Source organism: Lactonifactor sp. BIOML-A5 (assembly GCF_009677585.1).
Taxonomy (GTDB): Bacteria; Bacillota; Clostridia; order Lachnospirales; family Lachnospiraceae; genus Lactonifactor.
In genome coordinates, this window is the sequence record NZ_WKYV01000036.1 from 1 (window position 1) to 44,374 (window position 44,374).

Annotated in this window: 44 protein-coding genes; 6 read left to right on the plus strand and 38 right to left on the minus strand. The window is 45.9% G+C overall.

Features of this window, described 5'->3' with window-relative positions; translation table 11 throughout:
• Positions 1-326: 326 nt before the first annotated feature.
• From GKG41_RS20320 to GKG41_RS20380, 13 genes are read right to left on the minus strand one after another with little or no spacing between them, the layout of a single operon-like run.
• Positions 327-794, minus strand: a complete 468-nt coding sequence (locus GKG41_RS20320) for a PTS sugar transporter subunit IIA (RefSeq protein WP_154261663.1) — start codon at positions 792-794, stop codon at positions 327-329.
• Between the two features lie 41 nt (positions 795-835).
• Complete coding sequence (locus tag GKG41_RS20325; protein WP_154261664.1) at positions 836-1,501, minus strand: ribulose-phosphate 3-epimerase; 666 nt, start codon at positions 1,499-1,501, stop codon at positions 836-838.
• 20 nt (positions 1,502-1,521) lie between these two features.
• Positions 1,522-2,340 (minus strand): BtpA/SgcQ family protein, encoded by an 819-nt coding sequence (locus GKG41_RS20330; RefSeq protein ID WP_154261665.1) that lies wholly within the window; start codon positions 2,338-2,340, stop codon positions 1,522-1,524.
• Between the two features lie 23 nt (positions 2,341-2,363).
• On the minus strand, positions 2,364-3,464 hold the full coding sequence (locus GKG41_RS20335; RefSeq protein WP_154261666.1) for a M42 family peptidase: 1,101 nt from the start codon (positions 3,462-3,464) through the stop codon (positions 2,364-2,366).
• Between the two features lie 16 nt (positions 3,465-3,480).
• Positions 3,481-4,218, minus strand: coding sequence for an SDR family oxidoreductase (locus GKG41_RS20340; protein ID WP_154261667.1), 738 nt, complete (start codon positions 4,216-4,218; stop codon positions 3,481-3,483).
• Positions 4,215-5,267 carry an alcohol dehydrogenase catalytic domain-containing protein gene (locus GKG41_RS20345; protein ID WP_154261668.1) on the minus strand — a complete coding sequence of 351 codons (1,053 nt, stop codon included), beginning with the start codon at positions 5,265-5,267 and terminating at the stop codon, positions 4,215-4,217. The genes GKG41_RS20340 and GKG41_RS20345 overlap by 4 nt, the downstream gene beginning before the upstream one ends.
• 38 nt (positions 5,268-5,305) lie before the next feature.
• Positions 5,306-6,571, minus strand: coding sequence for a PTS transporter subunit IIC (locus tag GKG41_RS20350; protein WP_154261669.1), 1,266 nt, complete (start codon positions 6,569-6,571; stop codon positions 5,306-5,308).
• Positions 6,572-6,591: 20 nt separating this feature from the next.
• The gene (locus tag GKG41_RS20355) at positions 6,592-6,897 is read right to left on the minus strand and encodes a PTS sugar transporter subunit IIB (RefSeq protein WP_154261670.1); all 306 of its coding nucleotides are present in this window, start codon (positions 6,895-6,897) and stop codon (positions 6,592-6,594) included.
• A complete protein-coding gene (locus GKG41_RS20360; protein WP_154261671.1) occupies positions 6,882-7,712 on the minus strand; it encodes an HAD family hydrolase in 831 nt (276 codons plus the stop codon). The genes GKG41_RS20355 and GKG41_RS20360 overlap by 16 nt, the downstream gene beginning before the upstream one ends.
• Positions 7,696-9,450, minus strand: coding sequence for a phosphoenolpyruvate--protein phosphotransferase (gene ptsP, locus GKG41_RS20365; RefSeq protein ID WP_154261672.1), 1,755 nt, complete (start codon positions 9,448-9,450; stop codon positions 7,696-7,698). Before ptsP ends, GKG41_RS20360 begins: the two co-directional genes overlap by 17 nt.
• The gene (locus tag GKG41_RS20370; protein ID WP_154261673.1) at positions 9,443-9,709 is read right to left on the minus strand and encodes an HPr family phosphocarrier protein; all 267 of its coding nucleotides are present in this window, start codon (positions 9,707-9,709) and stop codon (positions 9,443-9,445) included. Before GKG41_RS20370 ends, ptsP begins: the two co-directional genes overlap by 8 nt.
• 12 nt (positions 9,710-9,721) lie before the next feature.
• A complete protein-coding gene (locus tag GKG41_RS20375) occupies positions 9,722-10,177 on the minus strand; it encodes a PTS sugar transporter subunit IIA (RefSeq protein ID WP_154261674.1) in 456 nt (151 codons plus the stop codon).
• Positions 10,174-11,982: a transcription antiterminator gene (locus tag GKG41_RS20380; protein WP_154261675.1), complete on the minus strand. Its 1,809-nt coding sequence runs from the start codon at positions 11,980-11,982 to the stop codon at positions 10,174-10,176. Before GKG41_RS20380 ends, GKG41_RS20375 begins: the two co-directional genes overlap by 4 nt.
• A 290-nt stretch (positions 11,983-12,272) precedes the next feature.
• Here GKG41_RS20380 and GKG41_RS20385 point away from each other — a divergent pair, with 290 nt between their 5' ends.
• The 4 genes from GKG41_RS20385 to GKG41_RS20400 all read left to right on the plus strand — a co-directional run bounded on the left by GKG41_RS20385 (position 12,273) and on the right by GKG41_RS20400 (position 15,299).
• Positions 12,273-12,548 carry a hypothetical protein gene (locus GKG41_RS20385; protein WP_154261676.1) on the plus strand — a complete coding sequence of 92 codons (276 nt, stop codon included), beginning with the start codon at positions 12,273-12,275 and terminating at the stop codon, positions 12,546-12,548.
• Between the two features lie 15 nt (positions 12,549-12,563).
• Positions 12,564-13,823 carry a PTS transporter subunit IIC gene (locus tag GKG41_RS20390; RefSeq protein WP_154261677.1) on the plus strand — a complete coding sequence of 420 codons (1,260 nt, stop codon included), beginning with the start codon at positions 12,564-12,566 and terminating at the stop codon, positions 13,821-13,823.
• Between the two features lie 20 nt (positions 13,824-13,843).
• Positions 13,844-14,347: a GNAT family N-acetyltransferase gene (locus tag GKG41_RS20395; RefSeq protein ID WP_154261678.1), complete on the plus strand. Its 504-nt coding sequence runs from the start codon at positions 13,844-13,846 to the stop codon at positions 14,345-14,347.
• A gap of 166 nt (positions 14,348-14,513) precedes the next feature.
• Positions 14,514-15,299 carry a DeoR/GlpR family DNA-binding transcription regulator gene (locus tag GKG41_RS20400; protein ID WP_154261679.1) on the plus strand — a complete coding sequence of 262 codons (786 nt, stop codon included), beginning with the start codon at positions 14,514-14,516 and terminating at the stop codon, positions 15,297-15,299.
• Here GKG41_RS20400 and GKG41_RS20405 read toward each other — a convergent pair.
• From GKG41_RS20405 to GKG41_RS20465, 13 genes are all read right to left on the minus strand, one after another.
• Positions 15,296-16,261 (minus strand): LysR family transcriptional regulator, encoded by a 966-nt coding sequence (locus GKG41_RS20405; RefSeq protein ID WP_154261680.1) that lies wholly within the window; start codon positions 16,259-16,261, stop codon positions 15,296-15,298. The genes GKG41_RS20400 and GKG41_RS20405 overlap by 4 nt on opposite strands.
• Before the next feature lie 100 nt (positions 16,262-16,361).
• Positions 16,362-17,672 carry an O-acetylhomoserine aminocarboxypropyltransferase/cysteine synthase family protein gene (locus tag GKG41_RS20410; RefSeq protein WP_154261681.1) on the minus strand — a complete coding sequence of 437 codons (1,311 nt, stop codon included), beginning with the start codon at positions 17,670-17,672 and terminating at the stop codon, positions 16,362-16,364.
• 131 nt (positions 17,673-17,803) lie between these two features.
• Positions 17,804-18,247, minus strand: a complete 444-nt coding sequence (locus GKG41_RS20415; RefSeq protein ID WP_154261682.1) for a DUF3021 family protein — start codon at positions 18,245-18,247, stop codon at positions 17,804-17,806.
• 13 nt (positions 18,248-18,260) lie between these two features.
• The gene (locus GKG41_RS20420) at positions 18,261-18,698 is read right to left on the minus strand and encodes a LytTR family DNA-binding domain-containing protein (protein WP_154261683.1); all 438 of its coding nucleotides are present in this window, start codon (positions 18,696-18,698) and stop codon (positions 18,261-18,263) included.
• 35 nt (positions 18,699-18,733) lie between these two features.
• A complete protein-coding gene (locus GKG41_RS20425) occupies positions 18,734-19,648 on the minus strand; it encodes an ABC transporter permease (RefSeq protein WP_173015673.1) in 915 nt (304 codons plus the stop codon).
• Positions 19,641-20,564 (minus strand): ABC transporter ATP-binding protein, encoded by a 924-nt coding sequence (locus GKG41_RS20430; RefSeq protein ID WP_154261685.1) that lies wholly within the window; start codon positions 20,562-20,564, stop codon positions 19,641-19,643. The genes GKG41_RS20425 and GKG41_RS20430 overlap by 8 nt, the downstream gene beginning before the upstream one ends.
• Before the next feature lie 194 nt (positions 20,565-20,758).
• The gene (locus GKG41_RS20435; protein ID WP_154261686.1) at positions 20,759-22,000 is read right to left on the minus strand and encodes an LPXTG cell wall anchor domain-containing protein; all 1,242 of its coding nucleotides are present in this window, start codon (positions 21,998-22,000) and stop codon (positions 20,759-20,761) included.
• A 523-nt stretch (positions 22,001-22,523) separates the two neighbouring features.
• Positions 22,524-24,056, minus strand: a complete 1,533-nt coding sequence (locus GKG41_RS20440) for an acetyl-CoA hydrolase/transferase C-terminal domain-containing protein (RefSeq protein ID WP_154261687.1) — start codon at positions 24,054-24,056, stop codon at positions 22,524-22,526.
• A 34-nt stretch (positions 24,057-24,090) separates the two neighbouring features.
• Positions 24,091-24,645, minus strand: a complete 555-nt coding sequence (locus tag GKG41_RS20445; RefSeq protein ID WP_154261688.1) for a 2-oxoacid:acceptor oxidoreductase family protein — start codon at positions 24,643-24,645, stop codon at positions 24,091-24,093.
• 12 nt (positions 24,646-24,657) lie between these two features.
• Entirely contained in the window at positions 24,658-25,389 is a 732-nt protein-coding gene (locus GKG41_RS20450; protein WP_154261689.1) for a thiamine pyrophosphate-dependent enzyme, read from the minus strand.
• Positions 25,390-25,391: 2 nt separating this feature from the next.
• Positions 25,392-26,468 (minus strand): 3-methyl-2-oxobutanoate dehydrogenase subunit beta, encoded by a 1,077-nt coding sequence (locus GKG41_RS20455; protein WP_154261690.1) that lies wholly within the window; start codon positions 26,466-26,468, stop codon positions 25,392-25,394.
• Positions 26,469-26,479: 11 nt separating this feature from the next.
• Positions 26,480-26,683: a 4Fe-4S binding protein gene (locus GKG41_RS20460; protein WP_154261691.1), complete on the minus strand. Its 204-nt coding sequence runs from the start codon at positions 26,681-26,683 to the stop codon at positions 26,480-26,482.
• A gap of 22 nt (positions 26,684-26,705) precedes the next feature.
• Positions 26,706-27,692: a C-terminal binding protein gene (locus tag GKG41_RS20465; RefSeq protein WP_154261692.1), complete on the minus strand. Its 987-nt coding sequence runs from the start codon at positions 27,690-27,692 to the stop codon at positions 26,706-26,708.
• Between the two features lie 171 nt (positions 27,693-27,863).
• Here GKG41_RS20465 and GKG41_RS20470 point away from each other — a divergent pair, with 171 nt between their 5' ends.
• Complete coding sequence (locus tag GKG41_RS20470) at positions 27,864-28,523, plus strand: FCD domain-containing protein (protein WP_154261693.1); 660 nt, start codon at positions 27,864-27,866, stop codon at positions 28,521-28,523.
• Between the two features lie 503 nt (positions 28,524-29,026).
• On the opposite strand, the gene GKG41_RS20475 is transcribed toward GKG41_RS20470, so the two are convergent.
• The 4 genes from GKG41_RS20475 to GKG41_RS20490 form a co-directional block, all read right to left on the minus strand.
• The gene (locus GKG41_RS20475; RefSeq protein ID WP_154261694.1) at positions 29,027-29,869 is read right to left on the minus strand and encodes a carbohydrate ABC transporter permease; all 843 of its coding nucleotides are present in this window, start codon (positions 29,867-29,869) and stop codon (positions 29,027-29,029) included.
• Complete coding sequence (locus GKG41_RS20480) at positions 29,866-30,747, minus strand: sugar ABC transporter permease (protein WP_154261695.1); 882 nt, start codon at positions 30,745-30,747, stop codon at positions 29,866-29,868. Before GKG41_RS20480 ends, GKG41_RS20475 begins: the two co-directional genes overlap by 4 nt.
• Positions 30,748-30,812: 65 nt before the next feature.
• Positions 30,813-32,132 (minus strand): extracellular solute-binding protein, encoded by a 1,320-nt coding sequence (locus GKG41_RS20485; protein ID WP_154261696.1) that lies wholly within the window; start codon positions 32,130-32,132, stop codon positions 30,813-30,815.
• Between the two features lie 13 nt (positions 32,133-32,145).
• Entirely contained in the window at positions 32,146-34,611 is a 2,466-nt protein-coding gene (locus GKG41_RS20490) for a GH116 family glycosyl-hydrolase (protein WP_173015674.1), read from the minus strand.
• Positions 34,612-34,790: 179 nt separating this feature from the next.
• Between GKG41_RS20490 and GKG41_RS20495 the strand changes: the two genes are divergently transcribed.
• Positions 34,791-36,233, plus strand: a complete 1,443-nt coding sequence (locus GKG41_RS20495) for an extracellular solute-binding protein (protein WP_173015675.1) — start codon at positions 34,791-34,793, stop codon at positions 36,231-36,233.
• 84 nt (positions 36,234-36,317) lie between these two features.
• Here the strand turns inward: GKG41_RS20495 and GKG41_RS20500 are convergent, their stop codons facing one another.
• From GKG41_RS20500 to GKG41_RS20535, 8 genes are all read right to left on the minus strand, one after another.
• Positions 36,318-37,001: a D-lyxose/D-mannose family sugar isomerase gene (locus GKG41_RS20500; RefSeq protein WP_154261699.1), complete on the minus strand. Its 684-nt coding sequence runs from the start codon at positions 36,999-37,001 to the stop codon at positions 36,318-36,320.
• A 77-nt stretch (positions 37,002-37,078) separates the two neighbouring features.
• Positions 37,079-37,927, minus strand: a complete 849-nt coding sequence (locus GKG41_RS20505) for a MurR/RpiR family transcriptional regulator (protein WP_154261700.1) — start codon at positions 37,925-37,927, stop codon at positions 37,079-37,081.
• A gap of 133 nt (positions 37,928-38,060) precedes the next feature.
• The gene (locus tag GKG41_RS20510; protein WP_154261701.1) at positions 38,061-38,915 is read right to left on the minus strand and encodes a class II fructose-bisphosphate aldolase; all 855 of its coding nucleotides are present in this window, start codon (positions 38,913-38,915) and stop codon (positions 38,061-38,063) included.
• 24 nt (positions 38,916-38,939) lie between these two features.
• Positions 38,940-40,151 carry an ADP-dependent glucokinase/phosphofructokinase gene (locus GKG41_RS20515; RefSeq protein ID WP_154261702.1) on the minus strand — a complete coding sequence of 404 codons (1,212 nt, stop codon included), beginning with the start codon at positions 40,149-40,151 and terminating at the stop codon, positions 38,940-38,942.
• Positions 40,152-40,187: 36 nt separating this feature from the next.
• A complete protein-coding gene (locus tag GKG41_RS20520) occupies positions 40,188-41,048 on the minus strand; it encodes a ketose-bisphosphate aldolase (RefSeq protein ID WP_154261703.1) in 861 nt (286 codons plus the stop codon).
• A gap of 47 nt (positions 41,049-41,095) precedes the next feature.
• Positions 41,096-41,932: a carbohydrate ABC transporter permease gene (locus GKG41_RS20525; RefSeq protein WP_154261704.1), complete on the minus strand. Its 837-nt coding sequence runs from the start codon at positions 41,930-41,932 to the stop codon at positions 41,096-41,098.
• A gap of 3 nt (positions 41,933-41,935) precedes the next feature.
• Positions 41,936-42,817 (minus strand): sugar ABC transporter permease, encoded by an 882-nt coding sequence (locus GKG41_RS20530; RefSeq protein WP_154261705.1) that lies wholly within the window; start codon positions 42,815-42,817, stop codon positions 41,936-41,938.
• A gap of 131 nt (positions 42,818-42,948) precedes the next feature.
• A complete protein-coding gene (locus GKG41_RS20535; RefSeq protein WP_154261706.1) occupies positions 42,949-44,280 on the minus strand; it encodes an extracellular solute-binding protein in 1,332 nt (443 codons plus the stop codon).
• Between the last annotated feature and the right edge of the window lie 94 nt (positions 44,281-44,374).

The following is a 44,374-nucleotide window of genomic DNA, read 5'->3' on the forward strand; positions in this document are numbered from 1 at the left end:
CCGGGGACGATTCCGCAGGAGTGAGTAGAGAGTCTTAGGCAAAACCGGGATTCCCGCAGGAGATTTTTTCGGCAGTCCAAGCCGAAAAAAAGTGAGCATGGGCAGAGAATGCACATCAAGCATTCTTTGACCATACGAACGGTGCTCCTGCGGGGATTCCGGTTTTGTCTTAGACTCTCTTCACGACGGAGGTGTCCCCGGAACTTAAGCCTTCCTCCTGTCCGAATCAGCCGGCCCGCTGCCGCGGGATTTGTCTCACCGTCCCCCTGCCACCCCATGCCTTCCGACTAGGCAGTCTCAAGCTTAAGAAGTTAAATCTCAAATATCTATAGATAAGATGTCAAAATATCATACACCTCATCTCCATCCCCAGCCCCAATCAACTGTTCAATCATCGTTCCATTCTGGACCACTAAATTAATTAGATCTTTCAATACCCCAAGCTGGGCTTTCTGCTCTTTGATGGCCAGCATAATCACAATCTCTACTGCTACCGTATCTCCTGAGCCGCTGCCCATAACCTGGAATTCTACCGGGTGTTTTAGTACAGCCACACAGATTCTGGTTTCCTTTACATATACAGCATCCGTATGGGGGATAGCCACCTTACGGCCTTCTAAGGGAAGTCCTGTAGGATATTTCTGTTCCCTCATTATTACATTTGTTCCGTATTCCTCTGTTACCAGCCCAAGCTGAAACAGACGCTCAGATAAAGTACGCAGCACTTCCTCGCTGCTCTCCCCGCTCACACCTACGTAGCAGGTTTCTCTGCTTAAAGCCTCTTTTAACGGCATAATCTTCCCCCTTATACTTTATCATACGGCAAATCCGTATGTCAGTGCCCAGGGCAAGTACTGTGGTGTGTCCCCGGGTATAAATTACTGAATGTTTCTATGGTATCACAAGGATGTTCTGATGCAAAAATAGTCCGCCCCATCACAACCCCTGTGGCCCCTGCTTTTTTCAGACAGAGGAATTCTTTTTCAGCAATTCCCCCGTCTGCTATAATCTCTGTCTGAGGGCCGCATAACCTAGCCAGGCATTCTACTTTTTTAATCATCTCATTCTGAAACAGATCGCCCTCGCCGTCTGGTTCAGAGGTCATAATTAAAATATAGTCCAGCCGGTCGAGATACGGCTTAAGGACATTTGCAGGCGTATTTGGATTCAGCGCAATTCCTGCCTTCATCCCCATTCTCTTTATCTTATGGATCACCCGCAGGGGGTAACCCGTGGATTCCCAGTGAAATGCGGCTGCACTGCATCCCGCTTCCCCCAGCTCCTCTATATACATCAAAGGGTTTGTGACCATAAGATGGGCATCCCATATCTTATCATATTTTGACACAACCGCCCGAATGGTTTTCATACCGAACGTTATATTCGGGACAAAATTGCCGTCCTCAATATCAAAATGCAGATACTTATGGCCTCCCAGCGCTTCTATCTCTTTGCCCAGGCACAGCTGATTGGCAGATGCCACTGACGGCAGAATCTTCATTATTATCTGCCTCCCCGCCTTTACAATGTGGCTCTGAATTCTTTTACAACATCCATAAATTCTTTTACACGTGCCTCGTCTGCCGGATTCTCGAATTTTCCGTCCTTCTTGAAGGTGGTGCCTACCACTGCACCGTCTGCTATTTTTAATTGCTCCCTTACATTATTGATCCGCACCCCTGTATTTGCAAATACAATCGTATCCGGCACCTCATTTTTTACAGTTTCAAGCACCTGGGAATCGGTTGCCGCCCCTGCAGTCAGTCCTGACACACACAGTGCGTCCGGCTTGCAGTTAAACACCGTGCTCTTAGCGATCTGGCTGATGTCTTCTCTCTGAATATACTTGGCAGCCTCCGGTACAATATTGAATAACAGCTTTACATCCTCCGCACCAATCTCGTGCTGGTGTCTTACAACTGCACCACAGTTTGTATTCCACAGGCCAAAGTCACTTGCATATACACCTGTAAAAATTTCGCGGACAAACTTTGCGCCTGTCGCCACTGCCAGGTCCAGAGACTTTGCAGGATCCCACAGCACATTAACCCCAAATGGAATATCCAGATCTGATTTCAGCTCCCCGATCACCCGGGCCATGGCCGCTACCGTCTCTGTTCTCACATCCGTGAGATAAGGCAGGCTGAACTCATTGGAAAACATAATTGCATCCACTCCGCCCTTCTGCAGTGCCAGCATCTCCTCTCTGGCCCGTTTAATCACGGCCTCCATGCCGCCGGCTTTGTCAAATCCCGGATCTCCCGGAAGTGCCATAAAATGACACATAGCGATAATTGGTTTGTCTGTTCCCAGCACTTCTTCTGTCCATTTTTTTCCCATAATAAATTCTCCTTTATTATATATTATTTTTTGATGCCTCTGGTAAGATCCACCTGTCTGCTGAATCTGCAGGCAGCCGCCATCATAAGAGCAATACAATCTTCAATATCCTGCCGGCTGGCCACTTCAACAAGGGAATGGGTGTAGCGTAAAGGAATCGATAAGTGGGCCATGGGGATTCCCTCAGTTCCCGCCAGCTGAGTAAATGCATCATCAGTGATCACCCCGATGACCACTTCTTTCTGGCATTTCAGTCCCTCTTCTTTCGCTGTCTCTTCCAGGAACGAGTTCAGTTTAGGGTTGGGCAGCAGCCCTCCCAGCGTGCCTCTTCCGTGGAAGTTCATATACATAATGGCAACCCCTTTGTCAAGCTCCATCTCATACCTTCCTTTTAATTCCGGCGTATCGCAGGCAGGAGAAATATCTACACAGATAGCTGCGTCCGGCTGTAATCGGTGAAAGGTCGGAGTTGAAGAACGGATATTGAATTCTTCCTGAACGGTAAATATAAGATGCACATCGGCCTTATGTTCTCTCTGATCTAATTTCTCTGCCATACTAAGCAGTGCATAAATTCCCATTCTGTCATCCAGTGATTTAGATGCCACATAATTACCCAGGCTCGTATAATTAGGCAGGTAGGTCACAACGCTGCCAATGGCAACCCCCTTTTCCAAAACCTCTTCTTTTGATTTGCAGCCCAGATCCACATAGAGTTCAGAAATAGTTGTGACAGCAAACTTTTTGTCGGCCGGTGTCAGATGATGGGAAGTATTCCCCACCACCCCCCTGTATGACTTTGTTTCATCCAGTGTATGTACCTCCAAAAATGCTGCGGGCAGTACCTTTTCAGGAACCCCTCCCACCCGCTCAAGCCTCAGAAATCCGTTGTCTTCTATTTTCCTGACAATCAATCCCACTTCGTCCATGTGAGCAAAAAATGCAATAGACGTCCCGTCCTTCTCTGTCCCCGGATAGGTTGCAGTAATATTTCCCAGCTTGTCTACGTGAATCCTTTGACAGGTCTTCCTGAGCTTCTCCAGGACATAGTCAATCATTTTGTCCTCATGCCCGCTCAGTGCAGGGATATCCGTCAAGTCCTTCAAGTCTTTATCAAAATTCATAGCAATCTCCTCTCTGCTAACCAATATGCATTCTGCCTCCGTCTGCGATTATCACTTCTCCGCACAGGTATTCGGAGAGCTCACAGGACAAAAACAGGGCAATGTTGGCAATATCCTCAGGCTCCCCCATTCTCCCCAGAGGCATTACTGTCTTGTAATGTTCCCGGGCTGCCTCCTCAGACCCAAACCGCTCTACAAGCATCTTGCTCATAATAACAGCCGGGGCTATGCCGTTGACCCGGATGCCGGCTTTGGCATATTCTCTTGCCAGAAACAGGGTCAATGCATAGCTGCCTGCTTTTGTGGTTACATACTGGGGAATCCCTGTACCTCCGCTGAACACAGAAGCTGATGTCAGGATAATAATAGTTCCTTTTGTTTTTTCCAGGTATGGCTTAGCCGCCTCAGAGCAATAATAGGTCCCCTTTGCGTTAATGGCGTAGCTTTTGTCCCAATCAGCCACCACACCTGCATTGTTTACCAGAATATCGATACGCCCAAATCTGTGAACCACATCTGCAAATACAGCTGCAACTGCCGGGCTGTCTGAGACATCACAGAGATAGTAAGCCGCCTTTTTTCCATACTTAGAGAGTCCCTGCAGAAGCTCTGCCGCACAGGATTCCGGGCAAACATCCAGAATTACAACCTGCGCTCCCGCTTCAGCATACTTTGCAGCTATTGCGGCTCCAATTCCCTGAGCTGCTCCGGTTACTACAGCAACCTTATTTTCCATAGTTATCTGATAACTCATACTTCGCCTTCTTCCGATTCTTCAACTTTAACAATACATTTCAGGCATTCTCCCCGTCCTATGGTCTGGGCAATCGCCTTATCCAATTCATTCAGAGCATACCTATGGGTAATATAGGATTTTGCATCCACTTTTTTACTGTCTATGAGCCGCAATGCCTCACGGGTGTTGTTGTGATTTGCGGAATAAGTAAGCAGCACCTCCAGCTCTTTAAAAAACGCCTGGCTTACGTAAAACTTTACATATTCTTCCGGGGCCGGGGTAGCGAACAATAATAATTTTCCTCCCTTTCCTGTGAGCTTCAGACCCATCTCCATGGCCTTAATATCTTTTGCCATGACACACACTTTGTCAAACTGATTCCATCCAAATGTTTCTTTCAGGCACTCCAGCTCTTTGTCCAGATCCGCATCCGCTCCACGGACCGCCCTTGCTCCCTTTTTCTCCGCCATTTTCTGCCTCCACGGAATCATCTCATAGGCCACAATGTCGGTTACCCCGTAAGCTTTCAGGGACTCAATCAGCATCAACCCTATAGTTCCCGCACCAATAACTGCAATCCGGTCAGAGGGCTGTACATTAAGTCGCTCAATCCCGTGAAGCGCACATGCCAGGGGTTCGATCAGAGCTGCCTCCTCAAAGCTCATACTGTCAGGCAGCTTTAACGTGTCTGTCTTAACATGGCTCCGTCCGGCTTTGAAATACTCGGCAAATCCGCCCGGTTTATAGTTCGTTGCTTTAAACTGACGGCAGAGAGTATACTTTCCTTTCCGGCACTCCTCACAATTCATGCAGGCAACATGATGATGCACAAACACCCGGTCCCCCACCTGAAATTCCTCCACATTTTCTCCAGTTTCTTCAATCACTCCCACTGCTTCATGTCCCAGGACAACAGGGGCTTTTGGTTTGTTATACCATTCCATGGTATCTGCAACGCAAACTCCGCAGGTATTGGTCTTTACAACAATTTCTCCCTCCCCTGCTGTCGGTTTAGGCATTTCCTCTACCCGGACATCTGCATTGGTGTAATATACTGCTGCTTTCATGGTTTCCTCCTTTTTATATCAAAGCCTTGCCCGCCATTTTAAAAAATAGCTGCGATTTTTGACAGGATCCAAGTCAGCCAGTTACCTGCCGAAAGTGCGGTGATGTTAACTGCCCCGTCAGGAATGGTATATCCCGCCTGTACTGCCATGGTGGTCATTGAGGAACCAAAGCTTGTACAGATAAGCATTACCACGCTCATGATTACAATCCCGCAGATCAGAGAGCGGAAAAGATTTCCCTTGCTGAGACAGGGAACCAAAGCTACAAAGTAAGCCAGGGATGCCAGATCGCCGAAGGGAAGCACCCGGTTGCCCGGAAGGATCACTGCCAGTACCAGAACAACCGGAATCAGGATTATTCCCGCGGCTACTGTAGTTGGGTGCCCGATAAGGATGGCAGAATCCAAGCCTACATAAAACTCCCGATCTCCGAAATGCTTTTTCATAAACTTCTTAGCCGCATCTGAAACTACGGTCAGAGACTCCATAAACAAGGCTATAAATTTAGGTATAATCATCATAACCGCGCCAATGGATATGGCAGAGCTTAGCAGCAGAGGGATATCACTCCAATATCCGGCCAGGCACCCCAGAATCAGCCCCAGAACCGTTCCCAGTACAAGAGGACTTCCAAAAATTCCCCATTTTTCCTGAATATGTTTTTCGTCCCAGTTGATATTCTTAACTCCGGGTATACGGTCCAGCAGCCAGTTCACTCCGGCAATAATTGGTACACTGGTTACTGCCCACCCGTGAGGGATAGACACGCCCGGCACATTGTAAAATGCCTGGACTCTTTTTGCCGTCCGGTCTGCCATCACCAGACAGAACGCCGCATGAATTCCGCCCGCAATCAATCCGACAATTAAATTTCCAGAAATGATATACACTACGGATGCGGTAAACGCGTGATTCCAGAAATTCCAGATATCCACATTTAACGTCTTCGTGAGTCTAGTTGACAGCATTAAAATATTAACTCCAAGGGAAACCAGGATAATCAAAGCTCCGCAGGTGGTGCTGTATGCAATGGCAGATCCAACCGCCCAGCCCACATCTAAAATATCATTTTTAATTCCCCAGTTCTCCACCATAATATCTACCATAGGACTCACAGTAGAGATGAGCAGGCCTATGATCAGATTCAGCCCTATATAAGCGGCACCAAAGGTAAGCCCTGCCATCAAAGATTTTTTGAACTTTGCGCCGAACACCATACACATAATAAAGATGAAAATGGGTATTAACACCGATGCCCCCAGACTTGTCAGCGCACTTGTTACTTTAGTAATCACATCAACCATAAACGCTTTCTCCTTTCCTTTTAAACAGCTGTATTCGAGATTTCCAGAATCTTGGCTGCCAGCTCTTCCAGCAGCTCATCATCCCCCACTCCTGTCAGCAGGGGCACACCATTAAACACAGGCAGCCCGGATTCAAAGGAAACCTGAGCTGTACTCAGAATCACATCACATCCGCTTAACCGGTTTGCAAGATCCTGTACGCTGCATGTCATAATGGATACGGGAATGTGCCGTTCCTCCATATATTCCTGTACCATCGACGCTGCATGCGTTGATGTTGCTATACCTGATCCACAGGCCACCATTAATTTTACTGTTCTTCCCATAATATCTCTCCTTTTTCGTTATATTCCTGCGCCAGCTGAAACGCTGCTGCCATGCCTCCCTGCTCGGGTACCTCAATGATCCTGCTTCCGGTTTTTTTCAGTTTTTCCGGGGCATTGGCCGGTACAAAGGAATACCTGCTGCAGGCCAGCATAGTATAATCGGTCATTGCATCCCCCGCTGCAAATGTCTGCCCCGGATTCATGTCATACAACCGCAAAAGCTCTGCCATAGCTACGCTTTTGTCCGTATGATCCGAGACAATTTCCACAAAATGCCGGCTGGCAAATCTATAAGTTGTCCCCTTCCAGACGGGCCATGTTCCGCATGTCTCTAAAGCCACCGCATCGGCTCCTGTCAGCAGTATCTTTAATATCCTGCCTTTTACAAGGGATACCTCCGGGATACGGATCCCCCGCTCTGCCCTCACTGCCTTCTGGTCCAGGATGTCATTGCTTTGCAGCAGATAGATCCCATCATCTGTAAAGACCTGGACACTTACATCCGTATACTGCTCCAGCACATACTGCACTGCCGCCAGAACTTCTTCCCCCATAGGGCTGCTCCACAACAGTTTGCCCTGGATAAAATCATAGATTCCGGCTCCGCTGTATACGATGCAGGGATGTGTAATATTCATGAGCCTTGCCACCTGCTCTGTGGCAACAGGCGCCCGTCCCGTGCTTAATACCAGGATACCCCCGGAATCCATATAATCTGCAGCCGCGGCTATCACCTTCGGATGGATGTAAAAATTGTGATCCGACAGGGTCCCGTCAATATCTGACAAAAAAATAGATTTATAGTTCTTGTTCATGCTCCTCCTCTTTCTTCTTCAGGTATCCGTCCAGAAGCTGCTCAATCTCTGCCGCCGTTTTCAGCCCTGTGATCTGCCCTGCCAGCGCTTTGCACTCACTGCTGTCGAGCCTTCGGATTAATTTCCTGGCATCCAGCAGCGAACCTGGAGACATGCTGAACTCATCCAGACCCAGACCAATCAGAAGAGGAATCATCTTTTTATCCCCGGCAGCCTCCCCGCACATTCCACACAAAATCCCTTTTTCATGAGCTCCCTCAATGGCATGCCGGATTAACCGGAGAACCGAGGGGTGGTAAAAAGAATACAGCTGGGAAACCCTGTCATTTCCCCTGTCCACTGCCAGAGTGTACTGGATCAGGTCGTTTGTACCGATGGAGAAGAAATCGCATTCCTCTGCAAAGGCCTCAGCCATAACGGCTGTTGAGGGAATTTCAACCATAATCCCCATAGGAATCTTATCTTTTACTGCAACGCCTTCTCTGATCAGCTGTTCCCGGCACTGTCCAACGGTTTCTTTGGCCCACCTCAATTCTTCCAGAGAAGAAATCATGGGAAACATAATGTGAAGATTTCCTTTTTCCGAAGCACGGAGCAGTGCCCTTATCTGGGTCTTAAATAACTCCTGCTCCGCCCTGCACAGGCGGATGGCCCGAAGCCCCAGAAATGGATTTTCCTCCTTTTCCAGTCCCAGGGCAGGCACTTCCTTATCCCCCCCTATGTCCAGCGTACGGATGATAACCGGAGCATCCCCCATAGCTTCCAGTACACCGGCGTATGCCTGGTACTGTTCTTCTTCCTGGGGAATCCTGTTCCTTGAGAGATACAGGAACTCAGACCGCAAAAGCCCAATCCCCTTTGCACCGCAGCGCACAGCCCTTTCCGTCTCCCCAGGTGTCCCGATATTTCCATACAGTGTTATCTCCTGCCCGTCTTCGGTCCGGCACGGCAGTTTGACCAGCCTCTGCATTTCCTCATTTCTCTCTTTTTCCCGGGCAATCTTATCCCGGAACTCCCGGCAAGTCTCTTTGGAGGGGTTGAGATATACTTTCCCCAGCTCCCCGTCCACTGCCGCGAGAACCCCGGTCTTGGCATAATCTAAAATCCCTTTGACTCCTACCACAGCCGGAATTTCCAAAGTTCTGGCAAGTATCGACGTGTGGGAGGTCCTTCCCCCTCCTTCCATTACCATACCGGCTACATGGTCCAAATCCATACTTCCGGTAACCGAAGGGGGAATATCCCTGGAAATAATGACCACATCCTCTTTCAGTTCACTCAGATCCGGCATTGAAATACCTAAAATACACCTCTGCAGCTGTACCTTAAGATCCAGAAGGTCACCAGCACGCTGCCGCATATATTCATTTTCCATTCCCTGAAAGGTACGAACATGCCCTTCTATAACCTCTTCGACTGCTCTGACTGCTGTTTTTCCCTTTTGCATCTCCTCCACGATGGGACGAATCAGTTCTTCATCCCTGAGGATGGAGCAGTGAGCCTCGAAGATAGCAGCCTCTTCCTTTCCAATGGACTGTCTGGTTTTTTCGGCCAGCGTTCTTGTTTTTTCATAGATATCCTTTGCCGCACTTAGAAATAGTCTTTTTTCCTCTTCATATCCTTTCCATGTGCCGTCCAGTGGAATCGGGCTTTCCTTTAATACAATTACCTTGGCCAGGCACAGTCCCTTAGATACTCCTGTTCCCTGCATAGATTCACCCCAATCCTCTTTACTCATCCAGACCGTCTTTTATTGCCTGGACAATTGTTTTACTGGCCTCCTGCTCATCCTCACCGTTGCAGACCACTTCAACCTCTGCCCCACAGTCAATGCCTGCTCCCAGCACATGCAGAATAGACTTTGCATTAATTGTTTTATCCTCCCCACACACAATCTCTATCTTTGAGACAAACTGATTCGCAAGTTTAATGAGGGTGTCCGCAGGGCGTGCATGCAGACCTTCCTTTGAAATTATTGTTACCTTTTCTCTTACCATAATTATCCTCCTCTACTGAAATATTCCCATAATCTCCCGGCTTTGTTTTGCATGCATTAGCCTTTCCACGGTTTCCTTTTTCCCCAGCCTGCGTACCATATCCTTTAAAATTTCAGTCTCCGGGCATTCTTCTTTTGGTACTGCAAATACAAAAACAAGTTTCACCATCCTATGCTGGGGAGGATAGGCTTTCCCCGGGGCCCAGTCCACATATTCTTTAAGCCTGATACACGCGGTCACCGGACAATGGACAGTAACTGATTCTGCATGGACCAGGGCAATATGGCTGCCAATCCCTGTATAAGCCAGTCGCTCCCGTTCCCATATTTCCTGTTCCAGCTTCTCTTTCTCCATTTCGCTGCAATTTCTCAGAACAAGTCCCACAGCACAGGCAATCACATCCTCTTTCGACAGGCAGCCGCTTTCAAGGATTATATTCTCTTCCGGAAGAATTGACTGATCCTTCATTTTTTGCACACCCCCTGCCTGAGATATTTTTGAACTTCCTCCTGTGACCTGCACTGTATAAGTGTCCGTAGATTAACTTCCTCTAAAGAAAGGCGGTAAAGCTCCCGGAACAGTTCTTTTTGCTCCTCCGCCTTTCCGGGCAGCAGGTCCAGTCTCAGCATCTTGTTGTCCCTGTCAATGGTTAAAAATACTTCGGTCTTATCCTTACGTCCCTTCCAGACCACCGCCAGGCACTGAGGCAGAAGGTAAGCTTCGCATATCTTTCGCCCTCTTTCTCTGGCGCCGTTCCAGTTTCCAAAGGTTATGTGTCCTCCCGGAAGCAGACTTTCCAGTAATCCGTAATTAATCTTTACTCTCTGTTCCAGGAGATACACATTATTTCTTATAGCGCTGATATCCCGATTGGTCAAAAAAGAGGACACTACCAGATAGGGGACTGCCGCAACATCCACAGGGACTGTGGAGATTACCAGATCCGCCTGTTTTAAATCAAAAGAGCTAAGCTTTCTGGAGGGAATCACGTCCAGGATGTTAAAGTTTGGGAATTCCTGCTGCAGCCTTGCGCTCAGCAGCTGTGAGGTGCCGTAACCGCTGTGGCATACCACCAGAACATTCACCAGAGAAGTCTGCTTCACCATAAGTGTCTGATAATAAGTCGCAATATTAGCAATCTCATCCAGGCTGATTTCCTTCAGCCCATATCTCTCACAGATCATGCCGCATACAATCTGGCAGATGCCCACCATCTGCGGGTAACTCATCTGCATCTCCTCCAACAGCGGATTAGCAATCTTTATGTTGTACTCCAGGCGGTTCAGCAGAGGTCTGATATGCATCATAAGACCCTGTAGAAGCATGTCCTCATTGCGAACCTCCATATCCAGAATATCTGTCATATATTCTGTCAGCACAGCCGCAACCTCATCACTTTTGCTGTCCGATTCCCCGACCCACCCAGGTGTCTCATCCACTGTGCCCAGGGAACTGATATACTGGTATATGTAGAAGGTTTCATCCTCCCCAATGTTAATACCGTAACGTTCCTTGATCTTTGCAGAAATATTCTCTGCCCTCTGGTACTGCCTTGCCGCCTTTGCACTGAATACGGTTTCTCTCTGGGCTGTACGCACCTTTCTTCCGCTTCTGACTCTCTGGATGCAGATAAGAATGTGTGTGAGCAGGTTTTTATAATAAATGTCGCTGGTATCCAGTTTCAGGTCTTCCAAAAGAGCCTCCACAAATGCAATTTCTTCCGGCTGAAAGATCTCCAGAAGATTCTGCAGTGTTACCTCGTCCAGATGGATCACTGCAGTGATGGCCTCCCGGATGTCCTTTTCCCTGCCGGCAATCTGTGTGCCTTTTTTGTTCTTCACCAGGGATAAATGATACGGTGCAATCCACTCCTCTACATACTTGAGATCATTTACGATACTCGCTTTTCCTACATAGTAGGAATCTGAGAGCTTTTGTACAGAGGTGGCAGTTCCGGAATGAAGCAGGAGATTTTTCAGTATGTTATTCCGGCGCTCTGACGAGTTCCACTTCCGGGGCTGGTTCCCTGCATGCAGATGATTGAGCAGATCCATGTTATGCCTGATCCCTTCGTCCGCAAGAATCCCCTTTCCGGTTTTTGCAAGAATTCCCGCTCCGTACAGCTTCAGTTCCCCCCGAATGGTCTTCAGATCCTCCTGCAGCGTCTTATCAGATACTTCCAGTTTTTGTGCAAAATACTGAATAGACCTGTACTCTTTTTCCTCCAGCAGCAGTCTGACAAACTCCAGCTGCCTCTTATTCAGATTCTCCATACGCGTCTCTCCTTAGGTTGTCCCCTTGCAGATGTGCATCTTGTTTACATCTACACTATATCATCCGCATTTTATATTTAAAATACCAAACAGTTTCCCTATCGTTAGGGAACTTTTAATACACATTATACCATTTCCATCTTATTTTCTCATTTCATAATGTCATATTGACTAAAGCACGCCAATTATTTTTCTTTGTTTTTACAATAAATTATTGACTTTATCCAATTTCAATGATAATATCCAAATAAATACTTGGTTTTTTACAAATTTTAAAGGAGGATTATCTTATGAAACATGTATTGTTTGTGTGTGGAACAGGCGGCATCACTTCGGCAGTGGCAGAGAACCGGGTCATTGAGGCCTGTACTGCAGCAGGACTGAATGTACAGACCAGGCGCTGTACCCCCACTTCCATTGACTCTAATCTTGATGGAATTGATTTGATTGTCTCTACCACTTATCTGGGGGGCGATTACCCCGTAGAAGTTGTAAATGCAATTTCCCTCATTACCGGAATCGGCTGTGACACGGTATTGGAGGAGATTGTTTCAAAACTAAAATAGGAGGAGGGTATACATATGTTTATTCAAGTCATTAATTTTATAATGGACGCCGGTTCCTCAGTCTTCATGCCTGTCATCATTCTTATTTTGGGACTTATCTTTGGTCTTAAACCGGGGAAAGCATTTAAAGCGGGAATCACGGTAGGAATAGGCTTTATCGGAATTAACCTCGTAATCTCACTCCTTGCGGATAACCTTATGGTAGTTATCAACCAATTAGTTGATGTTTATGGTTTCAAACTGACGGCTGTAGATGTTGGCTGGCCCATAGCTGCCAGCATTGCCTGGTCAAGCGGAGCTGTGGTTCCTGTGATTTTGGTGTCCGTATTTGTGATGAACATACTTTTGATTATCGCAGGCTTTACTAAGACCCTGGATGTAGATATCTGGAACTACTGGCAGCCTCTGTTTATCGGAGGAGCCCTGTATCTGATCAGCGGCAATATGATCCTCGCCGTGGTTACCGCCTGCATCTCCATGGCTGTCATCTTTAAAATCGCCGATTATTCGCAGCCCTATGTGGAAAAATTTTTTGGTATACCTGGTATCTCTATTCCTCACATTGAGTCCACCGGATGGGCACTGATTGGTATCCCTCTGAATAAACTGATAGATAAGATACCAGTTCTTAATAAAATTGACTGGACCCCTGAAAAAACCCAGAAAAAACTTGGGGTGCTGGGGGAACCCTGTGTTCTCGGCCTCATTATAGGCGCACTTCTGGCTATTATCGCCCGGACAGATGCCTCTACAGTTATGAATACAGCTATGGTAACCAGTGCCGCCATGTATCTGCTTCCCAAAATGATTGGAGTTCTCATGGAAGGACTGATGCCCATATCCGCGGCGGCTTCCCAGTTCATGCAGAAACGGTTTAAAGGAAGGTCTTTGTATATTGGTCTGGACGCTGCCGTGGTAGTGGGACATCCATCCATCATTGCCACCTCGCTGCTGCTCATCCCTACCACTCTCCTTTTAGCAGTTATTATCCCCGGAAATGTAACCCTCCCCCTGGCTGAATTAAGCGGACTCGCTTTCTTTATTGTATGGGCCGTTGTTCCCTGCAACGGGAATGTATTCCGGGGCTGGCTCATCGGGACCCTGTTTATGGCCGTTATCCTGTTGATTTCTTCGGATTATGCTCCTGTTATGACCTCGTTGGGGCAAAGTGTAGGCTTTGAATTTCCGGAAGGCGCCAGTATGGTTACCTGTCTTTCCATTGGCTCCCAGTGGATCTCCTATGTTTTTTACAAGATAGCTGTATTATTTATATAACAAAGAAAGAAGGTATAAAAATGTGTAACAAACGGATGTATATCCGTATGGCTGCTACGGATCAGGAATTTGCTAAAAGCGCGGCTCTTTTAAGTCAGAATGAACCATGGGTCAGCCTCGGCCGGACCTACGACTATACGATGGGAAAGGTACGGGACTCCTCCGGCGAACTATATGTCGCTTACTGGGGGGATGAGATTGCCGGCTGCATCCTTTTAGAAATGCACGGCAACCTGAAAGGATTTATCCGCTCCTTCTGCGTTGATCCCCAATTTCAGGGACTGGGGATAGGAAGCAAGATCTTATCCTTTGCGGAAACTCTTATCTTTAAAAGACATCCCAATGTCTTTGTTTTTGCGGCTTCTTTTAACGAGGGCGCCGTACGTTTTTATAAACGGCATGGCTATGAACATATAGGAACCTTTCGGGATTATGTGGCTGCCGGGAGTGACGAGCTTCTGTTCCGCAAAACAACCGGCCCCTCCAATGACTTCCTGGCAGTCCGGGAGGAAACCGATATATAGCTGTATTCATGCATGTTTGACATTGTTGCAGGCCGCTTTCTATGATATACTTTATCATACGGAAAATGTCCCATGCCTGCCAAGGGCATACAGTAAAAAGCGCCCCTGTGTCTATTTTAGGGGTATACCCGGATATTTTTAACGTACTGGAATATAAGGAGAAGTCATGCAGTCTAGTAATAAAATTGATGTGAGAAGAGAAAAAATGTTAGATGTGATCCAGCGTTCGCCTGTGACAACCATAAACGAACTGGCGGAGTTCTTCTCCGTTTCTGCTGAGACAGTCCGGAAAGATATCGAGTACCTGGATGAACAGGATTTGATTATAAGAATCCACGGCGGGGTAGCCCCAAAGGTGAGTACGGGCAGTGAAAAATCATATGATATAAGATATGCAGAGAATTTGGAGAAAAAAAAGGCCATCGCGGAAGCTGCCTGCAGCATGATAAGGCCGGGCGCTTCTGTCATAATAGAAAGCGGCACCACCATGCAGGAACTGGCAAAAGTTCTTACCGGCCGGCCCGAACTTTTACAGACACTGACTATTATCACCATGTCCTTCCGCGTGGTAGAGATACTAAAAGACAGTAATTTTGAAAAAGTCTTCTTTCTGGGAGGCTGGATACGCAAGGATGATTATATGAGCTACGGCCACCACACCATTGAACTGTTAAAGGATTTTCATGCGGACAAAGCCTTCATCAGCTGTGCCGGGCTGAACGCAAAGCTTGAGGTGACAGACTATTTTGACGAAGAAGTCATGCTGCGACGCCAGATACTAAAATCCTGCGATAAATCCATCCTGTTAGCAGACAGCTCCAAAATGAATAAAACCACCATTCTCTCCGTCTGCAGCGCAAAAGACATCTACCGCCTCATCACAGATAAAGAATGCAGCAAAACCATGACAGACCTTTTCAGCCAAAACCATATTAACTACAAACTAGTCTAACCCCCAGCACTAAAACCGCTTCCCCTTCCCATAACCGGATGCGTAAAATCCTGCGGCGGGAGGGGGATTCCATACTTCCCCAGCTCCTCAACATACAGCCTCCCCATCCTGCTCAAAGGAATCCCCTTTCGCTTTATGTACCCAATGGTCATAGTCTCCTCTCTGTCCAGGGGCACTGCCGTATAATCCCCTCCATTCAGCTCCGCACAGATAATTCCGGAACAGAGCGTATACGCATTCAGCTCCATCATCAGATTCAGAAACGTTGCCCTGTCATCTGCCTTTATCAGGCGCTTGTACTCGTAAGTACTCAGAACCTCCTCTGCCAGATAAAAGGAATTGTTTTCTCCCTGTTCAAAAGCCAGGCAGGGATAGTCCTCCAGATCTTTCATGGAAATCTTTTCTTTGGCTGCCAGAGGATTGCCCTTCCAGAGATATACATACACCCGGCAGTCAAAGAGAGGGACAAATTCCAGCTCCCTCTCACGCAGCATTTTATTCAGGACCTTTTCGTTAAAGGGATTTTGGTAGATAACTCCTATCTCGCTGTAAAAATTCCGGACATTTTCTATAACTTCATAAGTTTTTGTCTCATGGACCGCAAATTCATATTCGTCCATCCCAAACTGCCTTACAAGTTCCACAAAAGCCTTGACGGCAAATGAGTAGTGCTGCATGGAGACTGAAAATTTCTTTTTCCCCTGCTTTTTCTCTATAAAGCGTTCATCTATAAGGCGGTATTGTTCCATCATCTGCCTGGCATAGCCAAGGAATTCATTTCCCTCTGCGGTTACTACAATTCCCCGGTTGCTTCTGTGAAAAAGTGTGATTCCGATTTCCTCTTCTAATTCCTTTACTGCCGCAGACAGACTGGGCTGAGAGATAAAGAGCGCATTTGCCGCCTTATTCAGAGAACCTGCGTCCGCCACAGCTATAATATATTTTAACTGCTGTAAAGTCATAATGTGCCTCCCAAAAGAGATTTCTTCCCTTTTCTATTGGTTACAGCAATACTTTACCATCATTCCTAAGCGGCGTACAGTCTTTTCCTGTCAGAACCACTTATTCCCCAATCGCCCGGAAAGCTTCCTCCAGATCTTCCAAAATATCATCTATATTCTCCGTCCCTATAGAAAGCCGTATGGTGTTGGGCTTAATCCCGGATTTCTCAAGCTCTTCTGCCGACATCTGGGAATGTGTGGTAGAAGCCGGATGAATCACCAATGATTTCACATCCGCCACATTTGCCAGGAGGGAGAACAATTCCAGCTGGTCGATAAATTCCTTTGCCCTTGTATCATCCCCTTTAATCTCAAAGGTGAAAATGGACCCGCCCCCGTTTGGGAAGTATTTTGCATATAATTTCTTCTGTTTTGGATCTTCTGTCACCGAAGGGTGGTGCACCGCCTCTACCTGGGGATGTTGGCTCAGATAGTCTACTACCTTCAGTGCATTTTCCACATGGCGCTCCACCCGCAGGGATAAGGTTTCCAGACCCTGGAGGAAAAGGAAGGCGTGGAAGGGAGAAAGTGTCGCGCCGGTATCCCGAAGAAGAATTGCCCGGATCTTCGTTACATAGGCAGCCGCTCCCACTGCTTTTGTGAAGCTGATTCCGTGATAACTCGGATTCGGTTCCACCAGAGAAGGGAACTTTCCGGAAGCCTCCCAGTCAAACTTTCCGCTGTCGACAATGACACCCCCGATGGTGGTGCCGTGTCCTCCGATAAATTTCGTGGCTGAGTGTACTACAATATCTGCCCCGTACGCAATAGGCCGCACCAGATACGGAGTGGCAAATGTATTGTCTGCAATAAGAGGAATTCTGTGAGCGTGGGCAATTTCAGCGATTCTTTCTATATCAACTACATCGGAATTGGGGTTGCCTAAAGTTTCAATAAATACCAGTTTTGTATTGTCCTGAATGGCCGCCTCCACCTCGGTGTCGTTGAAAATATCCACAAAGGTGGTGGAAACACCGTACTGCTTAATGGTATGGGCAAGAAAATTATAGGTTCCCCCGTAAATATTTTTTGCAGCCACCACATGATCCCCTGCCTGGGCAATATTCTCTATTGCATAGGCAATTGCCGCTGCTCCCGACGCCACCGCCAAAGCCGCTGTGCCTCCCTCCAGAGCCGCAATTCTTTTTCCGAATACTTCCTCTGTCGGGTTTGTTAATCTACCATAAATATTGCCCGCATCGGAAAGACCGAATCTTGCCGCCGCATGCTCACTGTTCCTGAACACAAAGGACGACGTCTGATAAATGGGCACCGCCCTGGCATCCGTCGCCGGATCCGCCTGTTCCTGGCCTACGTGAAGCTGTAAGGTCTCAAATTTGAACGATCTGTCTGCTCTAGTTTTTTTACTCATATCATATACCTCCATCTGGAAACTTTCTCTTTGTTTTCTCTCGATGGATATATCATACAATATTAATAGGAAAAGTGTTAATACATATACTCTATGTTTTGCTATAGGTTAACCCTATAGCAAACTCCGTATTATTCTCCCTTTCTCTCCCGCAGTTTCTGGTTCATCTGCTCTGCCATCCTGTAAGCGGAAAAATAACTTACCGCTGTCACAGCAGCAAATACCGCAATGATGCATACCTCCATGCCAGCCAGCATACGGGGGCTGGAAGGGAAAAACCATGCGAACCACAGACCGCAGCCCAGAACAACCGCATTCACATAGATAAAATAAAGAATCATCCGCACAAACATACTTCTCTTGGATACCTCCTTCTCTGCCTCGCAGGGAATCAAAAGGCTCCCCAGTGTACAGAGGGCCGATACTATAAGAATCTGCCACAGAATATTTACTTCTATCTCGCTGCCGGATCCCCAGAAGACACCAATATAAACAGCAGTTACTAACACAATTCCTGTGGTAATCCGAAAAAACATAGCCAGCATGTTCTGTATTCGTTTTATTATATGACTCATTCTGTCTGTCCTCCTATAAGCCCAGCTTCTCTTTTAAGCTCCCCACATACTGCCTGGATATAATCACCTTTTCCCCATTGTTCAGCACCGCTTCAAAACGCCCGCCGAATGCCGGTGTCAGGCTTTTTATCTTGTTCAGGTTCAAGATCGAGGATTTAGTTGCCCGCAGAAAATCATGCTGAGGCAGTTCTCTCTCCAGCTCATACAGCTTACTCTTTGTCTCATAAACCTGAGTCCTGCAGTATGCGAATACCTTCTGGTCTACAGACTCAAAATAATAAATCTCTCCAGGTGCTATCCGGTAAATCTCACCGTCACGGTAGACATTCAGCTTGGTATCCCCCTGCTTAAAATGATTCAAAAGGTTCATAAGACTGTCATCTATTCTGTGACATTTCAGTATAATTTCTTCCTCTTCCCCGGGACCGGTATCTAGGATTGTAATTTTCATTCTGCAGTTCCTTTCCATCCAGATGCTGCACAGAGTCACCTGTCACTGCTTTTTCTCCGCCTTATCAGCCGCGCCGCTGCGGCTAATGCTACTATACCACAAATGCACAGAAACAGGATCTGGAAACTTACGGCGGCCTCTCCTCCCGGCATTTTTATGGTGATACCCATATTTTCTTTATATTGTTCCGTTACAGCAGTGGGTATCCCTGCAAAGGCTGTGCTCAATGCCTCCCTGCAAAAGACTCCCCGCATCAGCGATGCCCCGTGAAGGACAGGTGTATACCGGAGAATCCTGGTCACTCCTTCCGGCAAAGAACCCATGGGAATATAGACTGCCCCCAGGAATCCCACCAGTGTGCCTGCAATGGTAGCAATCCCTGACCAGGCACTGGTGCTCTTAACAAACAGAGCTGCCAGGAACATGATTACCGCATAGATACAGACATTTAAGAAAATATACACCATAATCTGACCCAGTGTGCCGCAAGACAGAAGGGAGCCCCCGGTTATCCGAATATAGGCAAGTGCTGCCCCCAGCGTCAGCAGACAGAAGAATGTGCCGATGACTGCTGCAGATGTCACGTATGACAGAGCCAGCATATTTCTTCCTGCCGGAGCGGTGTAAAAGCTGTCCAGGCGGTTTTCCGACGCATCGTGAACCATAACTCCCACTGCCGTTAAAGTGACTGTAACCGCATTTACTATCATAATTCCGGCAAGCGTCCAGTACTGAACCAGATGGAGGGCATTCTCCCTGTCCAGGGCAGAGTTTCGGGCTGCTCCATATTGGGCAAGGAGTTCTGTTATATTCTCCACATTCATATTCCCCAGAAACACACCCGTGAGCATTAAAACAATCATCATTGATAACAGTGAGAAGAATACCGCTGACCTGTCCCTCAAAAATACCAGACAATTTCTCTTTGTAAGACTCAGATATTTACGCATAGACTGTCTCCTCCCCTGCTGCCTGTAAAAAAACATCATCCATGGTTCCCTGCACTACTTCAAACCCCAAAAGCATTCCCTGATACTTCTCTACAATAGGAAGGGCAGACATCGTAGAGTCAAGAGGGACCGTGATCAGCCCCTCCTTCTGCCGATACCGGATCTGCAGTTTATCCAGCTCCTCCAGAATTTTTTGTACGGCATCTTCCCTGGGGAACAGCCGCAGCTTGTCTTTTGCGAACTTTTTCTTCAGAAAAAAAGGTGTGCCATACTGTATCAGATGTCCCCGATCTATTATTGCAATGTGATCTGCTTTTGCCGCCTCCTCCATATAATGAGTGGTTAAGAAAACTGTCATGTTCATCTCCTTCTGCAGACTGTGAATGATGCTCCAGACACTTTTTCTTGCGGATGGATCCAGGCCGGTGGTCGGTTCATCCAGAAACAAAATATCAGGGGTATGGAGAAGCGCCCGGGCAAGCTCGCACCGGCGCTGCTGTCCCCCGGAGAGCTTTCCAAAGGGCTGCTTCAGCACATCACCCAATTCCAGAGCCTCGCAGACAGTGTCCAGGCTTTTGCGCAGTTTTCTTTTGTCCTTCTCGTACAAAGCGCCCCGTATCCATAGGTTTTCTTTGACTGTAAGAAGAGCGTCCAGGCAATTATTCTGATATACAACACCAATGCGGCGTTTGATCTCTTCATTGTCCCTCCCAAGTTCCAGTCCCTCCACAGTCACCCGACCCTCCGTAGGGGCAGACAGGGTACAGAGCATACGGATCGTGGTAGATTTCCCGGCCCCATTCACCCCCAGGAAACCGAACAGCTCTCCCTTTTCTACGGCAAAGCTGATATCATCCACTGCCTTTGCCTCCTTAAAATATTTTTTCAGGTGTTCTACTTTCATCATTTCTTTCATCCCGCGGGCTCCCTTCTTGTTTGCCTTTTCTGTACTATATTTTCTTTCCTCTGCTTTTGCAATAGAGAGACTGCTAAGATGTAAATACGAAGAGATAACCTGCAATATCCGCCAGGTATCACGCATGGATAGGTTTACCACCCCCAGTACTGCCAACAAAAAGACAGAGCCGGCGGCTCTGCCTTTCGATTTGCCTATTGATCGTTATCCTTTTTCTTCTTCTTCGTAAATATCACAATGCCGATCCCCGCGGCAATAAGAACAACAACCAGGATAGCAATGGGAGCTGTATCCCCAGTTTTTACTGCATTAGTGGTGTTGGAGGATTCTTTATTATCTTTGGTACTTTCCTTTTTATCCTTAGATGCTTCAATGGTTTTTTCATCCTTTTTGTCTTTTTCTTTGTCCTTATCCCGGTCTTGCTTTTCTTTGACAACCTTGATGGCACAAGGCAGCATCTCACTCTCTGTGCCGTTGGCATCTACCACACTGATTCCAAAACCATACCCCTCCGAAAGCTCCGTGGCCTTTCCGACTAACGCCCCATTCTCCAATTTTACCCACTCCGGAGCTCCCCGCAGTTTTATAGTATATGGCGCAGTTCCTCCTGAAATTTCAATAGGAAATCTGAAATCCTCACCCAATACCACAGCGGTATCATTCTCTTGGGTAACAAGTTTTACTTTAGGCATGCTTGTGTCCCCTCCCCCGACAACGATCTGGGCATCTAATCCCCAGGAAATTTTCCCGTTGGCATCGCTGACCGTATAGGAAAAAAGATATACCCCGGCCTTCGTTGGTTTGCCAGACAGCGTAATACCATCGACTTTCAGCCAGTCAGGCCCATAATAGCCATCAATTTTATAGGGTGGTTTCCCTCCTGAAACCTTGAGAGTCAGTTCAAACTCTTTATTTATCTCAAGTTCTAATTTATCATGCCCCAGGCTCACATCCAAATAGTCTTCCTTGGTCTCCGTTTTCTCTTTACCATCGCCATTTACCTGTTTAAATAAGGTTACTGCATCGCTGTCCGCTGTACTTTCCTCTATAATCTCTTCTTCAGAGGAACTCTTTTGCTCATTTTTTGCATCTGCTTTTCTTGTCTCGGAATCTGTACCTTCACTGCCTGCTTTTTTATCGCTACCTTTAGTCTCTGAACTCTCTGATTGATTGGTATCCTGCTTCTCTTTATCCGTATCTTTTGTATCCTCTTTTTTGTCCTGCGTCTGTCCCTCTTCGGGCTGCTCTTTTTTATCCTCACCCGACGGTTCAGCCGCTGTATCTGAATTCACTTTCTCCTTACCGGTTTCCCCCTCTTTGCTTTCCGTACTTGCGGCTGCGGATGCGTTAACTATCCTTCCACCGGTGCCGGGTACCAACCCGGAAATACACAGTGCCAATGCACATCCCAATGCCAATAATTGTTTTCTCCTCATATCCCCTTCTCCTTTAGTAATTCATCCTATTTCTCCGGAAATAGCTCCCTGAGATAGGCATATTGTAACACCATATATTGGCATTTTGTTAATAATTAAGCAGAATTTTGTCTTATTTAAAGGGATTGCAACATGATTTATAAGTCATTAGCAAATCTTTTTATTTTTGTAATTATATAGTTTGAGTTTTAAAATAAGTTTGACACATTTATGAATAAGTTCCCACAGGTTTATAGCTCCCCCAGCAATTAGGAATAAGAGTCCCCTACACTGTTGCAGTATAAAAGACTCTTTATATGATTAATTTTGGAATAGACATGTCAATAATAGCACCGCCGTCTGCCGCTGATTACCCCAATCTTTCATGTCCCCGGTACATAGGCATTGTACCAGGAGTGCGGCAGGGCGGTTGGGGGCAGAAAAACTAAAAGACCGCTTTCACCCAGCTTATATTGCGAAACTCAAAAACTTAAATGGAGGTATACGTTAAGCTCTGCCAAAGAAACGAAAACGGTCAGTGGGGTCAATCCTTCTGAAGCATGCTGCCGTTGTCGCGGGCCCTGATGTGCCAGGCTCCAAGTTCCTCCAGCAGGACAGGCGTATGTGCCTTGTCCGGACCGCAGGATTCCAGTGCGCGATCATAATATTCCTGCAGCATTGGGCGGTAGTCTGGATGTGCGATGCGCACCATCTCCGCCACTCTCTGCTTGGGTGATTTATTGCGGAGGTCCGCCACACCGTATTCTGTGACAATAATACATGGCTCATGTTCTGTGATATCTATATGTGAGCAGGAAGGCACGATGCAGGACAGCGCACCTTTTTTGGCAGTAGACAGAGTGAAATAACAGGGCAGCCCGGCATTCTGCGCGAAGTCAAGTGCGCCGCCGATACCGCTGATGACACTGGTGCCATTTACATGGCTGGAGTTGATGTTTCCGTAAATATCCGCTTCTACGATATTATTCATAGTGATAAGACCAAGTCTGCGGATGACTTCGGGATTATTGGAAATCTCAACCGGGCGTACCATCAGCTTCCCTTCATACTCCTCAGGATGTTTCAGAATATGGTCGGTTGTATCACCGGCACAGCCAAACCCTGCAGTGGAAATAAAGTCAATGCTGCCTTCGCGCACCATATCCATGGCGTCCTCCAAAACTGCCTCCGTATACATTTCCATACCTTTAAAATGCTTGCCCATTTCACGCAGAACCGTACCAGCAACCATCCCTCCTCCGGTCTGAATGGGGGGAAGCTTCTCGGACATCCTGCCCTCCGCAATCTCTATCTGAAGGAAATTAACGAAGTTTTTCGCAATCTGTTTAACCTCCGGAGGGGCTGCATCAGCAGTCAGAGGATACCACATAGGACTGAGGAACAGGGGTTCATCTGTAATTACAACCCCTAAAACCTTATCCGGGTCACAGGTATAGAAATGGGAACCAATTACATCTGTAGCCCTGGTGATAGGAATCGGCTTGCGCCCTGGGCGAGCGTCGGGTTCATAGACATCGTGCAGCCGGTACATACCCTCGGAAGACTGAAGATTAATCTCCAAAATTACCTTTTTGGCACAGTTGAGCACTGTCTGCGTATATCCCGCACATACGGATGGTTTCAGCTTTCCGTCCTCTGTAATTCCCGCAATGGAAACCAGAGCAACGTCAATATCTCCCAGATAACCGCTTCTGATATATTCAGGAATGAGGCTGAGACGATAGTCCATAAAGTTAAGACCGCCCTCGGCAGTGTTGGCACTTTTCCGTACACTGGAATGTGCCTGTGTATAAGGCATAAAGCTCTTGATCATACCCGCATTTGTCCAATCCTCGTCTATTACCGGGGTACAGGAAGCGGCAGAGATCAATTTGACTTCAATTTTCTCACCGGTATTCCGGCGTCCCAGCAGGGCACGCGCCGTGCTGACAGGACTGTCATAGCATATAAAATGCGGAACAGATACGGTCATACCGTCTTTAATGTAGCTTGCCGCCTGCTCCGCAGTAATTACTTTCTCGCGGAATACAGGGCTTTCGATTCGACTGAGATTCATAAATGTCCTCCTTGCGTATGGTTAAGTTAACATATTATGCTAAGTTTTTCTGTATAGCGGCATTTCCGGCCTCGAATGCCTTTTTGTTAAGTTCCAGAAGCTCCGGCTTATTGGAAAGCTGCCGCAGCATAAATTCCTTGAACACTTCTTTATCCGGGAAGATATCCGTCAGCAGTTCTACAATAGCACCCAGTGCCACGGAACTAATCACCTTCGTATTCCCAAGCTTTGCACACACACCGTGCAAGGGGGTATTCACCATCTTTACCCCTTCATCCGGCTCTTCTGTTTCAGGTATAAGCGTGCTGTTGACAACCATGACTCCTCCGGTCTTTACGTCATGGCGGAACTGCTGATATGCCCTGGGTTCCATTACCAGAAGGATATCCTGTTTCTTCTTCCGGGGGTTGCCGATAGGTTCATCACTCACGGTGATAAAGCAGGAGGTAAGACCTCCCCGTTTTGCAGCTCCATATTTGGGAGAATAGGTTACGTAAAACCCCTTCTCGTTTGCAACTTCGGCAATGGTTTTTCCAAGTACCTGGAGCCCCTGTCCGCCGACTCCCGCAAAATACATGCATTTTTCCATGTGTGCACCTCCTTACAGTCGTTTTCCATCCCGCTTGAATTCACCCAGCGGGAAGTCTGTTTTGATAACCTTATCAATAAATTCCGGGGATTTCTCCGCCTTTATACCCATGGTGGTAACACAGGCGCTTACCACCTCAATAAAGGAATACTTGCCTTCCAGCTGCCGCTCGAACGCGTGCTTGATGGCCTTTTTGCACTGGATAATGTGCTTTGGATTATTCACCGCACAGCGGGCTACATAATCCGGCTCATCCAGGGTTGCCAGCATCTCCGGAAGTTTCAGGGGCACCTCGCGGTTACCCTTTTTGGAGGTAATCGTCCATGTCCCAACAGGCGTAGTAGGCGCTGCCTGCCCGCCGGTCATGCCGAACACACTGTTATTGACAAAGATTACAGTCACAGCCTCCCCCCGGCGGGCTGTATGTACCGTCTCGGCCGTACCGATTGCCCCTGCATCCCCGTCGCCCTGGTAGCAGATGATAAGACTCTCGGGATTTAGCCTCTTAATGGCAGAGCCCGCAGAGGGTACACGGCCATGGAGAGTAAATATAGTGTCAAAGTTGGCGGAAGGCACCGTCATACCGCCGCATCCAATAGGAGCTGCCAAAACAGCCCGTTCCCTAAGGTTCATTTCATCAAGAACCTCTGCTACCAGCTTTATTAAAATAGCATGGTGGCAGCCCGGGCAGAACATCATTGGGTAGGGTGTAAGAGATTCCGGTCTTTTATATACACATTCCATTATTACTGCACCTCCTTAATCAGCGTTTCCATAGCCTCAGCTGCTTCATTTTCATCCACCGTATTTCCGCCGCAGCGGTTATAAAATCTGCAGGGAATGTTTTGATCCAGGTGAAGGCGCACATCATAGTGAAGCATAGGAGGCATAGCCATTTCCACAGTCAGGACCCCCTTGATTCCCCTGTCTTTGAATCCGGCAATCTGTTTTTCCGGGAAGGGGCAAATGGTAATGGGGCGAAACATCCCCACAGGATATCCCTTTGCACGGAGCATCTTAATGGTATCCCGGCAGATTCTTGCGGAGCTTCCGTAGGAAACAATCACATACTCGGCATCTTCCATCATGTATTCCTCATACATAACTTCCTCATCAAGCCATTTCAGCTGATCCAGATAGAGATCGTTGCGGTGTCGTTCCAAGGCATCCTCTAACGTCTCATTCATAGATAACGGACGCGGCATGGATCTGCTGTCCTCTTTAGCACGTCCCTTACAGCCTGTGGGCGGAATCAGTTTGGTGGATATCTTGCTTGACTTATAGGGAGGGAACTCTACGGGTTCTTCCATCTGTCCCAGCATACCGTCCATCATCAGAAGCACCGGGCACTCAAGCTCCTGGCCTTTATCAAGTGCGGTATACGCCAGGTCCACCGCCTCCTGCAGTGTGGAGGGCGCTATGGCGTATCCCCGCTGACCATTGTGCCCCAGCCCTTTGGTTGCGTAATTGTAATCTGCCTGTTCCGGCGTAATATTATTGGCTGCGCGCTGCACCACTACGAACAAAGCGGTGGTACGGCCAAGGATCATGTTGCTGAGATTTTCCGTCATCAGGGCCAGCCCCGGTCCTGATGTGGTTGTAAAGGCACGTCTGCCGATTAAGCCTGCGGCTGACAGCATGGTGGATGCGGCCAGCTCACTTTCCACCTGGATAAATTCAGCGTCTATATCACACATGTGATCTGAAGCATACTCTAACATCTCACTGGAAGGCGTGATTGGATAACCGGCGAATAAATCAACACCGCCTCTGATTACAGCTTCGGCAACGGCTTCGTTGCCCTTCATAAATGCTTTTGTCATATTTTCCCTCCTTACTTATAAACCTCGATTGCCCCGTCCGGACAAATCATCCCGCAGAAAGCACATCCAATACATTTGTCCGGCTCCGCCTGCACACAGTACATGTCGCCGTTTGCATTGAGATCCTTACTCATCTCCAGGATTTTGAGCGGGCAGGTGACAACACAAAGCTTGCAGCCTTTACATCTATTCTCATCTACTTTAATCATTGCCATAGAAGAAATCCCCTTCCTATCTTTAAACTAGCCCAAGGGCCTTTTTGTTGACACAGTTATACGGCACCTCACCATTGCAGACATTTACTGCCGTCAAAAGAGTTTTTCTGCGCAGATCCTCGCCTGATTCAATGGAAAAATATGCACAGTGGGTAGACAGCGTCGCATTATCGTCTTTTAAAATGGGATGATCTGCGGCAACAGGCTCGTTCTCCCAAACATCAATGCCGGCTGCCCCAATTTTACCGGACTGCAGCCCCTCTGTAACACTCTCCAAATCGAACAGCGCTCCCCGGGCGGTATTCACGATGATCACACCATCTTTCATCTTGGCAATGCTGTCCCTGTTGATAAGATGGTAGGTTTCATCATTTAACAGCATACATACAGAGAGGATATCTGATTTCTCATAAACCTCATCGGGAGCCCCGGCCCGTTCCACGTTCATAGAAGCAAATACTGTATCCGGCACGTAAGGATCGTATGCGATAATTTTTACGCCGAAGCCTGTCATCATCCCCGCAACTTTCTGGCCGATCCGTCCAAAGCCCATAAAACCCATGGTCAGGGTGGACAGACGGTGACGGGGTCTCCCTAATACCATGCCCCTGTTATCCCATTTGCCGGCGCGGACATAGCGGTCATACTGGCAGAGATTTCTCAGACCTGCAAGTATCAGAGTTACCGTATGGAGGGCAACCTCCTCGGTGCAGTAGTCAGGAATGTTGCACACCAAGATACCTCTCTGATTTGCTGCGGCCACATCAATGGTATCGAAGCCGATGGATGTAACTACAATCCCTTTCACGGATGGGGCAAGTGCGTTAACCAATTTTTCATCCAATGGAAAAAACGTGATAATGGCCTCATGGTCTTTGCTGTTCTCAGCAAGAGCCTCAGGGCCGTTGGGCTCTACAAGATCATATCCAACGCCCTTTTCATCTAGGATAGCCAGCAAATCGCCAAAGAAAACCTTTGCAATCTCAGCTCCATACATTAAAACTTTCATAATGTTTACCTCCTTAAAATTTTTTTTGGTTATTTTGTTTCATTTTGAACTTTTTTTGATTGCTAATATAAGCAAAAATTGCTATAGTATAGGATATATAGATAAAAAGTCATGGCAGTGTAGGGTATTTATTTCAAAAATTCCTATAAACAGAGGGGGGATATTTAAATCATGACAAGATCGGAACTTATAAAATCCATAAGCAAGGAAAATCCTTTTATATCTAATCAAGATTTAATCTGTAAAGTACTTATCTCTGAAATACTTACTATGAAATTAAAATGCGGCGATCATCTCAGTCAGAATAAGCTCAGTACGGATTTCAATTTAAGCCGCGGCCCGGTAAAACTGGCGTTGGAAAAGATGGAAAGTCACGGTTATCTGGCCCATGATGAGACTGGTGCCTTTTATGTTGCGAAACCCGGCATCCGTTTTGCTGCCAATATTCATTCCTTTAAACGGCAGTTAGATTTGCTTGCCGCCAATCAGGCGCTCTATGATATCTCAAAGGACAGAATCGAACTTCTACATGAATGCTATGTAAGTATGACAAAATCATTTAATGAGAAAAACTTTATAAGATTCTGCCATTGCGACCTGAAATTCCATCAGACAATCGTCGATGCTTCTCAAAACACTTTTTTAAAAGATACCTATACCCGCTACCAAAACCTGTTTCTTTTTATGAGCATCTGCTGCGAAGAGGATGACAGGCTTTTCGGACGTTTGCTGCACCAGCATCAAAAGATATATATAGCCCTTAAGAACCGTCAAAGTGAAGCGCTGCAGGATGCTGTCAATGCCCATTATTCCAGCCTGATTTTATTCTAAATACCTTCTCCGGACGGGAAGCAAGCATTACTCCTCTGCGGCTTTGAGCCGCATAGATTTCGGGAATCAGGAAGCTAAGTTTGCCTTGGGTTTAACCGCCAACTGACTGTACATGAATTTTGGAGTGAGTAAGTACTCATATGCTGTTTTATCAGCATCTGCATCGCCCCCTTCCATTGTTTACTTTCTTATATTCTCCAATTATAATTGCCTTTTTATGAATTCGCTCAAAATTTACCAAACGCCCATTTTCAGTCAGATTCGTTGAGCAGAAAAAGCTTTTCTGTTAATACAAATCGCAAATCATGGATTATTTTTTTGTTTATTTTTTGTCAAAGGGATATACACTTCGGCTTCCGTTTATCTTTGGTTTGTGCTTTGGAAAAAAGCAAAAAAAGAGCCTTCTATACTGTAATCGTATAGAAAGCTCTTCTGCTTCCAGCTCGCCGCGGACATCTGGGTCTTGGCTGTATTCTTTTCAGAACGTCCTTTTATGGGCGCGCCTATCCTTTTACCGCTCCTGCAGTCATCCCGCCTATAATATACTTCTGCAAAATCACATAGAATATCAGTTCCGGAAGCATAATCATCAGACTGGCCGCAATGATTCCGCTGTAATCCATGGAATACTGTCCCTTGAACATGGACGCCATCAACGATACGGTATTCAGGCTGCTGTCCTGTATAAAGGTCGAGGCAAAGGGGAATTCATTGTAAATATATACTGCATTGAATATCACAATGGTTACAAAGGTAGGCTTCATCACGGGAATCACTACCCTTGTGCATAATTTAAAAAGATTACATCCGTCAATAATTGCTGCTTCCTCCAGTTCTCCCGGAAGGTCTCTTAAGAATCCGGTGAACAGCAATGTATTAAAAGAAATATTAACCGCAACATAAGGCAGAATCAAGCCCAGTCTGGTTCCTAAAATTCCTATTAAGGAATCTATTCTATAAATTGGGAACAGCAATACATAGATTGGGATTGCAATACCGATCAGCAGAAACAAATACAGGTTTTCCGAATTTTTTCTCTTCTTAAATGACATTCTTGCAATTGCAAAGGAACTCATAAAAGTAAAAACAATACTGAGGCATGTGGACACCACTACCAGTAATAGGGTATTAAAATACATACTGCCAAAGTCAATCGTGTCCAGCGCTCTCTGATAATTGTCAAAATTCAGGACCTGAGGCAGGGAGAGCGGACTGTTTACAATCTCATTATTCGTTTTAAATGAAAGCAATATTGCCCATAAAATCGGCATTAAGAGCAGCAGAATCAATGCCGCAAGTCCAATATATAATATAATTCCTCTCCAGGAAATACTCTTCTCTCTCATGCTTCACTCCTCTGCTTTCTGGTCGTGATCTTGATATAAGAGAACGAACCTATAATAGAAAGTACCAGAATTGCAACCGCAATTGCCATGCCATAGCCGTACCTTCTGGAACTAAATACGGTAAAATACATATAAGAGGTCAAAAGTTCTGACTGATGAGCGGGACCCCCGCCTGTCATCTGATAGACCAGTTCATAGATCTTGAATACACCGGTGACAATCAAAACAATGTTTATAATAAAGGTTTCTTTCAACATAGGAATGGTCACATAAAACAATCTCTGGACCGCGTTTGCCCCGTCAATAGAGCAGGCCTCATATATGTCCCCTGGAATCGTCTTGATTCCGGAGAGAAAGATCGTTGCATGAAAGCCCAGAACCTGCCAGGTGAATACAATTGCCAGCGCCAGGGGAGACCACTTTGTACCTCCAATCCACTCAATCGCTAATGCATCCAAACCCAAATTACGCAATACACTATTTACCAGTCCATAGTTGGGATTCAATAGATATCCCCAGATAATTCCGATAATAATCGGTGCAATTACATACGGTGCAAATACCACCATCTTAAAAAATGCATTTCCACGAAAGCTGACATTCATCAGCAGCGCCGTAAGAAATGATCCTGCCAACAGAAATACTACGCTGCAAATCAATACAACTACTGTATTTCTCAATGCTATCAAAAACAGGGTATCGTGGAACATCCGGGTATAATTCTGTATCCCTACAAATCCAGCTTTTCCAAGTCCGCTGTAATCTGTAAAGCTATAATAAATTGCCACAAATACAGGCACTATTATAAAAACAGCATAAATAATAAGGGTCGGAAGCACCATAACTGTTTTTGCTCTTCTTGTACTCAACCAATGCATAGGCATCCTCCATTCTACATAGCCAAAAAGGGCGGTATATTCTGATACCGCCCCCAGCCTTCCTTTTATCTTTCCGCACTCTGCAGACCTTCTACGTAATCAGCGGCCTCCTCCGGCGTATATACACCATTCATAACGCCAAAGGTTGCATCGAAGAAACCATATGCAACTGTGGAGGACAATGAGTTAAACGGCTCTGTTACTGCTTTCCAGTCATCATTCAGCGCTTCAATCATAGTACCAAGTACGGGATGCTCATTATTATCAATCGTCCCATTATAAGTTGCGCATGGCAATGCAGAGGTATCTTCTGCAATGATTTTTGTTCCCTCTGGGCCGTAATAGAACTGCCAGAACTGCATGACTGCATCTAATACCTCAGGATCCTTTGCAGCCTTTGCTGATATTACATATACTCCGCCGGAAGCCTTGATACCAATCTCCTGATTGTACTCACTGTCAGAAAAGGTAGGTCCCCAAAAGAAGCCAATTTTAGATGCCATATCACTGCTCTCAAATTCTCCGATATCCCACGCGCCTGAGTTGAACATTGCTGCATTACCGCCAAGAAACTGCTCTTTTGCTTCAAAATATCCCATATTGGAAATATCTTTTGTAAAGGTATCGTTTTCTCTCATTTCCTCTACTTTTTCAAAATAGTGGATAAAATCCTCATTATTCCAGGAAATACTTCCATCCAGAAGTCCGTCCAGCTTTTCAAAGAAACCATATCTTGCCAGCATAGTTTCAAACGCCCAGATACTGTAATTATCCTGTGCGCCGACTGTCAGCGGTGTAATGCCTGCAGCGTTCAGCTTGTCTACCGAATCTGTAAACTCCTCATAAGTAACCGGAGCCTTATCAATTCCAGCCTGTGCAAAAAGGTCCTTATTGTAGAAGAAACCAACCATCATTACTTCACTGGGCATACCATAATCCCTGCCATCCACGGTACAGGAATTGACCAGCCCCGGCAGCAGGCTGTCATTGATTCCATAGTCATTCAGCGCATCTGTGAGATCATACAGATATCCGTTCTGAGCAAACTCCTTTGCAGGCGCCTGTTCCAGCCAGAAAATATCAGGCAGTTTATCTTCTCCTGCAAGAAGAGTCATCTGTGTATTATGCTCAGAAACCTCTTTTCCCGTAATATTAACCTTGATTCCAGGGTGACTTTTTTCAAATGCGTCAATGATTTTCATCATATGGGGTTCCTGTGTCTCAATATCTGCCACATGCTCTGCAAAGGTTATGGTGATCCCGTCATCTGATTTACTTTCATTCTGCTCCGTTCCGCTCCCAGCGTTTCCGCAGCCAATCATGGATGTCCCCATAACCGCGGCGCAAACTGCTCCAACAAGTTTTTTCCAATTTCTTTTCTTCATGTAAATACCCTCCTTACGCTTCTACGTTAATATCATCTAACGTCCCATAAAGAACGTCAATGCTTTTTACCAACTTCCCATCTTCCATTTTCTGGCTGTAGACGCCCCATGCTTTCCCACAAATAAAGAAGCTTGATAATTCCCCCTCTGTAAAAGGGCGGATAGAAAGTGTCTTGCGGTACATATCACTCTTCAATCCAAGCAGTGCATTTAATATGCCCCAGCTCGCCATTGCCCGGCAGTAATGATGTCCGGATTCAATTTCACTGAATGGGTTTCTCTTATATCCGTCATAACGGTCACGAATAGATTTGACGATGGTAAGGCCTTCCTCCACACATCCGGAATAGATAAGATTTACTGCCACCTCATATTCCACACCAGTCCATACTTCCCCTGCATAGGATAATGGGAACTTCGGTCTTCCTCCCTTCGGCCAGGTTGCAACTACCATACCGTGTTCCTCATTAATGGCATAGGCCCTGTGTACACTGTCCGTATGGTAGAAATCCGTCTTGTAATTATAACGGAATACAGATTCCATAGCAGATTTCACATGCTCTTTGGGAAGAATTTCTCCGAGCCCTGCCATATATGCCAGATACTGTCCCAGAAGCTGATCCGACAGACAGCCTTTGCCGAACTGGTATTTGTACTTATCTATATCTTCCTGTACCTGGACGTAATATTCCCCATCAAACATCAGTTCATCCGCACTCTTGGCACCTGTTTCATATGCTTTGCCGTATTTTTTCTGATGTTTTTCATCACCTAGTATTTCCGCCATCTCTTCACAGCATTTTAATGCAGCCAGAAAAATACTGTCCGTCATGGGATTGGGACCATAGAACTCAATATCATAAGTAGTATTCTGTTGTCCGTCCAGTACATAATCTCCATCTAAATCCCATTGGCGAAGGGCATATTCCATTGCCGCAACTGCTTTGGGCCAGATATTTTTTAAGAATTCCACATCTCCAAGATTCTTAAAGTCCCGATAAATCCTGACAATGCTGCCTAGTTCACCATCGCAGGCTGGAACCATGGCATACCGCTCCTGGTCAAATACGGAGAACATTCTGGTGGACATACACCCATTCTCGTCTGTCTCCCGCAGGAACTCTACATTCCGCATGGTTTCCTCCAAATCAGGAAACAGAAATGCAGCGGTCTGCGCATAATTCCAAACATGGGGAACGCTGCCATAACCACAGCCAATATAGTCCCGTATTCCCTCAAATCCTCCAAAAGTTCCATCCTCTAACCGGAAGCAGAGATTGCTTCTTAGATTCGTAATATTTGCTGTCAATGCATCAATTACATAATAGGGAAGTGTGGTGCGGCGGAACATTGCCTCAGAGAAGTTCCGGCTTTCCTTTTCCAGCCGTTCCTTATTTCGGTAAACATATTGTCCCACATCCCATGCATCCTTAAACTTGATTGCATAATAGTTCCTTACCGTTCCATATTCTCCCCGCTGAAACTTCTCATAATCCTCATCAAACTCAATCCAGGCCTTCACCCGATTGGGAAAAAACCAGGTAATGACAAATTCAAATACTTTTTCTTCGCCGGGTGCCAACTCCTGCCAGGATCCGATAGATCCTATCTTTTCTCTTCTCTTTAAAAAGCTGAAATTATGAAACTGCGCAAACTCACATCCCACGCTGTCTGATTGTGTTTCCTTTTCCAGAAGTCCGTCTTCCGTAAAATCATCCCAAAAATCCTGGATTCCATCTACCCACTCTCCATCAAACCACTGGGTCTTATATGTAATATTGTCTCCGCTGGTCAGAATAGCCATATTGCCATACCGCAAATGATCTTCTTTCAAATGCTCCGGTTCATAATAGAGCCCACTGACATCTTCAAACGACCTATACTCATTTTTTACGCTGTCTGCCAGCTTCAGGTTCTCAATTACATCATAGCCCTCAAATGCTGATGCATTTGGCAATGTCCCCACCAGGCTCACCTTTGTACTGCAATCTGCAGTATTCTTTACCTTATACCTTATAATTCCACATGGTATACTTGAATCGTCTGTATTCAATGGAATAAACGGCGTATACGCTTCCATTGAAACCTGGACTGGAAGTTCAGAATCTTTAAAATTCACTCTTGCAAATGGATATTCACATACCATTTCTGAGTCTTCCATTCTTGGCAGATTCACTAACTCTGCCTGCAGATATCCGTGTGAACTGGTATAAGGAGGAACCAGTCTGGATTCCAATATTTTAGTAATTGGTTGATCCATCTTTTCATTCTCCGTGCGAATTGCAAAAAATGAAAGAGGAAATTTCGTATTCTTAGATGGCCAGTTAAAAATCTCCCAATCCAGGAATTTCCCCCTGGAATTCACAGAAAAATTGCCTGTTCCGATTCCCCCAAGCAGAAATCTCACCTCTGCAGCCTCCCTTTTATACACCCTGGGAGTTCTGTCATACAATTCTTCCCTTGTAAAAACTTTGCACATAGTACCCTCCGCCTCCATCTTATTCGGTTGTTCGAATAACTTGATTTATATTTTAACTCCCTGCGCTTGCAGAGAGTTTTTTGAAATACTTATTGTTTATTCGAACAACTTATGCTATGATATTAGCATACAGAAAAAGCTTTGTCAACGCTTTTTCAAAAAGTAGGGAGAATGTAAGTATGAATAGCAGAACACCAAAATATATCACCATTAAAAACAATCTGATTCATAAAATAGAAAGCGGCTGTTACCAGCCGGGAGACGCCATTCCTTCCGATAACGAATTAATGCGTACTCTAAATATCAGCAAAAGCACGATTACACAGGCATTAAAGACTTTGGAAGCAGAAGGCTATATCGTCCGGCAGCAGGGAAAGGGAAGCTTTGTCACTGACCGTACCCAGCTGCAGACTGTATTAAGTATTTATCTGTGTCCCATGGAAGAAAGTGAGAAGCAGTTCTGGACTCCCCTGATCGAGGCATTTAACGAAAGTAACCAGGGGTTTACGGTAAAAGGGACTTTTCTGTCTAACCAGAAAGCGCCCCTTAGAGATACCCTGTTCCAGAGCTTCACCAGCGGAAATGCTCCGGATATCCTCTCTCTGGACGGTCCGGATGTAGCATACTGGGCATATATGAACTCTCTTCTTCCCTTTGACGACTACATGGATGATGCCTTTTTAAGCTCATTCCTGGATCCTATCCTTCTTCAGGGCAGATTCCGGGGAAAGCTATATCACCTTGGTTATACAGAATCCACTCTATGTATTCTTTATAACAAGGAACTGTTTCACTGTCTTGGAATCCGCATTCCCTCCGGTATAGACGATGCCTGGAGCTGGGACGAATTTCTTTCCGTATGTAAACTTATTAAAGAAAAGACCTCTTTCCCCTATCCGCTTCTTATGGATTCCGGACGGGGGCTCTCCCCAAAGTCCGGGGAATGGAACAGCTACTCCGGTCTTCCTTTTATTCTGCAGAATAACGGCAGACTTTTTAATGATGACCTGACAAAAACTTCCGGTTATATCAATTCTCCGGAGTCTATTGCTGCAATGGATTGGCTGGGAAACCTGTTTCATAAATATAACTATACACATATTGAGGACGTCAGCGACAATTTTCCGAATAATTTTGCCATGAGCCTGTCTCTGCCTAATGCGTATTTTCAGTCATTAAAAGAAAATGACAATATAGGCCTCATTCCTCTTCCCCATGGAAAAAAAGCCGCCATCCCTCACGGAAGCTGGGGACTGTGTATGTCCCGTCAGACCCGGCACCCGGAACAGTGCTGCCAATTTATCCGGTATGTGTTCAGTTTGCAGAATCAGCTGAAGATCAGCAGGCTCACCGGTATTCCGGTATTAAAAGAAATTCATGAGGTAATGGATAGTTTTCAGACTGTTTCCAGCAATAACAATATACTGTTCTCACAACTGCGCCATTCCTCCTTTACAAGGCCGCAGACTCCGGCGTATCCGTTCTTCAGCAAACAATTTGCATATGCTTACTATCACATTGCAACTGGTGCAGATGTCCAGAAAGAGCTGACGCATTTATCCGAGCAGGTAGATGACCATCTGTTCCGTCATAATTATTATCTTAACGATAACATCAGCTGACATTATTTAGGAAGAGTTTCCGCAAGAAACTCTTCCTAAATGCCAGGTAACGGATTCACTCTGTTTCTGCATCAGCTGCCCCGGCTACTGTGCCTTCGGATACTCCGTACAAAGCAGACGGTAAGGTTTTTCGTCTTCCTCTATTTCCGGGAAACGTCCGATCGGCTCATAGAAACAGTTGTCATTCTCATCATCATTGCACATGGATACCTCCCCCAATAACACAGAGCCGCCGGTCTCGGGAACAATAAAATCATGATACATATAAGGAGTAATGGTAATGCTCTGGCCCGGTTTTAAACAAACCTTGGTCCCTGCAGGAACCACCTCCGTCTTACCGTCCGTATGTACAGTCACATCTGTGTCCAGCATTGATTTATCCTCTGCTCCATTGTATACAGTGATATAGATATCGTTCCCGCCCCGGTTTATAATATCCTCCATCTTGTTCCAGTGATAGTGCATGGGTGCGGTCTGCCCCTCATACAGCATCAGAAGCTTCTCCGCATATGGCTTTGGATATTTCTCCGGCATCTTTTGATTCCCGTTACGGATCGTAAGAAGCGAAAAGCCTACTTTATCAAAGTTTCCAAGACCATAATCTGTAATATCCCATCCCAGGCAGTTGTCACGGACTTCATCGTATTCGTGGCCCATGTTCTGCCATTCTTCCGCAGTCAGTTTTGCAAACGGCGGTATCTCAAATCTATGTTCCGCAATTAATGCCTCCATATCCTTAATTACTTCATTGATTCTTGAACGTTTCATACTGTAACCCATCCTTTCTTAATATCCAAATAGCAGGGCACCTGTCCCTGCTATCTGTTTCCTCGCCTATAGCAAATTTATAGCTTATACTCTGATAAGATCATTTCAGGCCTGTCTGCCTGCTTTGTCTTAATCCATTCCTCATTGGTAACAAAGTTCAAAAGTGCATCAATAGTCGCCATCAGGTTTGTCTGTGCATAATCCTTGTAATAGTTAAAGGGCTTATCTTCCCCGCTGGACAGCAGCACATAATCCGCGAGTTCAGAGACCGGTGATTCTGCATAGTCAGTAATGGCAATCATCTTTATTCCCTTCTCCTTTGCCAATTCCATTCCCAAAATGACCAGTTTTGACGTACCGGATTTTGATATGGCTATCACAATATCATCCTGGTCCGCAAGATTCACATGGTTCATAAAAAATTCCGCAGAGGAGCCATAGGTGCTCCTGATCCCAAGCCTTCCCAGCCGAAATCCCATATATTGTGACATCGAACACGTATTGCCGATAGCGATTATATGCGCTACATTACATTTTTTCAGGAGATTCACGCAATTCCACATAATTTCTGCGTCCATTCTTCTGCCGATTGCAATCATATTCTCCGCATAGTCGTGAAACAGCTTTTCTATCGCCCCGATACTCTTTGGAATCACTATGTCCTCGTACTGTTTCTTTCCTAAGTCTCTTGCAAGAGTAATCCGAAACTGATAATATCCTGTGTATCCAATATGATGGCACATGCGCACAACTGTAGCATCGCTTACTCCGCTTTGCTTTGCGATCTCCGAGACATTGGAGTCTACTGTCTTCTGCGGATTCTGCAAAACAAAGTCAGCTACCTTTTTTTCTGCTGCAAATATCTCGCCGTACTTTTGTTTTATCACATCAAGTACTTCCATCTGTAATATACTATCATTCTTCAAGGTTCTCTGCTCCATACGTTATTTTTGTAAATACTTCGCGAATAATTATTGATTTAATAATATCACATATGCTATCCTCTGTCACCCTCATTCCCGCGGGCACCTGTATCTTTGCATCTTTTGCCCCTTTCCTCTAAAAATGGCAGAGGGTTTTCAGACGCTCCTCTAAGTAAGGCTGTAATTTTCCCTGCACGTACTCCGGAAGATTAATAATTTTCACCGGATCCGGGTTCTCTGCATTCTCAAGAGAAAACGCAGCTACGGCATCATAATATTTGCCCAAAAATTCTGTTCCCAGATTAAATTTATTGATTCCCTTTGAAAAAGCAATCAGCAGCTGGTCATCCGGTATGCCGCTTCCTCCATGCAGAACCAGGGATACATCAGTAGCCGCATGAATCTCCTCCAGACGCGGTATATCCAGATGAGGAGTGTCCTTATATTCACCGTGTGCATTTCCGATAGAAACTGCCAGAGAATTCACGCCCGTCTCTCTGCAGAATTTTTCTGCCGCATCCGCTTTTGTATACAGATCCTCATTCGCATTGTCAGAGGCTGCCGCCGCTCCCACGTGACCAATCTCGCCCTCTACACACACACCCAGCTCGTGTGCCTTAAGAACCACTTTTTTGGTCAGTGCAATATTGGTATCCAGGTCGTTCATGGACCCGTCAATCATAACAGATTCAAACCCTGCCCCTATGGTATTCATAATTGCATCATACGTAAAATCGTGATCCGCATGCAGCCCAATGGGCACTTTCACCTCGCCTGCCAATTCCTTTACCATGGCCGCATAATTTGCAAATCCTGTTGTATGCTGAACGGTAACATGCTCCGGGTACAGCATAACTATGGCCGGTGTGTTAGCTGCCTCAGCAGCATATACAACCGATCTTGCCATCGTATAATCCATGCAGATGAATGAGATTACCGCAGTATTGCTCTCCTTCGCCATCTTTAATATATTTTCTGTTTTTTCATACATTGTGTTTTCTCCTTCATATGATGTCTAGTTTAATCTGCTTTCCTTCAGCAGCCCCGGCAGAAGCCCGCCGGCAAATGAATCTCCCAGGCCGACTACCGTCGGTTTCTCCACATAGCTCAAATCTTTACAGGGGATACAGTAAATCTTGTCTCCCAAACTCTCTCTCATCCTCTCACAAAATGCCACGCCTTCTGTTTTATCCGGTATGTCTTTGGTCTGTTCAAAGTCTTTTACTGTAAAGTTGTCTCCCATTCTAAACCGTGTTGCCGCCATCGTAACTCCCCCCTCCAGAGCAGCCCGCATTGTGCACGCATTTTCCCCGTAAACCAGTGCCCACGCGGCAGAATGAACCAGAATCAGCTTGATGCCGGAATTGTCATAGACATATTTCACAGCATCTTCCACTGCTTTTGCGTCCAGTATATCAATTGTCTTTCCGATATACTGCTGCAGTTCGTCCTCATTCATACTTAGCACGTCAATCTGAGGCGCCAGCTGCCGGTGGACATAGGTGCGGAATTCCTTTTTTACATAACATCCGTCCTCCATTACCACTACCGCGTCCCCCGGCAGATAGGACAGCAGTGACTTTGTCTTCTCCATCCTGTCTCTCAGCACCTCCGAATCCAGAAGCTCCGAAAATGACCCCAGCAGGAATACCTGGCATCCTCCGATCATTTTTCCGAACTCATCCGGCAGAACAGGCATATGCAGACTGTCTTCATCCCTTGAGATCAAGATCCTGTTTTCCCTTGGGGTAACAAAATCAATGTCATTTGCCTGAATCCTCACACCCTTATGGCACTGCAAAACAACGTGCGGATATATCTCGTTCTGATCCGGCCCCACCCCCGGCAGGACGCGGATACCCGCCGGCATCAGCCGTTTTACATGTTCATTGTAGCAGCTGGTTTGCAGCACACTGGGATAGCCCAGGCGATCCAGAATAATGCCGGCACGGGTAGGCGTCCCTCCCAAGGTCACCTCATATTCAAAATGATTTGCAAACTCCACACACATCTTGGATGTGTCCGGAACCATCTCACATCCGATTCCGGCCTGCAAATGTGCAAGACTCATAATCCAAATTGCGCGTTCTGAATCAACTTCGATATCCAGTTTCAGTTCATCCGCGTGGATATCCAATGCCTTAATCTGCGCTTCTGCAACCTGTGTATCCCACTTCAGCTCATAATCTACGCAGGTATGAAAGCCCAAAGCAATTTTCTCATTCATTCTGCAGTCTCCTTCGGTCTCATATAGTGCTCAGTTCTAGTAAAGTGATGCTTTCCCTGATGCCTGGAACAGTTCAATCTTGTCAAAAGCGACTTTCTTCATAGCTTCCACGCAGGGCGGCTGAATCTGGTTTGGTTCGCGAAGAGAAGCATCCTGAAGAACCTCTCTCATTTTCTCATAGTAAGCCGCTTTAATGTCGCTTGAAATGTTAATCTTATTTACGCCGTGCTCTACAGATTTCGCGATTTCGGAATCTTTATTCGAAGATCCTCCGTGAAGTACAAGGGGTACATCCACAACCTTTTTAATCTCATCCAGAATATCAATACGGAGCTCCGGCTTCTTATCTTTCGGATAAATACCATGGCAGGTTCCGATTGCAATCGCCAGACAGTCAATCCCTGTTTTCTCAATAAAATCCTTTGCCTGCATGGGATCTGTATATAAGATCTCATCCGGTGCCGTTGTTTCCACAGAATCTGTATTACCGATGGTGCCAAGTTCCCCCTCAACAGAGACGTCAACCCCATGAGCTGCCTCGCAAACCTTTTGACATGTAGCAACATTTCCCTCGTATGGCTGGCTGGAAGCATCGATCATGACAGAAGTAAATCCGGCGCGGATTGCGGTAATCACCTGCTCGAAGGTTCCGCCGTGATCCAGATGGATCACAGCAGGAATGGAAGAATTATGTACTCTCTCAACAATCCCCTTTACCATCTCCGGTGTAATATGACTTAACTCGTCCGGGTGAATTGCAATAATCACAGGTGCATTTTTTTCTTCAGATGCCTCCATAATGCCGTTAAACATATTGTAGTCACTAATGTTGAATGCAGGTACGGCAAAGTTGTTCTCATTTGCTACGGCAAGTAATTGTTTCATGTTCATTAACATAATTATTCTCCTCTTTTCTTTAAATTAATATATATATCCATTTTCCATCAGCCCTTCACACCGCCGGAAGACATGCCGGCTATAAAGTATTTCTGGAAAAAGATAAACAGAATCAGCACAGGGATCGATCCCAGCACACTCATGGCCATCATCTGGCTCCAGTCATATGCATGCTGGCCCATCAGCAAGTTGATACCGATTGGAACGGTACGCATATCGGTTGTCTGTGTCAATGCCAGCGCAAACAGATATTCATTCCATGCCTGCATAAACGTGTACATTCCTACGGAAACCATTCCCGGTATAGATATTGGTACTAATACGGACCAAAGGGCTTTCCATCTGGACCCGCCGTCGATCATGACCGCCTCGTCCAGTTCCCTGGACAGAGTATTAAAATAACCTGTCATCATTAAAATACAATAGGGCAGCGTAGTGATCAGATAGGTAAGAATCAGCGCAAAATATGTATTAAACAATTTCATTGCCACAATCAGACCCATATACGGTATGAGCAGTACAATGGGCGGGATTGCCTGAACGCTGACAATCAGCGAATTGAAAACGCCTTTTCCCGGAAAATCAAATCTGCTGAATGCATATGCGGCAAGTATTCCAACAAACAAAGTCAGCAGCACTACACATCCCGCCACGATATAACTGTTTATAAAGAATCTTACCTTTGTGGAGTCCGTCAGCACTGCTGCGTAGGACGATAAGCTGGCTGTCTTATCCAAAAATTTGGGAGGCCATGAAAAGATTTCTGAATTCGATTTTAGGGAAGAGCAGACCATCCACAATATTGGAAATGCTGAGAACAGGCCTCCCAAAACCAAAAGAATAGAAACTATGACCTTCGTTGTTTTTTTATAACTTCCAACCATCCCCTATTCCCTCACTTTCTTCTGCTGTCTCACATAGAATACTGCAATAAATATGCAGACCACGAGCAATATGGTAGCTGCCGTTGCGGCCATGCTATAATCCACCTTCTGGAACGCTTTTTTGTAAATATATATACTCAACGTCTCTGTTGCATTTACCGGACCGCCCCCAGTTAACATCCAGATAACATTAAAGGACTGCAGCGTCCAGATAAAATCTAACATCGCGATACTAATCAAAATCGGTTTTAATTGCGGAATGGTAATATGAAGAAAGCTCTTAGCAGCCGTTGAGCCGTCAATAGCCGCGCTTTCATACAAGTCTCCGGAGATTCCCTGCAGGCCTGCAAGAATACTAATCATATAAAACGGATATCCGCACCAGATATTGATAAAGCAGATAACAGCCAGCGCGATTGAGCTGTTGCTCAGCCACTCGGTATTTCGGGATATCTGCGGAAAGATCGACAGGAGATAATTTACAATACCCGACGGCTGTAACATCAGTTTCCACAGAATCGCAACAACGGATGCGGTAAATACCCATGGAAGAATATAAATAACACGGGCTATTGTTTTTGTCCTGCTTTTAAAATATTTGGAATTCAGCAGCATTGCAAACAGCATGCCCAGAATTAAATGCGCAACTACACTTACCACTACAAAAATTATGGTATTAGAAATTGCTCCTATATACTCGTTGTCTGCAAATATTGTTTTATAATTTTCTAATCCGATAAACTGCGGGTTCTGCGAGACGACAGCTTTATCCACAAAAGAGTAACCGATTACCATGCAGATAGGGATTACCATAAAAACAATCATAAGCAGTATCGTCGGGGCAAGATATCTGTATGGTGCAGTTTTCTTTCCTGTTAACTTCAAAATCAGTCCCTCCTATTATCCTATTTTAACTTTATGGACCAAAGATTCTTTCACTAAAGTTAAAACTGCTTTATAGAAATGGGGGGCAGGGATTACCCCCGCTCCCCATTCTTATTTTACTTCCTCATTATTTACTTTCCTGCGGCGTCAAGGTAACCCTGCCAGTTAGAAAGCAGTGTATCGATGTCAATTTTACCTTCAAGATATGTGGTCAGATCGTTTGTCATAGAGGTCATTACATCGGATGCGTTAGGAAGTCCAATAAATTCATTGATTACATAATTTTGTTTGTATAACTCATAGTAATCCTGGAACTGTTTAGGCGCCTTGCTGTAATCCGGTTCAGCAACCGTACTGTTCGGGAATGCTGACATTGTAGCCGCCAGACCTGCAGATGCAGAACCATCTTTTCCATCAATGCCCCCAAGCAGGTAGTTGATGAACTTAGCTGCTTCTTCTTTGTTTTCACAGGAATCTGAAATACCTACTGCCCAGCTTGCATAGCAGATACCGCTCTTATCCTTGAAATCATCTTTTACCGGGATTGTGGTAGCTTCGAAATTGATGTCAGTAAACTGGCTCATGGTAGCTGCAGATGCCACTGTAAATGCACAGTTGCCTGCTGCAAAGTTACTTGTCATCTCGGACTCTTCCAGTGTGCTCATACCCGGATATAAAGATCCGTCATCATAAAGTCCCTTAAACATTTCAGCGAGAGACGCCAGACCTGCATTGTCTTTTGTCTTGTATGCTCCGCTTTCATCCTTCAGGCTGATTCCTGAACCCCAGCCGGTTCCCATAAATACGTTCTGGATTCCATTAGCGTTTGTGGTTCCAAGGTTTAACGCGAATGCAGATTTTCCTGCATCTGTAATCTTCTTACATGCGTCCCTCAGTTCAGTCCATGTGGTAGGAACTGTTTCAACTCCGGCCTCTTTCAGAATATCCATATTTACATACATCGGATATGCAAAGTTCAGGACAGGAACCACATAGCCTGTACCATCTACTTTCCAGATGTCACTTGCAAGGCTGCTGTCTACACCTGCATCTTCTACGTTGGTCAGAACACCCATGTCAACAAATTCTGAAAGCCACGCACCATCCACGCTTATGATATCTGCGATGGTGCCGTTTGTTGCGCCTGCTGTGATAGCTGTCTTTGTATCCGCCCATGGTGCTGTTAACAGCTCAACCTTCACGCCTGTCTCTTCTTCATATTTGGCACAAATATCATCCAAATATCCCTCCGGAAGTTCAGCGCCCCACCACTGCTGGAACTTCAGTGTCACATCACTTTTAGCGTCAGATCCGGTTTCATCGGCTTTTGCTTCCGTTTTGGTATCTGTTTGGGCATTTGTTTTTTCTTCTTCCTTGTTGTCTCCGCAGGCAGCCAGACTTACCATCATAATACCCATCAAACCAACGGCAAGTCCTCTTTTCATGATTGTACTCAGTTTCATAATGACTCCTCCCTAATTTACTATGAAACAAAAACCATCGGATAGCCAAAAAAGCGCATACTATCCCTATTAAACTTTTAATCGTCCATTTTGA

Bases quoted from the DNA above. Each gene is read 5' to 3' on its own strand.
- GKG41_RS20320 (WP_154261663.1), bottom strand. From the start codon at position 794: ATGCCGTTAAAAGAGGCTTTAAGCAGAGAAACCTGCTACGTAGGTGTG.
- GKG41_RS20325 (WP_154261664.1), bottom strand. From the start codon at position 1,501: ATGAAGATTCTGCCGTCAGTGGCATCTGCCAATCAGCTGTGCCTGGGC.
- GKG41_RS20330 (WP_154261665.1), bottom strand. From the start codon at position 2,340: ATGGGAAAAAAATGGACAGAAGAAGTGCTGGGAACAGACAAACCAATT.
- GKG41_RS20335 (WP_154261666.1), bottom strand. From the start codon at position 3,464: ATGAATTTTGATAAAGACTTGAAGGACTTGACGGATATCCCTGCACTG.
- GKG41_RS20340 (WP_154261667.1), bottom strand. From the start codon at position 4,218: ATGAGTTATCAGATAACTATGGAAAATAAGGTTGCTGTAGTAACCGGA.
- GKG41_RS20345 (WP_154261668.1), bottom strand. From the start codon at position 5,267: ATGAAAGCAGCAGTATATTACACCAATGCAGATGTCCGGGTAGAGGAA.
- GKG41_RS20350 (WP_154261669.1), bottom strand. From the start codon at position 6,571: ATGGTTGATGTGATTACTAAAGTAACAAGTGCGCTGACAAGTCTGGGG.
- GKG41_RS20355 (WP_154261670.1), bottom strand. From the start codon at position 6,897: ATGGGAAGAACAGTAAAATTAATGGTGGCCTGTGGATCAGGTATAGCA.
- GKG41_RS20360 (WP_154261671.1), bottom strand. From the start codon at position 7,712: ATGAACAAGAACTATAAATCTATTTTTTTGTCAGATATTGACGGGACC.
- ptsP (WP_154261672.1), bottom strand. From the start codon at position 9,450: ATGAGTAAAGAGGATTGGGGTGAATCTATGCAGGGAACAGGAGTATCT.
- GKG41_RS20370 (WP_154261673.1), bottom strand. From the start codon at position 9,709: ATGGTAAGAGAAAAGGTAACAATAATTTCAAAGGAAGGTCTGCATGCA.
- GKG41_RS20375 (WP_154261674.1), bottom strand. From the start codon at position 10,177: ATGAAGGATCAGTCAATTCTTCCGGAAGAGAATATAATCCTTGAAAGC.
- GKG41_RS20380 (WP_154261675.1), bottom strand. From the start codon at position 11,982: ATGGAGAATCTGAATAAGAGGCAGCTGGAGTTTGTCAGACTGCTGCTG.
- GKG41_RS20385 (WP_154261676.1), top strand. From the start codon at position 12,273: ATGAAACATGTATTGTTTGTGTGTGGAACAGGCGGCATCACTTCGGCA.
- GKG41_RS20390 (WP_154261677.1), top strand. From the start codon at position 12,564: ATGTTTATTCAAGTCATTAATTTTATAATGGACGCCGGTTCCTCAGTC.
- GKG41_RS20395 (WP_154261678.1), top strand. From the start codon at position 13,844: ATGTGTAACAAACGGATGTATATCCGTATGGCTGCTACGGATCAGGAA.
- GKG41_RS20400 (WP_154261679.1), top strand. From the start codon at position 14,514: ATGCAGTCTAGTAATAAAATTGATGTGAGAAGAGAAAAAATGTTAGAT.
- GKG41_RS20405 (WP_154261680.1), bottom strand. From the start codon at position 16,261: ATGACTTTACAGCAGTTAAAATATATTATAGCTGTGGCGGACGCAGGT.
- GKG41_RS20410 (WP_154261681.1), bottom strand. From the start codon at position 17,672: ATGAGTAAAAAAACTAGAGCAGACAGATCGTTCAAATTTGAGACCTTA.
- GKG41_RS20415 (WP_154261682.1), bottom strand. From the start codon at position 18,247: ATGAGTCATATAATAAAACGAATACAGAACATGCTGGCTATGTTTTTT.
- GKG41_RS20420 (WP_154261683.1), bottom strand. From the start codon at position 18,698: ATGAAAATTACAATCCTAGATACCGGTCCCGGGGAAGAGGAAGAAATT.
- GKG41_RS20425 (WP_173015673.1), bottom strand. From the start codon at position 19,648: ATGCGTAAATATCTGAGTCTTACAAAGAGAAATTGTCTGGTATTTTTG.
- GKG41_RS20430 (WP_154261685.1), bottom strand. From the start codon at position 20,564: ATGAAAGAAATGATGAAAGTAGAACACCTGAAAAAATATTTTAAGGAG.
- GKG41_RS20435 (WP_154261686.1), bottom strand. From the start codon at position 22,000: ATGAGGAGAAAACAATTATTGGCATTGGGATGTGCATTGGCACTGTGT.
- GKG41_RS20440 (WP_154261687.1), bottom strand. From the start codon at position 24,056: ATGAATCTCAGTCGAATCGAAAGCCCTGTATTCCGCGAGAAAGTAATT.
- GKG41_RS20445 (WP_154261688.1), bottom strand. From the start codon at position 24,645: ATGGAAAAATGCATGTATTTTGCGGGAGTCGGCGGACAGGGGCTCCAG.
- GKG41_RS20450 (WP_154261689.1), bottom strand. From the start codon at position 25,389: ATGGAATGTGTATATAAAAGACCGGAATCTCTTACACCCTACCCAATG.
- GKG41_RS20455 (WP_154261690.1), bottom strand. From the start codon at position 26,468: ATGACAAAAGCATTTATGAAGGGCAACGAAGCCGTTGCCGAAGCTGTA.
- GKG41_RS20460 (WP_154261691.1), bottom strand. From the start codon at position 26,683: ATGGCAATGATTAAAGTAGATGAGAATAGATGTAAAGGCTGCAAGCTT.
- GKG41_RS20465 (WP_154261692.1), bottom strand. From the start codon at position 27,692: ATGAAAGTTTTAATGTATGGAGCTGAGATTGCAAAGGTTTTCTTTGGC.
- GKG41_RS20470 (WP_154261693.1), top strand. From the start codon at position 27,864: ATGACAAGATCGGAACTTATAAAATCCATAAGCAAGGAAAATCCTTTT.
- GKG41_RS20475 (WP_154261694.1), bottom strand. From the start codon at position 29,869: ATGAGAGAGAAGAGTATTTCCTGGAGAGGAATTATATTATATATTGGA.
- GKG41_RS20480 (WP_154261695.1), bottom strand. From the start codon at position 30,747: ATGCATTGGTTGAGTACAAGAAGAGCAAAAACAGTTATGGTGCTTCCG.
- GKG41_RS20485 (WP_154261696.1), bottom strand. From the start codon at position 32,132: ATGAAGAAAAGAAATTGGAAAAAACTTGTTGGAGCAGTTTGCGCCGCG.
- GKG41_RS20490 (WP_173015674.1), bottom strand. From the start codon at position 34,611: ATGTGCAAAGTTTTTACAAGGGAAGAATTGTATGACAGAACTCCCAGG.
- GKG41_RS20495 (WP_173015675.1), top strand. From the start codon at position 34,791: ATGAATAGCAGAACACCAAAATATATCACCATTAAAAACAATCTGATT.
- GKG41_RS20500 (WP_154261699.1), bottom strand. From the start codon at position 37,001: ATGAAACGTTCAAGAATCAATGAAGTAATTAAGGATATGGAGGCATTA.
- GKG41_RS20510 (WP_154261701.1), bottom strand. From the start codon at position 38,915: ATGTATGAAAAAACAGAAAATATATTAAAGATGGCGAAGGAGAGCAAT.
- GKG41_RS20515 (WP_154261702.1), bottom strand. From the start codon at position 40,151: ATGAATGAGAAAATTGCTTTGGGCTTTCATACCTGCGTAGATTATGAG.
- GKG41_RS20520 (WP_154261703.1), bottom strand. From the start codon at position 41,048: ATGTTAATGAACATGAAACAATTACTTGCCGTAGCAAATGAGAACAAC.
- GKG41_RS20525 (WP_154261704.1), bottom strand. From the start codon at position 41,932: ATGGTTGGAAGTTATAAAAAAACAACGAAGGTCATAGTTTCTATTCTT.
- GKG41_RS20535 (WP_154261706.1), bottom strand. From the start codon at position 44,280: ATGAAACTGAGTACAATCATGAAAAGAGGACTTGCCGTTGGTTTGATG.